This is a genomic window from Candidatus Electronema sp. PJ (assembly GCF_048287395.1).
Classification (GTDB): Bacteria; Desulfobacterota; Desulfobulbia; order Desulfobulbales; family Desulfobulbaceae; genus Electronema.
This window is the reverse complement of record NZ_JBLWEO010000042.1, coordinates 1-57,166: the sequence shown is the minus strand read 5'-3', so window position 1 is coordinate 57,166 and position 57,166 is coordinate 1. Positions and strand designations below refer to the sequence as shown.

Sequence of the window (57,166 nt, the reverse complement as noted above, 5' to 3'; positions counted from 1 at the left end):
TCTGGCTGATCCGACCCTCTTTGCCAAGATCGAGGTCATCCTGGGCCTGTACTGTTCCTGCACCTTGCAGCCTGAAGCGCATCTGGAGTTCCTCCAGGCAGCAGGTATCTGTCAGGAAGAAGTAGCGCGTTTTGAGTTCCGAGGCGAGGGCTGGCCAGGCGGCATGGTAGTGGAGAAGAAAAGCGGGCATCGCATCCCTCTTCATCCTGGTGAAGCATACGGAACTGTCATCAATACACTGTTCCGGCTTTATGCTCCTGACCGCTGCCGCCTATGCCTTGACGGCACCTCTGAATTAGCCGATCTCAGCTTCGGCGACTTCTGGTCTTTTGATTATGCCGATGAGTTGCGCAAGCTAGAACGCTGCACCTTAATTTCCCAGCGCACAGTCCGAGGCGGACAGATCTTGGCAGCGGCGGAAAAGGCTGGCGTTGTTGTCCTGCATCCCCTGCCCGCAAACAGATTCTCGCAACGAGCCTTGGCGATGGTCAAAGGCAAACGGAGCCGGGCAGCTATTGCGATGGCCAAGCGGCGCAAACAGAACCTCTCTGTGCCGGATTATCATATCACAATCCCTCAGCCTGGCCTGGCAGAATGGAGGAAGAACCTCTCCTCCCTGATGGCTGGCCTGTTTCGCGGTCGCCTAGGCCGAGCTTTCGTGCTGAGGGTGTTGCTCTCCCCTTGGATCAGCGTTATTCACCGGCTACGGATGAAGGTGTCTTTCTGGCACGGGCAGAACTGAGAAGGGGCTGAGAAGGAGAGTCCCTCACAAGGGCTATTCCTCTTGCAGTGCCTCTAGCAACAGCTTATTCGCTAACTGCGGGTTGGCCTTGCCCTTGGTCTTCTGCATGAGCTGACCGACCAGGAAGCCCATAACCTTGGTCTTGCCCTCCCGGTATTGCCGTACTTGTTCGGGGTTAGCGGCGAGTACCTCGCGGACAGCAGCCAGCAGCTCGCCTTCGTCGCTCATCTGCACCAAGCCTTTGTCTTTGACGATCTGCTCTGGATCGTTGCCGGTAGCCAGCATCTCCGCAAAGACGGTCTTGGCAATTTTGAGGGAGATTTTACCCTCTTGCACCATCAGCAGGAGAGTAGCGAGTTGCTCAGGACTCACTTTGCAGTCACTAAACTGCTCAGGGCTGTATTCGCGTAGCATCTCGGTCATAATGAAGTTCGCCACTGCCGACGGATGTACTGTCGGAGCGATCTGCGTACAGATCTCTTCAAAAAAGTCGGCAAGCTCGCGGGAGGAGACAAGAATCCTTGCTACTTCTCGGAGAACGAGGGCATCTGCCTCGTTTTGTTGGTTTGATTTTCTGAGCAGTTCTATGAACCGCAATTGTCGCTGTTTGGGCAATTCTGGCAAGCTCCTTCGCATTTGCTCAATCCACGCCTCGTCAATCACGACTGGCACTAAGTCCGGGTCGGGGAAGTAGCGGTAGTCATGCGCCTCTTCCTTGCCCCGCATTGCCTCGGTGCGGTTGGTATCTGGATTCCAGAGCAAGGTAGCTTGAGTGACGCTGCCACCATCCAATAAGATGTCCCGCTGCCGTCGCTCTTCGTATTCGAGGGCTAATTGCACATTGCGGAAGGAGTTCATGTTCTTCAGCTCGGTGCGGGTGCCCAGCTTCTCTTGGCCTCTGGGCCGCAGAGAGATGTTGGCATCACAACGGAAACTGCCTTCCTGCATGTTGCCGTCGCAGATGTCGAGGCAACGGACGATGCCGTGCAGCTGCTTGAGGTACGCAGCCGCCTCTTCAGGGGAACGCAGGTCTGGCTCGCTGACGATCTCCAGCAGAGGCGTGCCGGTGCGGTTGAGGTCAACATAGCTCTTCGGCTCGCGCTCGTCGTGAATCAGCTTGCCTGCGTCCTCCTCCATGTGGGCTCGGGTTATGCCAATGGTCTTCTTCTCGCCGTTGACCTCGATCTCCAAGCGGCCATGCTCGGCAATCGGTTTCTCGAACTGGGAAATCTGATAGCCCTTGGGCAGGTCGGGATAGAAGTAGTTCTTACGAGCAAAGCGGTTCTCCCGGTTGATCTGTGCATCCACAGCCAAGGCCAGCTTGATGCCGTTCTCCACCACCTGCCGGTTGAGCACGGGCAGCGAACCCGGCATTCCCAGGCAGACCGGACAGGTCTGGGTGTTGGGCGGTGCACCAAAGGCGGTGGAGCAGCCGCAGAATATCTTGCTCTTGGTCTTCATCTGGGCATGGACTTCCAGCCCAATCACGGTTTCAAATTCCATAATGTTATCCTGTGAAATAGTAGCGGCTTGTTTTATGTGTTGAGCATCTGCTTCAGCTGCACAAGCAGCAGTGGAATATCTTTCAGCACAGAATCCCAGATAATTGCATTCTCAATCACATCATAGCCGTGCGCAATCACGTTTCTGAACCCGATAATCTCGCGCCAATTGTCAATACGGTCAAGCAGCGTCGGGTCAATGTGCTTTATCCTGTTGAGTGCTTCACCAATAATTTCAAATTGCCGCTCAACCGCAGATTGCGTTTTCAAGTCCGCGTCATATTGCTCTTCATCCATGTCTTGCGTGAATTGAAGGATCAGCTCGCAGGCGGCAACTGCGTCCTCAAGGCAAACAAACGGATCATGCGGCATAGAGCATCCTCGTGTTGGAGAAGATGTATTCTCTGATGCGCTTGTTTTTGATTGCTCGCGGCATGACCAGATCAACTGAGCGGGAGAATAATACTTCCAGTTCAAACTTCACGTTCATGTACCTTTTGAGTCCATCCTGCGCACCATCCAGCTCTATCAAAAAATCAATGTCGCTCTGCTCGTGAAAGTGCTCAGTAACTGCGCTGCCAAAGGCGATCAGGTTCCTGACATGGTATTTCTTGCAGATGCTGCTAATTCGGTCTTGATATTGCTCAAAATCAAGCATAATCATGTCTCCATGTGCTCGTCTATTTCGCTATTGATTGTGACCGCATAGGTCATGACTGATTCTCCAGATCAATCTCGTGCAGTGCCTGAGCAAAGGGGACAGTCTCCTGCGGACCAGCTTTGGCTGCGTCGTAGGCGCGGATGTCATCCAGTTCCTCCAGTTCTTCAAGAATCTGCGCCCATTCAGCAGCAGAAATGAGGACTGCGGTGCGGGTCAGCGCGGCATCAACAAGGTATTGCGGATGAACAGTGATCATGGGGACTTGTCTGTTGAGCTTGCAAGAAAAGCGTTGTGTGGCAGCCTCATTGTACACAGAACCGGCCAGAGGAACAACCGGCAGAGAACATTCCCTCCCGCATTCTGCGCTTCACAGTCAGCCAGCAGCCTCTTTTGGAGACACTAGGGTCACTCTTTGGGAGTGACTAGGCTAACTCCACTGGAGTCACTAGGGTGACTCAGGTGGAGTCATTAGAGTGACTCAGGTGGAGACACTAGGCTGACTCCAGTGGAGTCAGCCTGGTCACTCGGAGGGAGTCAGCCTAGTGTCTCTTAGGGGAGATACCCTAGTGTCTCTGCAATGCCGACTGCCCGCTGAACAACCGCACGGTGCCGCAGGGCGATTGGCGAGCTGCACCTACTCCTTGTTGCCGCGTAGGTCATTGTCCTCGAAGATGCCAACTCCGCTATTAGTCGATGAAGGTGGCTGTTTGATCTGTCAGCCAGAGCATCCAAGAGAAGCTACTCGAATCGGCGTATTGATAGGCGAAACCCATTTCTCTCTGCATATTTTCAATCAATTCTTTTAAGAGAATTTCCTGCGTTCCCTGATCTTCATCAGAAAGCATAGCCCCGACAACGGAGACTAAACCATTTTTGCCCTTGGCAAGATACTCGTCAAGCCCTCGAATCCAATATCTTCGCGAATCTGGCCCCTTCGCTTTATCCGAAACGTTGCACAATGCCAGCACACCGATATAAGTAGGTTTGATCTTTACAGTCTCGATGTTTTCTTTGCCATCTTTGCCTATGGACTTGATCAGTTTAGCTTCCGGCGGAGCCTTTATCTCCACTATGAGTGCTCCAGCTTTGATAGCATCCTTGAATGCGTTTGGTGCGAGTCTGAGACGGGAGCAGTCAATTGTTTTTGGCGGAGGAAAAGCCTCACCAGAATGATATGTATTTCCAGTGGACAGAAATGTGAATATGATATCAGGAGAGTCCAGTGTAACCATGTTTAATGGTCGCTTCGCGTCAACGTCCTCCACTTTTTTTCGCAATCGTTCTATACGAGCACGAGCCTCATCTGCCCATTTACCGTTGGAATGTTGATAAAGATAGTACGTTAATCCGCCTTCACCTAACCTTGAGAGCCTCTCCCAATCATTCCTGTCTTTATCGCTGCTGTCAGTGTAATGGCTGATTGAATTAGCAGAATAATAAGTTCCCACAAGCAGTGCGACACTCATGAACGCAGCGGCAATAAGTACCTTCCGCACAACCGGTTTATTCTTCGGCTTATCAGGTGGCAATACCTGAGGCCCATAGTAGTTGATCTGCGTGCCGATAGCATTGCTGCCCTGCGCAATGTTCTGTTCTCCGCCTTTAGATTGGAATGTATTGGAAGAACTGGCAGGTTCCTTGCCGCTCTTCTCGACTTGCGGTGTTTCCTTTGCCGCATTTGCTGAATGAGCAGCAGCGCAGGCGGACTCCTTCCGACTGAGCTCCAGTGCCGCCATAATCTGCTGCGCCATCTTCGCAAGGGCTTTACGAAGCTGCGGCGAGGTGAAGTCCTCAAAGCGCAGCTCACGCCAGTCCGCATACTGCCGCGCTGCGATAGTCTTCGCCAGCTTGTCGTGCTCCCGCTTGGCTTTGTCTTGCAGCACAGGACAGCTCACATAATAGACCGGCAGGATGAGATCACTGCGGCCCAGCGTCTCTTCCCGCTTCAGGAATCGCTCCAGCTCATCCCGGCAGGCAGTGCTTTTGAAGAATGCTGGCGTGAGGATCGGAATGAGAAAGGTGACAGCATCGAGCGACTGGTTGATGCGCTCCTGCCATTGTTGTCCCCAAGCAATGTCCTTCCGGTCTTGAAAAATGTCGAACGGCTCGCCGGTGTGCATCCGCACTTCGCCGCTCAAACGTTCGCGGAACTGCGTCATCCATCCATTGTCATGACGGTCGTCCTCATTCACATAACTCATGAAGGCAAGTGCTGTCCGGCTCATGTCAATTACCTCCGCAGCAGCAAGCTCCCCTGCCTGCGCAGTTTCACGCCACCGCCATATCTGCGCCGCTGCTGATCCACTGCCGCAGCTTGGCCAGCTCTTTGGGCCAAGTATCAGCAGCGCGAATCGTCAGGAAGAGGCGGAACAGCTCGTTGACCAGCTCTATGCCTTCCTCCAGCAGGGCAACACGCTCCAGAATCTGCCCTTCCAAGCCTTCGCGCTCATTGCTGCCGCCGCCGTCATCAGCCCCAGCAGTGGCAGGCAGCTTCATGCTGCGGAACTCCAGCGTGGCAGCGGTGAGGGTAAAGCTGTATTCGCGTTCCTCGCTACCGATCTTCAACCGAGCCTGCTCAGGCCGTTTGCCCAAGGCTAGACCAGCACGCGCCTCTTTCAGCTCAGTCATCAAACCCCGACAGACCAGCTTCTCACATTCAGGGCCTTCGCCGCACTCCAACAGCATGTGTTTCTCGAACACTACCGGTACAGTGCCCCGGCCCGGCAGATCAATGCTGCCGCCCCGCTCCTCAGACTTGCACCAAAGCCAGATGAGGAACTCTTGGCCGAGAAAGCGTTTCTCTTCGATCAGATCAAGTAAGTCCATGTTCGTTGCCGTGGGTTAAATTAAGGATGCGGGCTGGAGGCTGTCGAGCTTGGCGGCTGTCTTCTCGTCAAGGAGCTGAAGCGCGGTATTCCACGGCACCTGCATGACCAACGACAGGCCGAAGGTCTCTTTAAACAGCTCTTCCAGCAAGGCCAGCGGCTTGCGGCCATTAGAGAAAAACAGCACCGTGCCTGTCTGCACGTTCCAGCAGAGGTCATAGACCGCAGGCACTGGCGGTGATTTCCGCATTAGCTCGGCCTTAATCCGCTCCTTGATCTCTAAGCGGACAGTACGGCTGAGACGGCGCAGGTCTTTTTCCTCTTTAATCCGCGCTTCTTCCTTGGTGGCGAACTTTTTCAGCACCGCACCGGAAACCTTACGCTCATCAACCCGCAGAGAAAGCACTACATAATCGCCAGCGGCATACGAGCCATAGGCAAATCTGGAGTCGAACATGTCACCCACCGAAACCCAGCCGATAGACAGCTCGTCGAGGGTGTCGTCAATATCCTTGAAACTGTGTTTCGCCACCTGCTCTGCAATAAAATCCCAAGCATTGCTGGGAAGCTCACCTTCCACCATGAAGCGGGTGAAAGAGGCGCTACCTGCTAATAAGCCCATGTCCGTGTCCTTAGAAAAAATGCTGTTTCGCCCGATGTGGAGCTACTGAAAAAGAATCCGCGCCGAACCTTATAACAAAGAAGAGCTACAGGCAACAGAGAAGTGTGCTCTGCCCCTGCTGAGATACGCCGGGCAGGTTCTCTGCGGCAAGAAACAGGGAACTTCCGAAGCTGCTTTTGCTCCCTTCCAGAGGAGCTTTCGGACATGTAAATGCAGCGGCGGCCCGGTGTCCTACTGCTGAGTTTTTTTGGTGTCTCCATGAACCAGAACTTGGTGCAGACACCAAGTAGAGACAGGCCGCTACTTGCCCCGCAGCTTGGCGCGGATGTCTTCCAATGCTGTGCGCCATTCCTCCAAATTGGGATGACCAATCTCCTCGGCAAGCTGCACAGCGCGGCTCATGTATGGCTCCGCCTTGGCTAAGTCTCCCTGCTTTCTGTATGCAAGGCCGATATTCCAGCTCGTGACTGCTTCCCCTGCCTTGTCGCCAATCTCTCGGCGTATGCTCAGGCTTTGTTCCAAATAGGTCAGGGCTGTGTTATAATCACCTTGTATCCTGTGAATTACACCGATGTTGCTTGTTATTGCGCCTTCGCCTGCCCGGTCGCCAATCTCCCTGCCTATCGTCAAGCTCTGCTCATGTAAGGGTAGTGCTTCAGCATACCGGGCAGCATGGTGAAAGTCACATCCTGCCGCATTGCTCAGATAGTAAGCCCGTTCCCTACAACGATCTTTCGGAAGCAGTTTAGCAGCGTTGCGATAGTATTCAGCAGCCTTGGCATAGCGTAGCTGGACACGTTGGAGCAACGCATTGTCCGCATTGCTTGCCGCAGCGGAGATGCGCCGCAGCTTGGCTAATTTCTGCTGTTGTCTTGCTGCTTCCTCCAGTTGTTCTATAGCCTGCACATCGCGGGCTTCGGCCTGATTCAGCAGTGCCTCGGCCTTGGCGTAGTCTCCAGCCTCCTTAATCGCCTGCCGGGCCGCCTGCTTCAGCCGCACCACCTCTGGGTCTGTGGACTGCACGGCCTCCAAGCGCAGGAGCAGCTCCTTGTGCGTGGCGGCTATCTCGCGCAGCTTGCTGTCCAGGTCGCCAGCAGGCACCTTCTCCTGATCCAGTATCCTGAAGAAGCTGGCAAGGGCGGAGTCCGTGACCGCGAGCTTGCCAGCGTACTCAGCGAAGAGCGCAGGAGGGATGCCGTTCACCGTGACATTGCCCGTGCCGGAAAAGATGCAGCCGTCGCCGCGCACCTCCTGCGTGGCATTGTTCTGCTGGCCGATGGCCCCGTTGCCCTGGGCGACGTTCTGCTCGCCGCCCTTGCTGTCGAAGTGGTTGGTCATGTTCTCTCGTGTGTGGGCTTATGCCGGAGGATAGGGGAGAGGCACAAGCCTGAACAGAGCAATCACCCTCTCCTTCTTACTTCCTCTATCATCTCATAGAGCAGATCCTGCGCTTGCTTGGGCGAGAGGTCATCCGGGTCAACGTCCTTCAGGCGCTGGCATAAGATATCTTCCTTGGTTGGAAAGAGGGACAGTTGGCAGACAGCTTGTTGCCGCTGGGCCTTCTTGGTTGAGACAGCAATGGTGGGTTCTCCGGTTGGGGTAAACTCTCCGCGCTCGATGTTGGTCAGGATCTCCTGCGCCCGCTGCACGACCTGCTTGGGCACACCAGCCAATGCCGCGACTTGGATGCCATAGCTCCGACTGGCTGCGCCTTGCACCAGCTTATGCAGGAAGATAATGCTGCCTTTGTGTTCCCGCACGGCGATGGAGTAATTCCTGATACGTTGCTGGGTGGTGGCCAGATCAGTCAGCTCATGGTAATGGGTGGCGAACATGGTCTTCACGCCACGCCCGTTCTTCTCAGCCAGATCTTCTGCCACTGCCCAGGCTATCGCCAAGCCGTCGTAGGTAGAGGTGCCGCGCCCGATCTCATCTAAGATAACCAAGCTCCGCTCAGTGGCATTGTTGAGGATGTTGGCGGTCTCGTTCATCTCGACCATGAAGGTGGACTGGCCGCGCCGCAGGTCATCCATCGCGCCAACACGGGTGAAGATGCGATCAACAAGGCAGATCTCCGCCTGAGCCGCTGGGACAAAGCTGCCGATATGCGCCAGCAGCACAATCAATGCCGTCTGCCGCAGCACCGTTGACTTGCCGGCCATGTTTGGCCCGGTGATGATCAGCAACTCATGCGCTTCCTGATCAAGATGGACATCGTTCGGCACAAACCGGCCAGCTTCCAGGCTACGTTCAATCACCGGATGACGGCCCTCACGAATGATAAGGGCATCGCCCTCGCTGATACAAGGCTTGTTGTACTGGTAACGATCAGCAGCTTCTGCCAGACTCACCAGGAAGTCAGCACGGGCAACAGCATGGGCAGTCTTCAGTAACCTGGTGCTTTGCTGGGCTATCCGCTCCCGTATCTGGAGGAACAGCTCATATTCGAGAGTCAACCGCTTGTCCTGGGCTGTCGTGATCCTTTCTTCCAGCTCCTTTAGTTCCGGGGTAATGAACCGCTCGGCGTTCGCTAAGGTCTGCTTACGGATGAAGTCCTCTGGCAGCGTGCCTTTCTGGGCATGGCTGACCTCGAAGTAATAGCCAAAGACCTTGTTGTACCCCACCTTGAGCTTGGCAATCCCGCTGCGTTGCCGCTCTTTGGCCTCAAGGTTGGCGACAAGCTGCTTGCCATCTCGCAGCAGCACCAGCAGCTCGTCAAGCTCGGCATGAAAGCCTTCCCGAATCAAGCCGCCCTCACGCAGCGTCACTGGCGCATCATCCCGAATAGCCTGCGCAATCAAGTCATGCAGATCAAAAAGCGGGTCAAGCTCCAGGCCAAGGTCTTGCAGCAGGCCAGCTGGGGTGTTCATCAGCAACTTCTTCAGCTCTGGCAGGCAGGCCAGCGAGAACTTGAGGCTCGACATATCACGCGCATTGCCATGACCAAGCACGAGACGACTGCACAGACGTTCGAGGTCATAGATGCCCTTGAACTGGGCTTGGATGTCCCTTCGGCGCAGGCTATCTTCCAGGAGAAGCGCAACCGCAGCGAGCCGCCGCTCAATGCGTCCTTTGTCTTGCAGCGGGAAGAGCAGTTGCTGCCGCAGCAGACGCGCTCCCATTGGCGTTAAGGTGAGATCCAGCACTGAGAGGACTGAGCCTTGTCGTCTGTTACCAATCAGGGTTTCAGTCAGTTCCAAGTTGCGGCGCGAGGACTCATCTATAATCAGAAAACCTGAGCGGGTGAGCAGGCGCAAGCTGCTGATATAGGACAGCTCGGTCTTCTGGGTTTCCTGAATATACGCCAGCAGGCCACCAGCGGCCCTGATGCCTGTGTCCAGCCCATCGCAACCAAAGCCTGCCAGACTGCTGACCTGGAAGTGTTCCAGCAGGGTGGTGTGCGCCTGGTGCCGTTCAAACGTGCTGTCGTGCCGCTTGGTCAGACATAGGCCTGGCAGGAGCACGCTCAGTTGGTCGAGCAGGTCGGCCAGCAGCTCAACCTCTTCCTCGGCAACCAGCAACTCGGCAGGCTGCATCCGGGTGATCTCGTCAATCACTGTCTCGTAGCGACCATCGCTCAAGGGCAGCTCGCTGATCAGGAAATTACCAGTAGAGAGATCAAGAAAGCTGAGGCCAAGTGCAAGCAGCTTCTGCCCCTTACGGCTAACGGCTAAGGCACAGACAAAGGTGTTGCTTTTCTCGTCTAAGAGCTGCTCATCGGTCGTAACACCTGGCGTGACCACCCGCACCACCTCGCGCCGCACAATACCCTTGGCCTGCTTCGGGTCTTCCACCTGCTCGCAGATTGCCACCCGGTAGCCCGCCTTGACCATCTTGCCCAAGTAGCCGGTCAGCGCATGATAAGGAACGCCGCACATCGGCACCTGCTGCGCATCCTCGCGGCTGCGTGACGTAAGCGTGATCCCCAGGACACGCGAGGCAATCTCGGCATCCTCAAAGAACATCTCGTAGAAGTCACCCATCCGGTAGAAAAGGATAGTACCAGGATGCTGCTCCTTGATCTCCAAATACTGCCGGAGCATGGGCGTGATCTTGATAGAGGCAGGGGATACGGAGCTGGTGTCTTCGGCCACGGTGCGGTGGTGTAGGGTTGAGGTTGAAGGGTTTTATGGTGTAGGGGCAGGCCCCTGTGCCTGCCCTTTGCTGTATCCCGCCAAGAAAGGGTGGGCACAGGGAGCCGCCCCTACGGGAGAAAATCTCAAGGGTACCCTGTAACCAATCTAGTGGGTACCTATCAGACACACTGGTGGGTACCCATCAGGCATTCTAGTAGGTACCCACTAGACACGCTGATGGGTACCTACTAGATTGTCAGATGAGCAGGGAGATGTTTTACCTTCTCCCGCCAGTTCTGGCTGCCGTGCCTGCTGCGGCTTCTGCTGGCGGCTGCGCAACTTCTCTGTCCTTGTACGCCAGAATTCTAGCTCCTGCTCATAGGACATCCCAGCTGTCAGCGAGGCAACCCGCTCTGCACCCTGCCGTTTCCACTGAATGCACTTGGGTTCATGGTTCATCATAGGAGATCACCGAGGAAGGAGGATAGATGCTGATTACGCTGTAGTCATGCAGCGTGTTGACAGCATTGTACTTGGGAACCTTGTCAAAATGGACAATATGCTTGAAGTTCCAGCTCACGATCAGCTCGCAGCCGGACACTGTGGCGAGCGCGACATGGGTTGCGTCATCTGTTGACTTTGGCGTGACAATGCCTGCGTTCAGATAGGCATTTCTGAGGGCAAGCACTTCCTGGCTGACTTCGGCAATGGTTGCAGAGGCGGAGAACTCGTCAAACAAGGCCTGCACTTCTCTGGGTGCTGACTTGATTTCCTCTTCGATCAATGCTGACACGACCAGCTCAAACCTGCCTGTGCGCAGCTCGGCAAAGAACCTTTGGCTGTCTTCGGCAAACTCCTCGTCGAATGCTCCACCAAAGACAGAGGTGTCTGCATATACCTTCATAGAACGGCTCCTGGGAAAAGGCTAACTTGCCTGCTTGCGGTCATGCAGCCCTGTCCATCCTAAAGAGGGCTGCGCTTCTTGTCAAGCTGTTGAGATTATTTTGACCTGCCCTCACTTCCGCTTCCTTGTACCAAGCATTCTCGCAAACAACTCGTTCACGTTCAAGCTGATTCCGAAGAGTCCTGGCTTCACTTCGAGAATACTGCTGATCGCCTCTGCCGTGGACTCCTTTTCATCAAGATGTTCGTCTATCTTGCGCATGAGTCTCAACAGCTCTTCTTTATCTTTCAGCTCCACCAGCCCCAGCAGCTCCTTCACATTGTAGGCCCGCTTGGCTCCATCAGGACGATACCTGTCTATGCCGTCCTGCACGTTGTCCAGCAAGGTCTGGTAGTCAGCAGTGACATCCTTGTCATCCGGCATCGGGATCCTCTCGCTGACGGCCAGCTTCTCAAAGCTGCTGTTGATCTCCCGCAGCGAGAACCAGAGGAAGCTGAGGTATTCCTTGCGGCGCGGGCCGTTCACCCAGAGATAAATGCGCCGGGCCTCTGTGTCCGCTTTGATCACCGCCTCGCTGCCGCTCTCTTGGTCGCGCAGCACCGCGCCGGTTCGCCAGCAGAGACCAGCCTTAATCTGCCCATGCCGCTTGACCAAGAAGCGGGGCATGACCGACGGCGGTAGAAAGCTGTGATAATGGAGCACGAAGCCCAGCGCACCGCTGTAGTCAAAGGTGAAGGGCGGCTCCGGCACAGGGAGAAGTTGCGGGATGAGCACCGCCTCCTCGCCGACACGCCAGCAGAGCTGGAACTTCTTCATCAGCTCAATCACATACGCATGGGTGCAGGCCGGGTAGGAGTACGGCTCCTCGCGGCCCTGCGGCAGGATTGCGCAGAGGCTGTCCAAGCGCAGGCGGCCCTTGCGGTCGGCGGTCTGCTCGGCGTTGATCAGCTTGTAGACCGCGTTCGTCACCCAGACCGGATCAAGCACATGGGTGGCATTGAGGATGTAGTCCTTGAAATGCACGGCCACGCCGAGATCATGGAGGAAATCCACCAGCGTGCTGCGGTTGTCCTCACCGGCCAGGCCCGCATCCGCGCACAGCTCGCCGTATTCCTCGCGGCTGATGTAGGGCCGCCCCATCTGCTCGATGCGCTGCTTGACCGCAAACCAGCTCTGCGGCCAGCGGATGCCGATCATCGGCACCTTGCCCAGCTCGGTGATGAGGGCCGCTTTGAACTGGGCGATACCCCTGCCGTCAGCGCAGCAGGTGCGGAAGAACTGGCGGATGCCGGGGTATTTTTGCAGCAGGAAAGGCCGGTTGAGGTCAAACGAGGGGTTGCTGTCCTGCTTGTTGAGCACCACCAGCACGGGCGAGTCGCCGCCAAAGCTCTCGATGTGCTGGAGCCAGTATTCCGCCCGCTCGTCCTTGCGGCCATCGAGCACGAGGACGTACAGGCTGCGCTTGGACAGGAAGAACTGGTGCGTGGCGTGCATGATCTCCTGGCCGCCAAAGTCCCAGATATTCACCTTGATGAGCTGTCCGTCTGCCTCCACATCCCAGCCCCGGATGCTGATGCCATGCGTGGTGTCCTCGTGCTGGTCAAACGCCTCGCCGAGAAGCTGCTTGACTAAGGAGGTCTTGCCTGCCGCGCCATCGCCGACAAGGAGGACTTTTACTTCGTTGAGAGAGTCCACGCCTGCTTCGAGGCTGGAGAAATACTTGCGGATGGCTTCGATACCCTTCTTGGCGATCTCAAGCGGTGGGGAGGTGAGGGGGTTGTCGCTGAGGTAAAGCCACGTTAGCTTCGTGAGCTGGCAGATTTCTGGTGGCAGATTGCTAAACTGGTTACGGCTGAGGTCAAGCTCAGTCAAATTCATGAGCTGGTAGATTTCTGGTGGCAGGGTGGTGAGTTTATTTCCCCAGAGGTTAATCTCAGTCAGCTCGGTGAGGTGACCGATTTCTGGCGGCAGGCTTCTGAGCTGGTTGCCGCTGAGGTCAAGCTTCGTCGCCCCGCTTGCCTTTGTTCTCTCTATCTTCTTCAGCAGCTCTTCATTCGTCATCGCCTGCGCACCTGCGTTGTTTGTGGGGTAGGGGCAGGCCCCCGTGCCTGCCCTGTTTCGCCATCCTGCAACAAAGGGCGGCCACAGGGGGCCGCCCCTACATCCACCGTTCTCAAGGGTACCCTTCTGCTAAACTGGAGGGATCCCTCCAGACAATCTCAAGGGTACCCACTAGAATGCCTGATGGGATCCCACTAGATTTGCTGCAAGGCACCCAGTTCAATATTTGTGCCTGCTGAAGCGCATCCGCTGCAAGGCGGTGCTCGGCAGACAGACAGGGCTGCCGGGCGGGGGAATTACACGGATGCCTTTGGCTTGCAGCTCTGCTTCCCCCTGCTTGATCGCCGCATAGAGCGAACGGAGGCTGCCGCCATGCTGTGCGGCCAGCGCATCCTTCGCGGCCCGCACCTCAGCAAGGATTTCATCAGTCATCGTCCCTTCCTCCCAGAAGTCTGTCATACCAACCGCGTAATCTGCTGATGCGCCGCACCGATGATCGTCTTGCTTGGCCGGGCTGTCAAATAGCTGATCACCGAGGTTTCGATATAGACCTTGCGCTTCATCTGATCATCACCTTCAGCACTCCTTCATTCGTCATCGCCTGCGTACCTGCGTTGTTTGTGGGGTATGGGCGGTTCGCGAACCGCCCATACGGCTGGCATCCTCAAAGGCACCCTGCAATCAATCTGGAGGGATCCCATCAGGCAATCTACAGGGATCCCATCAGAGACGCTGGTGGGTACCCTCCAGATATTCTCAAGGGTACCCATCTGAATGCCTGATGGGTACCTTGCACTATTTCTGATGGCGCAGGTGCCGCCCGCGAACCGCCCAGGCCGGAGATTATCTACTCACAACCTAATGCAGCCCATCCTAAAGAGCTGCACAGGCTTTGTCAAGGAAATGCTTGTGGTTGCCCATCACAATGAAGGAGATGCGGCGGCAACCAGCAACTCGGCTGGCTGCATCCGGGTGATCTCGTCAATCACTGTCTCGTAGCGACCATCGCTCAAGGACTGACCTGTCTTCGCACTAGCGGACACGTTTTATTCCCTAAGTAGCCCTTTTGAAGAAGAAGCCGCTCGTAGTTGTCCGGCGACTGATAACTGATGGCCGAATGCCGCCGTTGGCGGTTGTAAAAGCCTTCGATGTACCAAAAGATTCGGCTTTGTGCTTCTGCTCTAGCCCTGAAGGAAGAGTGATATAGCCGCAGCGATATGTGTGCAGTTCCATGTCAATAACACATCCATCTGATGGTATGCTGCACAAGCAATATGCAGGGCATCGAGCCTTGCCTTAGTAGGCAGAGCACCGCCGAGTAGAAGGAACTCTGCCAGTACCGGAATTTCCGGGGTGATTGGCAGTAGTGGAATATCACGCAGAGCATTCAGCCGGTTGGAAGCAGCTTGCGGATCGCCTGCGCCAGCTTCTTCAACCACATACGACGAACTATAGGACATCGCTGTCAAACGGCCATGCCCCCACCATGCCTTGGTGATCTGCTGGCACGCTGAACGTATCAGGTCTTTGCTCGGACGTGAGGTGAGATAGCTGACTATGGATGTTTCTATGTAGATCCGACTTGGCATTGTCAACAGTGTGGTATTGGAGAAACAATCATAGCAGCAGCTCGGCAGGGCATTCTATGCGCATACCGATTCACCCTCTACCGCCAGCCGCTTTACCAAAGCCCAGAGTGAGCAGATAAGCACCCGTGGCAATCAGGATAATCACTGAGCCGCTGGGCAGGTTGAGGTAGAAGCTGGCTCCTAGTCCGGCAGTGATAAAGACCGCGCAGACAGCGGTGGAAAGCAGCATCATCTGGCGGATACTGGCCGCAAAGCCGCCTGCAATGGCCGCAGGTAGGGTGAGCAGGGCAATCACCATGATGATCCCGACAATGCGGATCAGAAGAACAATGGTCAGGGCGGTCAGGCAGAGTAAGAGCAGATGTAACCACTGCGTGCGCACGCCCCGAAGCAAAGCGTACTCCTCATCAAAGCAGAGAGCCAGCAGCTTGTTGTAGAAGAGACAGACCACAGCGAGAATCACGATGTCCAGTCCGGCGACAAAGAAGATGTCTTGCTTGGTGATGAGCAGGATATTGCCGAAGAGATAGGAGTTGGGGACAAAGTAGCCGGGTGTTTTGGCAATAAAAAGATAACCAATCGACATCCCGCCTGACCAGAGTGCGCCGATAATCGAGTCTTCTCGTTGGCCAGCATGACGACTGACTTGGGCCAGGATTACTGCTGAGAGTAAGGCGACTATCACTGCGCCTTGCATCGGTGTAAACCAAGAGATACCGACCACAGTCTGCAAATACAAGCCACCGCCTATGCCAGCCAGGATGCAATGCGAGATGGCTCCGGCGAGATAGCTAATCCGTCGCACCACCACAAAGGTGCCGATAATGCCAAAGGAGATCGAGGCCAAGAGGCCGGTGAACAAGCCGTAACGCAGGAAAGGCAGATCAGGGTCAAGTAAGGCCGCAAACAGCTCAGTCATGTTGATGTCCTTCAGGGCAGCAGCGGTGATCGTGTCGAATCATATTCAAGTCGCCGCCGTACATCTCGCGAATGAGTTCACCGGTCAGCTCGCTGGTTGGATGGACATAAACCTGGTTGTTGACACAGATGATCCGCTTGAAAAAGGTGGAGGAAAAGCCTACTTCATGCGTCACCATCAGGACAGCCATCTCCTTGTTCAAGTCGGCTAGCAGACCAAGCAATTGCTGCTCAGACTCGCGGTCAAGACTGGCTGTGGGTTCATCGAGGATCAGGATATCGCCACCAGAGGCTAAGGCACGGGCGATGAGCACCCGCTGCCGTTGTCCACCAGAGAGTGCGGCAAAAGGTCGCTGGGCCAGATCAGCGAGACTAACCGCCTCCAGGGCGTTAAGAGCCTTCTGCTTATCCTGCTTGGTGTATCTGCCGCTGAAGTTACTGCCCAACCGGGCCATGCAAACTACCTCCAAGGCCGAGATGGGAAAGCAGGCATCGTAGCGGGCATACTGGGGCACATAGCCAATCCTGCGCCGGGCCTCTGCTGGTGCCTGGCCATAGATGCGGATGCTGCCACTATCTGGCGGCAGGAGGCCAAGGATGAGCTTGACCAGCGTGGTCTTGCCACCGCCGTTCGGCCCAACAATACAGGCCGAGTCCTGCGGCCAGATATCCAGCCGTACCTCGGTCAAGACCGGAATGTCACTGCTGTAGGCAAAGCAGAGGTCGTGGATTTCTATAGCTGCTTCTTTCACAAGATTAGAAAATTATAACTCAATGCGGTTCGGAAACGCAGGTACTAAAGCGGAATGCTCTCTTTTCCCTTGGGCAGCGAAGAAGATCATCTCGCCCTGCTCTGTACACAGCCAGACCTCTTTTGCACCCTGCTCGAAATAGAGCTTCCTTTTCTCCCGCATTTCCTCTGCCGTGTTGCTGGCGGATACCACCTCAATACAGATCTCAGGACAGACAGAACAAGCGGATTCATGCTTGATCTTGGCAAAGACTCCCTCAGAAGCCCAGACTACATCTGCCACTCGGATGCCTTTCCGAGTGTGGATCGCGCATTCTGGTAGAGTTTTGCCGCTGCGTAACAACGAGCGCAGGAGAAATTCCAGCTCACCCTGCAAGGCGGCATGATAGATCTTTACCGGAGTCATGAGCAATTTCCCCTCTTCAGTCAGTTCAATCTTAAAGGGGAGATCGTGCAGACTGGGGTGTTCGCATACTTCTTGCCAATTCATCAGCCACTCTTATCGTGGTGGTTATTGCTGGCTTAAAGCAGAGTTGATCTGCTTGGCCATGCGGCGGAGATTCTCTGGTACATCCTCGGCCATTGAGTCTAAGGCTGCCACTTTGCCGCCAATGGCCTGCGCAATGGTCTCAGCATTCTTGCGGTCAAACTGGGGTTGCACGAAGATGATCTTTACCTTGTCCTGCTTGGCTTGGCCAATCAAGGCATAGAGCTGCTTGGGCGTGGGCGACTTCCCTTCCAGCTCCACGGCCTTTTGGCGCAGGCTGTAGGCTTTGGCAAAGTAGCCAAAGGCCGGATGATAGACCAAGAAGACCTGGCCACTGAACGGCGCGAGCAGGGCTTTAATCTCTGCGTGGACTGCGGTTAAGGTGCTGGCGACAGTTTGCCGGTTGCGCTCATAGAGTGCGGCATGAGACGGGTCAGCCTCCTTCAACGCAGCAGTTATGGCTCTTGCCATCTGCTGGAGATTCTGCGGATCAAGCCAGATATGCGGATCAAGACCGGCAGAATGGGCCTCTTCCTGATCATAATGGTCGTGCTGATGCTCAGACATAGCGATCTTGGCAATTCCGGCTGAGATATCTACCACTCGCACCTTGGTTTCAGACTGCCTGATCTTCCGCAACAGCTCCTGCTCGAACTCCAAGCCAATGGCAAAATAGATTCGCGAGCGGAAAAGCGTCGTCACCTGCTCTGGAGTCGGCTGTAACCCGTGGGGATCTTGCCCTTTATCGAGCAGGACGCGGACATTGATCAGCTCACCGCCGATCTGCTCGACCAGCCATTTCTGCGGCATAATTGAAACCAGGACAGGCACAGGTTCAGCAGCCCGCGCAGCGGTAGCCAGGAGCCAGGAGCAGAACAGGGCAAAGAGCAGTTGGTAACGCATCGTGTTTCGCTTGTCAAAGGTTCACACAGGTTTGCAAAAGACCACAAAACTTTCCAGCTTGGCCAAGGCCGCACCAGAAGCGATGACCTCTCTGGCCAAGGCAATCCCGCCGAGGAGATCAGCGGCCTTGCCCGCAGCCATGAGTGCCGCCCCAGCATTGAGCAGTACCATGTCCAACTTTGCGCCAGGTGTGCCGCTGAGAACTGCACGCACCTGGGCTGCCGATTCTGCCGCAGTTCTGCCACCTTTAATCTCGGCGAACTCGGCGCGCTGGAAGCCAAGTTCCTCTGGTGTTACGGTGGAACTCTTCACCTGGCCGTTATGCGCATCAGCAAGGTGGGAGGTACCGGTAACAGTCAACTCGTCCATGCCACCTTCCCCCCAAACAACCAGGGCACGCTGCATTCCCAGCCTGCTGAGGACTTCGGCAATCGGTACAACCAGCTCTTTGGCGAATACACCGGTGAGTTGCACGTTCGTTCGGGCTGGATTAGTCAGTGGGCCGAGGATATTAAAGATGGTACGGATGCCCAACTCGCGGCGCGGGCCAATCGCATATTTCATGGCCCCGTGTAACATGGGCGCAAACAGGAAACCAAGGCCTACAGTGCGCACGCATTCCGCCATCCGTTCCGGCGACATGGTCAGATCTGCGCCCAAGGCTTCTAAGACATCCGCGCTCCCGCAGGCTGACGACACCGCTCGGTTGCCATGTTTGGCCACAGGGATTCCTGCCCCGGCAATTACAAAGGCAGACGTGGTAGAAACGTTGAACGTGCCAGAACCATCGCCGCCCGTGCCGACAATATCCAGCAGCACCTCGCCCGCAGCCGTATCTACCCCGGTATCAACAAAAGTGGCCTTTTCGCGCATCACGCGCACTGCCCCGACTATCTCATCAATGGTCTCGCCCTTCATGCGCAGGGCCGTGATAAAGGAACCGATTTGGGCATCAGTGGCTTGGCCGCTCATGATTTCCTGCATAACCGCAGTCATCTGCTCTTCGGCAAGATGTTGGCCAGTGACAACTTGGGCGATAGCTTCTTTGATCATTTTTCTCTGCTGCTGGGCAAGATGCTCTTGAATGACAAGGCAGACCAGGACGTTTCTGGGTAGGCCGGAATGCCTCCTGCGGACCGAACAAATTTGTTCTACTTACTGTACCAAGAATCCTGGCGGAAGCAACAGGATTTCGGCATCTCTGCGCAAGGCCGCTGCCTTGGCCGTTTCAGTTTGTGCTAACCAAGAGAGAGCTTTTGCTGAATCAGGAGCGAATCCGCTCTCCTGACAACCCTCTGCGGCTAGGCAGAAGAAGGTTCTTGCTCGACAACAAAAGGTGTTGGCCGAGCAGAAGAAGGTTGTTGTTAAGCCACAAAAGGTTGTTGCCGAGATACAAAGAGTTTTTGCTTGCTAACAACCTTCTTCTGCCGAGCCAGAACCTTCTCTTGCTTGGCCACAAAAGGTTCTGGTTAAGCCAGAAAGAGTTGTGGCCGAGCCACAAAGAGTTGTTGCTCGGCAAGAACCTTCTTCTGTTAAGCAACAACCTTGTGTTGCCGAGCCAAAGAAGGTTGTTAGCGAGCTACCAACGAGTGTTAGCTGGCCAACAGGCTTTTATATTCGGTCGCGGGCCGCATTTCTTGTCCCGCTACAATGTGGAAAGGCCGAGCAACCCCAGAATGCTCGGCCTGCATTCTTGCCTTGCTTGGCCGCACGCAGTACCATCGGGCGACCACAGAGTGGACAGAGCTGCGCTTGCTCTGCTTTGTCCTTGACTAAGGATTGCACATGCCGGATATGCTTTCTTCTGGTGCTGAAGTTGTTTTTGAGCTGGGCCGTTTTGAGTGCGCTGAGGATGGCCTCGATCTTGGCGGCGTTAAACACCCTTTTGTTCCGCGCCTTGATCAGTTGAATTACGTTGCTGCCCTGGACAACGTTCTCTGGCATCTCGGTAGCGAAAGTGCCATTGCCAACAAAGACGATCAAGGAGAAAATATGCGCCTCGCTCACGCCTAACAGCTCATGCAGTGCCTTTGTATGTTTGTAGTTCTGATGCAGCGGGTTCTGAAAACTGCACACATGCGAGTCAATCTGCTGTGTCCAGCTGCGTTCCTGCTTACTGCCTGAGATCAAACCCTGCATGTTCTTGGTCTCCAGGACAAAAATCCCATACGGAGAGATCAATACGTGGTCGATCTGGGTTGTGCCGTTGTTGCTCGGCAAGGTGACATTGCTGAAGGCGTGATAAACGCGGCGGTCTAGGTGTCGCCGGATAGCCCGATTGACCCGGACTTCCCCCATGAACCCTTTAAACCGCCGCGACTTGAGAAGTTTGACCAGCGCACTGGCTGGCAGCAGCAACCAAAAAACTTGCAGCAGCTCAAGGGTGAGCTGCGAAATATGCGTAATCATGCGGCAGCTCCTGTAGAGGTTGAGAGAAAACCGCGATTTCTTTATTGACGCAACGACGTTCCCTGAATACCATGCGCAAAAAACACGGAGAAACTTGCTATGCTTCCACCTCCCCCTGTACCTGAAAAAGGCTTCTCATGGAAACAACTGCTGGCCGTTGCCTTGGCTGTGATGCTCCTCACCCTGGTTGCGGTGGCCGTGGTGATCAAAATCTGGCTCTTTCCCCAGCCTCTCAAGCCAGTCGTTCTTGACCAGCAGGAAGAACAGCAGCTTGAGCAAAAGCTGACCCAGCTGGAAACGGTTGCTGCTCCCGCTCGTTCGCAGCAGGTGGAGGAGCGAGAAAACGGCCCACTCCAGCCAGAACCGTACTCAGAGCAAGGAGCCAGCCGGGAAATCATCTTTAACGAGCGCGAGATCAACAGCCTGCTAGCCAACAACACGGAGCTGGCAGAAAAAATGGCTGTGGATTTTGCCGAAAATCTAATCAGCCTCCGTCTGCTCCTGCCCCTTGATCCTGATTTCCCGGTGCTCGGAGGCAAAACCCTGCGGATCAAGGCTGGCGCGGAATTGGCCTATCGGGACGGGCGGCCTGTGGTGGTTCTCAAAGGCGTGTCCCTGATGGGCGTGCCCTTGCCCAATGCTTGGCTGGGTGGGTTGAAGAACATTGACCTGATGCAGGAGTTTGGCGGCCAGCCCGGTTTCTGGCAGAGCTTGGGTGCGGGAGTGGAAAGCATTCAGGTGCGAGAGGGCGAGCTATTACTCAAGCTCAAGGAATAGCTCGCCCTGGCCAGCTGATTATGGTCTCTGGCTGCTGTTAATTCGCCGCCTCATCCAGACGCTCGTCAGCAGAGTAAGAGCGGCCAGCAGCAGGGTGATCTGCTGGAAAAGCGTGGCTTCAACCAAGAGCCAGGCTGTTGCGAGAAGTGGCAGTAAGGCGATCTGCACGGTGAGTCGGGCCAACTCATGCTGGGCAATGAAGTCAGCAATGGGTGGTGAAACCGCATAGTACCATTGGACAAAGGCCTGGCCTGGCGCGTTGGTCAACAGGCGCAGATCGCGGAATTTCTTCAGTAGAACTACCTGCGGTTGCAGAGCAGTGCCGTAGGCAGCCGTGGCAATGAAACAACCGCCGCCGCCCCCGCTGCTACTGGCGGCCTCTTCTTCGCTCTTCTTGATACCTTGCACCTGCTCGGCAAAGCCTTCGGCAATCATCTTCGCGCCCCTGGCGTTTGGATGTAGGCCATCCGTGTTGATATTCTTCCACTCTGTGATCACCCGGCTATAGGTGTCCACCAAGGTGAAACCAGCGTTGGCCGCAGCAGTGACAATCTCGGGATTGTAGTTTTCTGGGGCAAAATCAGAGTTAGAATTCGGGGTAATAGTGGACATAATCGGCACTGCCCCGGCTGCTTTGGCCTTTTGCGCCATGTTTTGGAGGTTAAAACTGGTGGCAGACGGCGAAAGCCGTTCTACAACATCGTTTGCCCCTTCCATAATGATTACGTACTTCGGCTGAGAATCGGCCAGGACCTTGTCAAAGCGGGAAAGGCCCTGAAAGGTATTCTCGCCACCTTTACCAGCGTTGATTACCACCAGAGATTTCTTGGTTGAATCGACCAGATCTTGCAAATAGGTCGGATAGGCAATTTTTCTATTATTCTTATACCCCGCTGTAATAGAATCGCCAAAGCAGAGCACCACATCAGCTTTAGGAACAGGCTTCGCAGCTTTAGGCGCAGTGGTCACAGGTAAGCTCTCTGCCTGACCAACCCAGCAGAGCAGCAGACCGGCACAGAACAGCGGCCAGGTATAGAGTTTCATTTCGCGTTGGCCTCCTTGCCTACCATAGGTACATCCAGCAGCACGTATTGACTATCTTTGGGCACGAATTCAGGCAGGATAGGCTTTACTTCCTGCTCCTCCTCTTCTTGCACAAACTCCTCCTCAAGAGACCAACTACCCTCTGTATAGGTTGAAAGCAGAGGCACATAGTGGCCATCTCGGAAGCCTTCCCAGCGTACCTCCAGCTTACCCTGTTCATTGTGGCCAATTTCCGGGCGAATGTCAGGAACCTGATTGGCCTTGTTGATCAATTGCGGCTTTTGCCAGGCTGAATGTGCATGCCGGGTCCAGTAGATCTCATCTTGGCCGCCGTTATTGCCTGCCCAGACCAGCCAAACCACGCCAGTCTTGTCAATCATGACTGAAGGGGCAATGGCCGCGCTGAGATCTTGCATCTCCAATTTAACTGGCTCTGACCACTTGCCGTCTTGGCCCACTATATAGCTGATCGAGATGCTGTCTGGATTGACTGCTGACCAGAAGATCCATCTGCTGCTATCTGGAGCAATGGCAAAGGCTGGATGGAGCTTGTTGGCGTTGTCGTTGGTCAGTTTCTCCGGTGCTGCCCAAACGCCATCTTGGCTGGAGCTGTGATAAATTTCATGGCGCAGACCATCCGACTGCGACCAAACCAATTCCTGCTGCCCTGCTTGGCAGGATGCAGCCCATAGAGCGGAGAGAACTGCTAGCCGCAAGAGAGTATTTTTTACCAACATAATTGCACCTGAGCTAAAGAGAGCTTATAGAACCACCTTGCCAATGTCATGCAGACCAACAAAGACAAAGTTATACACGGAAAGCAAAAAGAGAAGAAAGAATACCCCTGAGAAGATCGGCCTTATCACCAGCTGTTGGCAGTGATAATACAGCATCGCGAGCATGGGCACCATAGGTAACAAATAGCGGCCTTGCGCCTGGAAGTCAACAGTCCAGGCGTGATGAATTAGGCCCGCAAGGAAAAACACTGTCCAGCCACCTGCGATGCCAAGCAGCGTCAAGCCAGCCCAACCCCCGCGCCAGACAACAGAAACGATCAAGGTCAGCAAGAGCAGCAGGCCAAGGGTCTGTACATAGTCATAATAGACAAACGGAGCGGAATACTGCGTGTAGCCATAGACCCCAAAGGCGGTGCGGAAGGATTTCCCTGCCCAGCGTTCAACTGTCAGCATGTGCCACAAGGAAATGCCTCTGTCCCGCAGCTGAAGATACAGATGCTTCTCTTTCAGCGGGGTGCTCGGCTTGTAGATTGTTTCTGCATACTGCTCACGAGCAGCCAAGGTGAGTTCCCCTTTGCGGAACTCATTGATCCAAGCATCTGTGACCAGGACAGCAGTAATGAGCAGACTGCCAGTCATGATAATGGTAATAAAGCGAGCCAGCATCCGTTTACTCCAGACGACCGGCGCAACCCGGATCCGCCACAGGAAATAGAGCAAGAAGAAGACATAGAGGAAATAGAAGTTCTGCTTCTGTAACAAGAGCAGGCCAAAAAGCAGGCCGAGCCAGAGCGAGGTAAGCCAGCCATACCTGGCTGGTTCGTCACGCAGGAGACAGTTGAGTGAGGAATCAACCACAGCCAGCTGATAGGCTGCGAACAGGCAGATAACCAGGGCCAGGCCCTCGGAATCCACATAACTGAAGATGTACCAGATTTGCGGAGACAGCAAGACCACCAGGAGAAAGCTGCGAAACGCTGTCTGCCGGAACGCGCAAAGGGGCAAGGCCAAGAAGAGAAAGACATTCAACAGGCGCAAGGCCAAGTACGGCTCTAATTGGAACGGATTCAGGAAGCGCAGATATTTTCCAGCTACGAGATAATAGATCTCACCTGAATGCAGCCGCGACACCCCGTATGCACTGTAGGTATGGGTAATGGCCGGATCTCCGATCTTGGGTGGCAGGTTGTGTTGGGTGTAATACTCGCTGGCCGCGACATGCACAGATTCATCAGGATGGGTGTTATAGGCACTGATGACTGCCATAACCAAGATCAAAGCCAGGACAAAGACTGCCAGCACAGGTATAAAGTCCAGCCATTGCGCAAAGAGGCGGGATAAGCCATAGCAACCAGCAGCCAGCAGCAGGATCAGCAGCCCATGTTGCAGCTCTTTGAGCCACGGGATATGCCGTTCCATGTGGGGCAGGGCCAGCTTGAGCTGCGCATCTGGTTTGCTGATCTGAAGCTGGATCCCGCCTTCTGGCAAGAGCGTCAGGTTATCCACATCAGCCATGACTTGGAGCTGTGCAGCAAAATCAGCAGGGCTGTGCAACTGATAGAGCGGAAAGCCGCTCTGCTGCACAGTAATGCGCCGAACTGTAATTTGCGCGGCCTTGTTCTCTGTTGGATCAAAGCGCAGGTGATCAAGCTGAGAAAGATTTGTGACCCGCACCGCATAGTGCTTTTCACTCGGTTTAATCAGTAACTTGGCCACGTGCTTTTCACTGTAGTTGCCCTGCTGGTTTGGCCAGTAGAATTTCAGGACTGTGCAAGTGTTTGTCTCCAGTTCCAGCTCAATCAAGGCCCTATTGAAGATCAGGACAAAATAACTTGTACTGAAGAGCAGGAATAAAATCAAGATGAACAGCCAGTGCTTGGGTGGCGCGGCCTTCTCTTCAGCTAAGGTTGTGTCCAGACCCAGCCCGTATAGAGGCTGGGCCGCAGCAAAATGGGGCAACAGGCTGGCGAGCTGCATGGTCACAGAAAGAAGAATTCAGGAGGAGTGGAGAAAAGGTCGTTCCAGCAAGGTATAGGTGCCGCAGGCAAAGCAATAACTGAGCAGTAAGGTCGAGAGGAAGAAAGGGAAGCCGACCACCGTCTTGCCACAGTACTGCACTGCGCCCTTACGAATGACTTCCAGGAGCAGCGGGTGCCAGAGATAGATGCTGAATGAGACTAAGCTGATTGCCCGCAAAGGTGTCCAGGAGAGCCAGCGCACAGGCAAGGTCTGCCCACTCGCCAACACTGCCAAGATCAACCCAGCAGCGGCAGCGGCAAAGTAAGGAAAGTAGTGCAGAGCCAAGAAGCGATGGCCGCCCCAGTTCCGTTGATGCGAGAAAAGGACAAAGACCAGCACGATCAGGCCAGCTAGGCCCGCAGCCCAGGGTTTGGCTTGCTGCTGAAGATGAGGCTGGAGCTGTTGCCAAGCACTGTGCAGCCAGGCCGCTAGCACACCGCCAAGGAACACCCCAAAGTAGAGCGGAATCCCATCATGCAGGCCGCCATGCAGCTGCACAGCCTCAGCAAAATGATTGGCCAGCAGGATCAAAACCAGCAGCCCTGGTAGTACCAGCCAAGGCCGAATGCGGAACAGCAGCAGGCTGATCAGCATGAGCGGCGGAGTGAGTAAATAGAAGATCATCTCCTGGGGCACAACCCAGAGATGCCCGCTCCCTTTGAGGAAGAAGAAATGCAGCATCGCCTCATCCAGGCGGCCATGTAAGAAGAAAACCACCAGGATATAGGCATAATAGACAGGGAGAATCCGCTGCATGCGACGGAGAAAGAAATGCTGCCAGCAGGATAGCGACAACGCCCGTTCTGGCTGGCGGACAAACGGTCTTGCCAGCAGGAAGCCACTTAGGCTCATGAAAATCCAGACCCCGCTGCGGCCTACGCCCGAAAACCAACCCCAGGTATGATCAGCCACTACCATCAGCATGGCTAGGCCCCGCAAGCCATCCAGGGCAGCAATGTTTTCCCCGAGCGACGGCTGCTTGCTGCGGAGATCCGCCAAAGGCGCAAGCTGGGCCAGTTCGATCTGCTGTATCAGGAGAAAGAAGAGAAGCGAGAAAAGCAGGGGGAGACCCCAGAGCAGAAACGGCTTCGGCGTAAGAAGCGGGCTGGTGCACACCAGAAAGGAATCGGCACTGGTTTGTACTTCTAACCAATCCTGCTTGAGCTGTACAACCGTATTCGCCGCCTGGCTCTTGAATAAACGGAATATGGCTGTGGGCTGAAGAGTGATATCTTCGGCAAAAGAACCAGCTACGGTGAGTTGGTGCAGCTGCACTGTGCCAGGTTGCTCACCCAGATCAAGCCGCAGTTTTCTTGCCGGAGCATGATGGAGGCGAATCCGCACCTTTTGCACCTGGCCTGGCTCAATCATTTCTGAGAAGACCGAATTCGTTTCAGTGAAATCCCCGCCGCCAACTGCATAAAAGACCTGGAGACGGTCGCGGTGATCCAGCTCGATCAGCACTTCGAGAAAGTCTGCCCCAGCCAGCTCAATCTTGCAGACGGCAAAAAGAGCGGCAAACACCAGCATGCTTGCGGCAAAGGCCAGCAAATTCTTGCGGGTGTGCATCATTTACCGTTTTCTAATCCGCTGATAAAGTTGATGGAGCTTATCTTCAAAGGGCACGAGCAAGGGGAAGAGCAGCCCACCCAAGCTGTGCGAAAGCAGCAAGACCAGCTGGCCTTTCAACGTTGCGCCAAAACCCAGGTTGCCCAAAGGGATGACCTTATTACAGAGTAGCGTGTGGACGATGCGTCCGATCTCGCCCTCACCTAAATCATAGTTTGGGCCGGTAACGTATTGTTCTTTCATCGCAGGTTCTGCTTAATTGTCTTCATAGGCAACAGCTCTAGCCGGTGGCCTGAACTCACACCATCGTGTGACTCAGCCTCACACCGTAGTGTGAAGCACACTCACACCATGGTGTGAGGCACACTTACACCGTAGTGTGACTTAAGCTCACACCATAGTGTGAGATAAAGTACCTCGCTCGAGTGAGATTGCTTCATTCGCTCGAGTCACTTTGCTTATCTCGCTCGAGTCAGTTTCCTCTCTAGGGATGAACGAGATTATCGCACATGTACGAGTGAGTTGCAAGGGCACAAATGTTTGAGGCAGCAGGCTCAGTTATTGCTTGAGCCGCTCTCTTATTTGCCGGAAGAACAATTCGGTGCGCAGGAAAGGTCGCCAACGCAGGGCGAAAGAGGAGCGTTGCCAAAGCCTTCGCAGGTCAGGGCGCATCTTGCTTTGATGCTGGCCGTGAAAGTCATCTAAGTGCTGCTGCTGCCGGATTTCCTCGATCTCGCTCGTCTTGGGGAACGCAAGGCGGGTAAGCAGGAGATAGTTGAGCCAGGGCCGGAGTTCGGCAAAGGTAAAGCCGAGCAAGGCATTGGCATAGCCATATTGGCGCGCCCCTGCCAGGATCCCTTGTTGCAGGGGCTGGAAATGCGCGCTGTGGGCCTTTTCCGCTTGGGCAGCTGCGTCATCGTCGCGCCGGAAAACCAGCTCATAATCTTGAGGCGTATCAGCCAAGCGGTAAGCATTGAGCGTAGGATGCGGTGCCCGGCAAATTTCCTCAAACAGATCGAGATTGGCAAGCAGGGCTGAAGCAGCCAGATCAAAGCGATCTCGGTCATAGACCAGCCCCTTGATCTGATTACGTGGGGTTTCTGGATACGCAAGCCCCCGGCTGGCTCCAAAGAGCAAGCCTTGGCAACGCGGTGCATCGCGGCGATGCGCCACAGCTCGGTGCAGGAAGCGTTGAATCGTGCCCAACCAACCAATATCCACCAGCGCGACATCAGGATAGGCAAAAAAGCCTTGCTCTTCCAGATAGCAGTTCAAGGCATTGCTGGCTGCCAGCGTTTGTCGCTGTACCTCTTCCTGAAAGCCCTCCTCCTCTTCCAACATCTCATTGAAGCGAATGCGATTCTCAGGAATAAAGCCCTCATGAATCGGGGACAGCACGGTTTCCTGGTTGATCTCATGCTTGGCGAGAAAAGGGGCAAAGGGTTCTGGCTGTAAGCCAAAGACCCGGCAGACATCGCGGAAGTCGCGATTGCCCGCTGGCAGGAAAACGATGTCCGCATGTTCCCGATCCAGGCCAGCATAGGCGCAGCTGGCCGGGGCTAAGGCCATCCGGCTAACGTAGAGGTAGGATACTTTAGGCAAGACAGCTCCCGCGTAAATCCGAGGGGCCACTTCATGCCAGATCTGCTCAAAGAGCCAACCTTCACGGGAGAAGAAAAAGATGCGTTTGATTCCAGAATGCAGACAGTATTCAGCAATACCCTGGATAAAGGCCGAGAAGAGCGGGGCAAAGACATTGAAGCCTTTCACATACAGCGGGTGCTGGGGGATGTTCTCTGCTTCAAGCGGCAGCATAATCTGCTGCACAGCTCGGCCCCGGTAAAAGTGTTGGCCAAGGGAGTAGTTGCAGTAACGCTTGGCCAGCGATTTGCGCAGCTTCTCCCTGCCGTCCCGCAGGACGAGGGCCTTGATACCATGCTCTTGCGGGCGCAGGCCATCAGAGATGGGATTATCCCCCACATGCAGCCAGCGGTCGTAGTCTAATGCGAATCGCTCCTGGAGCATCGGGAAGGCACAACCTGAAGCCTTAGCCCGGAAGCTATCTGCCGAAGAAATGACAGCATCAACCTGATCTAAGAAGCCAGCATGTGCTACCAGCCGCTCAAGATGGCTGGCTGGCAAGTAGATATCCGAGACGATCAGCACCCGCTTGCCATGCTCTTTCAGCTCTCGTAGCCAAGCCACCAACTCGGCGCGGGGCACTAGGACGGCATTCTCTAAGGACAGCTCGTAGTCCGTGATTTCCTGGAGCAGGATCTCGTGGTCAGCGGCTTCGCCAAACACGGTGTTGACCACCCGGCCCATGTAGTCAGGATAGCGGGCCTCTTGATCAGGGAAGCGTTGGCCAGTCGCTGCTCGCTGCTCCTTTTCAAAGGTATTGCGCAGCTTAAGGATATAGGGCCAACTCTTGCTGATACCCATGCCAGCGGCCCGGTTGCAGATATAGCGGGCAACAGCTGGCTTAACCATGTCTGGATCATGGATACGCCGGATTAGCAGGGTGTCGAACAAATCAAAGGAAACAGTGTCGATGCTGGCATCAGCCAGGGCACGACCTTCATGCACCAGCTGGGCTATCGAGTAATATTGGTTGATCTTCATGAAGTGTGAGCAGGGCAAAACGCGGCAGGAGGAGTCCTGCGAAGATATAGAGCAGAAAGGAAGCGTAGATAGTTAAGACAAAGCCAATATACGTCGCGGCGACAACACTCAACACACTCCCCAGTACAGTAAAGAGACCATTGATCGCCCAGGCCCAGCCCACTGCGCCTCGGCCCTTCTGATAAGAACCAGCAATGCCAATCGCAAAGGGCATCCCTAAGAAAAGGCCCAGCGGGAAAATCAGCACGACTGTCGCCAGAATGCGGAGAGCTGTTGACCACTGGAGGAAGAAATCCAGCAGTGGTTCTTGGAGCAATACCAAGAAGGTGCCATATAATGGAATACCGATGAAGGGCAGGAAGCGGCCTAAGCGTCTTTTGGGCAGAGCCAAGGTATCGCAGAGCCAGCTGCCTGCACCGGCTGCGAGTAGAAAAGCAAAGACAACAGCAGCGTAGGTGTAGAGTGGATATCCAACCAGCTTATGGAAGAACTGGATGAAGATCAACTCAATGGCAATGAAGCCTGCCCCGAGGCAGGCAAAGTAGGTGATAAAAGCAGGTTTGCCGCGCCATTTATCTCTGCCAACCTGCGAAAAGAACAGCGGCCCAAAGAGGCACAGAACTGCCAGGGCCAACGCTGCCCCGGCAGTGACAAGCAGGTGGATCACATCCATCGGCACCCCGTGCTTGATCGAATCATTGAGCAGCACCCGGACAGCTCTATCCACATAGGGTTCCTTAGTGGATACTGGCCCCAGCCGCTTGCGCAGGTGGTTGAAGAAGGGTTGATTATCAGTGGAGACTTCTATGCGGTAGGGAATGGCTGCCTCCAGCTCAGGTGGTAGCTGTCCTGTAAAGAAGCCAGGCGCGATTTTCTCTGCTTTCGGTGCCAGCAGTGGGTTATGGATGAGCTTAAACTGACCACCCAGCAGGGAATGCACCCGGTCAAACTCCTGCCGTGTCCACGGTGACATCTTAATCAACAGGGTAGGCAGATTGGCCCAGGCATCAGAGTAATACAGTAGCACATGCTGGGCAAAGTTCTCTCGGCCCAAGTCCTGCCAAGCCTTGGCGGCAATCAGCAGCATCTTGGGATAGACATGATGATTGATATGCAGTAATCCGTTCGCACTCAAATGGCTGAAGTATTCCTGGTAGGCTTCTACCGTTTGCAGGTAGTTGGGCGAGACTGCGCCGGAACCGGCGGCAATGCTGGTCGAGGTGTGGTTAGACATCATCTGAATGATGTCATAAGGTTTGCTACTGGCTCGCAGGAAGCTCCGTCCTTCACCTTGGACAGCATGGACCTTGGGGTTGTTGTAGGGTTCAACTGCGTATTTCTCCTTGCCCAGCCGCAGTACGGAACCCACCATTTCCACGGCATCAACCTCGCTGGCACCAAAGGCTAGGGCCGCCTTGGTCTCCTGGCCACCTGCGGCACCAATGACGAGCACCCTCGCTCCAGTGCCCTCTTTGAGCCAATGCGAAGCAAAGACGAAACGATCCCAGAAATGACGGACAGCATTCTCTGGCAGCTCCTGCCGCAGCTTGCAATAATCACCGTCAAAATCATAAAAGTAGCTGGTCTGCGAGCCGCCATCATAGGCAATCCAGGTGAAATTATCACTGTAACGGATGAGATCAATGCGAGCGATGCGATCCCAGACGGTTTTCAGAGGCGGCTGCTCGGTCAGGGAAATGAAGCCGCGTTTGTCCATGTGAAAGGGGATTTCCAGATAATCCTTGTCGCCTTTGCCGAGAAAAGTCCAGCTAGTGGTAAGGGCAGCAAGCAGGAGGAGCGGTAGCCGGAGCTTGTTCTCCTTGATAAGGAAAGCGGTTCCGGCCAGCGTTAACCCGGCAGCAGCAAAGAGCAGGCCTGGCCCACCAAAAGACGGAATCAGCAGAGGCACCAAAACGCAGCCGAGCGAGGCCCCAGCCAAATCCCAGGCGTAAAGCTTGCCGAAGCGTCCGGCATGTTCCGTGAAGAGCAGGGAGAGGATCAAACCGCTGAGGAAGAAGGGAATCAGCAGGCCGCTGAAGGCGCAGAAGACCCGCAAGGCCAGCGAGCCAATGCTGGCAAAGTTGACGAAATCGACCTTGAAGTGACTGAGCAGCACAAAGATACCAATGTAACTGGCTGCTAAGGTCAATGTCAAGGCCAGGGCAACCGGCGGTATCCAGGCCAAGCGATGCGCAAAAAGCGAGGTCGCTACGCCAGCAATGCCAAAGCCGAGCAGGGCCAAGGTAATGACCATGTAGGCAAAATGCGGATACCAGAGGATGTCCAGCACCCGGATCAGACTCAACTCGTAGAACAGGGTGGACAGAGCGACTAAGGCCACGTATCCATAGACAGAGTTGGGGAGTTTGGGCGTTGGTTCTGGCAGATTCATGCAGGCGACCGGTTCGGGTTGATCCACAAGGGCTGACTTGTTCAGCAGATGTTCAAGGGTATTCCCGAATCTGCGAAGTCTTGGTTCACAGCGCACGCTCAGGCGGCACTGCTCCGCCTGAAGACGCGGCAAGTTTACCGGAAGAACCGCTATGATGCAATCGCCGCCCGTTCCTGTCGTTCTTTTTCCTCCTTCTACCTACCAGAACCACTTCAGCTCGGCAGAGAATTTCGCATTCTCTGCCTGTTCGATGCCGATAAATAAAGAGGTCTGGCGAGCGAGTCCCCACTGCATTTCTGCGCTGACAAACGGCTGCGTGTCGCCCTGATAGTCAGTGCTTTCCAGGCCGACCAGCAGGCGGCCTTTGCAATCGCCTGTGCCAGCGAGCAGACCGAGATGCGGGCGCAGGCGAAGGTACGGCTCCAAGCTGTGGGCGGCAGCATCAGTCATGGCGTAGGCGGTAAACTGCGGGCTGAGTTGCCAGGCCCTGCCTGCGCCGAAAGCAAAGACGGCATCGTAGTCGCCATCATCCTGCGCAACCCCAGTACGCAGCTGCCACGACCAGGGATTCTCCTCTTCTGTGGCCATGAAGTCTGTCTTGATCTTGCGGATTCTAATGAGATCAAGCTGCTCAAGAAAGAATTCCTCACCCATACCGATGGCGGTATCCAAGATGGCCAGTTCATCACCTTCCAGACCGTTTCGGCCTAAAGTCTCCTGCACAAATGCTGCCCCATGTAAGCGCAGAAAGCCGCCTCGCTCCTCTTCATAGCCCAAGCCGAAGCCGGTAAGCAGGGGCCGATTGCCAGCAGCGGGCGAATCCAGCGCAGGAACTTCCTTGAGAGGCTCGGTACTCGGCGGCAGGAGAAAGCGGGCAGGCAGCAACTGGTTTTTAGCTGCTTTGGTCGCCGCGCTAGGCGAGGGCTGCTCGGCAGTCAGGCGGTAGTTGCTGTAGGCCAGCAGGGTGTCCAAGACTTCCGCTTGCCGTTCTTGCTTCAGTCTGGCCAGCTGCTTATGTAGGACATCTGGCCCTTGCTGAATCACTGCCTGCGCAAGCTCCTGTTCTTCTGGTTTGAGCAGGCTGAATTGATGATACAGTTTGCGCTGCGCCGAGGGAATAAAGCGCACCGCCTTAATCAAACCTGGCTGGCCTGCTGCCTTCCTTGCCTGGTCGATGTCTTCGAGGCGATGAAAGGTTTCGGTCGGCGCATACCAAACGCGCGCGTTTCCCAGCAGTGGTTCGTCAATCACCAGCTCCACCAGCTCGGACAGCCGGAAGGCGCAGTTCTTATCAAGGAAATAATAGGTGAATTTCTTGCCCAAGACCTCCCAGAGATGCAGGATCAGCAGGGTGCGCTGCGCATCTGAAAGCAGCAGCTCGTAGTCCCAAATATCGCGAAACTCGGTGCGGGAGTAAACCAAGTCCTGGGTGTAGAAATAGCGGTCGGAGAAACCGGCCTGATAGCCGCCACCAAGGCCGCGCAGGATGTACCGCCAGACTGGTTCATCCTGCGGCACCAAGGCACCGTAGCTGACCGTCAAATCAAACATCCCAGCCTGGTCGTCCTGCGCACCCGTGTTGAGTTTGAGCAAGGAATGGCCAAACACCGAGGCCGGATTACCGAGATAACCGCTGACGAGAAAAAGGCTGATGGACTGCACCTTGTCCGGCAGCGACCAGCGGGAAAAGGTTGGGCACTGGGAATTGCGAAGCGAGTAGTTGGGCAGGTTAATTTGCTGTGCTAACCAGAAATAACGGGCCGGAAAACGGCAGCGGGCGTGGCTGTCGCCGTTTTCTGGCCAAGGCGCGGCATAAGCCGCGAGATCAGCGAGCAGTTCGGCCTGCGGATCTTGCTGGCCAGCAGGCGAGAGAAAGAAATCTGCGGTCAAAATTTCGCTCTGCCTGCCTTCGCGATCAAAATGGAGCAGCTTCAACCAAGTTGGATGCTGGGCTAACTGCTTTATTCGAGCTTCGCTGAGATTGAACGGCCCGGCAACAGCAGCTTGGCAACAGCAGAAAAATATCCAGAAAAGAAGGCAAGCAACCTGAAGTAGCCTGAAAGCAGCAGGCGCACTGGTTAGACCTCTTGCCTCAGTCATGTTTGCTTGGATACATCGTGATTCAGCGTTCAACAGGAGGCGGCGGGCAGTCGAGGTAACTTCGGCAGGTATTCAAGCTGTGTGGAAACCATTTCTGCTCGGTTGGCAAGGAGTTGTAGTCGGCCAGACTCCTCTGCAAGTCGACAGAACTCCTTTGCGGCTTGGCAAAACTTCTTTGGTAGTCGGCCAGACTTCTTTGCTGCCGAGCCAAACTCCTTTCCTGCTCGGCCAGACTCCTCTGCAAGTCGGCAGAACTTCTTTCCGGCTTGGCAAAACTCCTTTGGGAGTCGGTCAGACTCCTTTCTTGCCGAGTACAACTCCTTTCCTGCTCGGCCAGACTCCTCTGCAAGTTGGCAGAACTCCTTTCTGGCCAAGCCGAACTTCTTTGCTACCGAGTATAATTTGCGACGAATTGCAGCGGCGGGTTCGTTAAGTACCCCTGCAAGCCATGCTGCGGGGAACTTCTGGTAATGGCTTGCAGGAGATACCTTGTCCAGTCAGAAGGCGGATTAGCTTCTGCTCTCTGGCTGCCGATAAACCAGATTATACAGGTTTTCAGCCTTTTGGAAACGAGTCTGGTCAGCGTAACCATTCGCAGCTACTGAAGCAGCAAAATCTTTTCTCAGGCTAGCAGCAAAGGTATCCTTGCCATCTTTGCTTACTCCGGCCAATGCAGCGAGTGAATCCAGATATTTTCCCTGACCACGGGCCAAATCAGCCTCTAAAGAATCGTAGGCCTCATGAATAAAGGCAGCAGCAACGGCTTTGCCTCCCTGGCAGGTATCTGGCGAGGAGACATTGGAAATAATAGCGGTGGTGCCCAGGTCAAAAGTGACGTTGGTCACGGCGGCAACCGCTGGGGTACGGGGGGCAATCACTGCACCCAAGCCGCAATCCGTGTAAATGTCGGCGAATTCCCGGGCCGAAGCGGTTTGAACCAACAACAACGAGGCAGCAAAAGCGAACGCAACGGTGTGTTTCTTGAACATCATGGCATCTCCTTCCTATTCTGGGATTGAAAACGGAACTGAAAAACCTCAGATTTGAGCTTACTCAGGCGAAACGGTAATGTCAACCTTCTGCTGCGAGAAAGAGGGCAGTCGCTGGATTTTTCCCTTCATTTTTTCGTGTTCATGCCGTATTATATAACAATTTCCAAGAGTTTTCCTTAGAGGCGACTTAATAGGCTGAAAACATGGGGGCAGGGGCGGCAAGTTGAGAACGTTTCTTAAATGCGATAAGATATACACAGAGCCAAACGACTGAGCCGCAAAATCCCTTTTATCCTGCCAATCATGGACAATAAACCAATGAAACCCGTTGAACTGCGCAAGAACGTCTGGTGGCTGGCCAACCGTTCTGAATCCCTGCTGGAGGTAAACGTTTATCTTCTTTGCTATCCGCATGACAAGGGGCAGTCCAATATCATTATCGATCCTGGCCCACCAGAGTTGCTGACCTGCCTGCAAAAGGCTGTTGCCCCGATTATTGGTGGACTAGAAAAGCTGCACGGCATCCTGATCAACCACCAAGACCCGGATGTCGCTCCCAATTCCGCCTATATCCAGAAGCTCAATCCGCAGTGCATGGTGGTAGCCTCCGAGGACACTTGGCGGCTCATCCATTTCTTCGGCCTTAAGGCGAGTCGCTTCAAGGCCGTGGAGAGTTACCGGCATCATCGAGCCATGATGCCAGGAGGTTGCCGCCTGATTTTCGTCCCTTCACCCTTCTGCCATTTCCGAGGGGCGATGATGTACTACGATGAACGCAGCCGCATCCTCTTTTCCGGCGATCTCTTTGGCGGTCTATCCTATAGCCCAGACCTTTACGCCAATGAAGCCTCGTGGGAAGGCATCAAGACCTTCCATCAACTCTATATGCCCTCGCGAGATGCGCTTAAGCTGGCGGTTTCCCGCATTCGCAACCTCGATCCAACCCCAGAAATGATCGCCCCCCAGCATGGCTCGATTATTCAGGGCGGTCTGATCAAAGATTTTCTCGACCGGATGTACAATTTGGACGTGGGATTAGACCTGCTGATCGCCGGCGAAAAGGTAGAAAACTACCTTGGCGCGGTCAATGAGATCCTCGACGAGCTGGAGCAGGAGGAATCTGCTGATGCACTGGCCAAAGGCATTGCTGCTCTCAACCGGGACAAATCTTTCACCAGTATCATGAGCTTTACAGGCCATCGTGTGACTGGTTTCAAGGTTGATCCGCCAGTGGCAGTCAAAACCTTGCTCACGCATCTCCGTACCCACGGCGGCACAGGGCTGGAGAGCTTAGTTAACCTGGTTGCTCTGAAAACCCTGATCGGTCGGAATATCCCGGTGGGCGACATCCTGCCGCAGCCAGACGGGCAAGAGCTGCCAGACTATTTTGAATAACCAAGAAACAAGCACAAGGCGCTGTCCGCCATGAACCGTAAGAACATTCTGATCGTTGACCGGGACAAGGACTTCATGCTGGAGCTGCGCGAGGCCCTGCTGCCCTATGGCGGTACTTATCAAACCGCCTTTGCTGCCAGCGTTGACAAGGCCCGCGAGATACTTAGCCGGTTTACGGTCCATCTGGTCCTGGCCAATGTCCAGCTTTCTGGCGAAAGCGGCATTGAGCTGCTGCTGCATGTTCGCCGCTGGCACGCTGACACGCACGTGGTGTTATACAGCAGCGAGCTGACTGAGGAACTGAGGCGTTCAGCCTATCACAGCGGCGTGGCCGCGATCATTGAATATCCTTTTAAAATAGAGGAACTGCTCCGCCTCCTGACCACCATCTTTGCCCGGGAGTCAGGCAGCGCCTTTTTCGAGTCCGTGCATCTGGCTGACTTGCTCCAGCTGATCGGCATGGGCCATCATTCCGCTGATGTGGTGGTTTCCGCTGGCAACCAGCGGGGTATCATTCGTATCCGCAGGGGTAATCTGATTGAGGCAGAGGCCTCGGAGAAACGCGGCGTGGAGGCAGTGACCGAGATGCTTTCTTGGAACAGTCCGGCCATCCGTACCTGCCGAGCTGCCTCTGGTCTGGCCGTAATCGGCAAGGCCGTGCCCCTCCATGACGTATTAATGCAGGCTGTAGCTCGGCTGGATGAAAACAAGCCATCCCCCAAAAAGCTGCCGAAAAGCTAACCACACCTATTGTGGTTTTGCACTCTCTCCTGCGTCTGTTGGCGGATGTTTAGCCTTGCCGGTTAGCTCCAGAAAGCTATCCATCTCTTTCTTATAACAATCAGGGCAAAGGCCGTGGCTGAACAGCGCAGCAGAATGCTGGCTGATATAGTCCTCGACCTGCTGCCAGTAGCCCTTGTCATTGCGGATCTGCTTGCAGTAGGAGCAGATCGGTAGAATGCCTGTCAGGGTTTTGATCTCGGTTAAAGCCTGCTCCAGCTCCTGTTCCCGCTTCCGCAGCATGATATGCGTTTTGATCCGGGCCAGTACCTCCACTTGCTGGAAAGGCTTGGTGATGTAATCCACGCCGCCTGCGGCAAAGCCTGCTACCTTGTCCTCCACACTGTCTAAAGCAGTCATAAAGACCACTGGCACGCCCACTAACCGCTGGTCGCCTTTGATCCGGCGGCAGGTTTCAAAGCCATCAATATCTGGCATCATCACATCCAGCAGGATTAAGTCCGGGCAGACTTTGCTCAGAATGTTCAGGGCGCGCGTGCCGCTGTCAGCAATGTAAATCTGAAAGTTGTGCGCCTGAAGAAAGGAGAGTAGCACCTTGAGGTTGGCAGGCTGGTCATCGACCACCAAAATCGAGTCTTTTATAGAGTGCATGATGGCTCCTTCCGGGTTCCTGAAATGAGCTGAAGCAGGGCCTCAAACTGAAAATCATCCGCCAATTCCTGCACCCGGCGGGCAAAGACCCGGTAGCGTCCCGCCTCGAGCACTGCAATTTCTGCGGTCTTCTCGGTAAGTCCCTGGATCTCACCAATCTCCGACAGCCAGGCCAGCTGATCCAGCAGTGCTTGTGGCGGCAGAATCAGTTCCTCGTGTTCTTGTGCCTCCTCACCACCTGTCTCACTGTAGATAAGCTTGACTTTTAGGTGGGCAGCCATGATCTCTAGCAGCTCTCCGGCAGAAAAGGGTTTGTGAATGTAATCAACAAAGCCATGTTGTAAACAACGCTGGCGGAAGGCTTCACCCTCAGCAATAGAAGCGGTCACAGCAATCACCGGAATATGCCGGAACTCAGGCTGCTCTTTGAGCAGAGCCGCAGCAGAGAAGCCGTCAACCTTAGGCATCCGCAGATCCATCAAGATAATGTCAGGCCGGAAACGCGCACAGGCAGAAGGCACCTCGATACCATCTTCTGCCTCCTGTACGATAAATCCCAGCGGCTCCAGGGTATCGCGCAAGACAGCCCGGTTGGATAACTTGTCATCAACCACCAGTACCCGGCGGGCCGTATCAGACTTACGCAGGCTGGTGTAGCCTGTCACCTTCCGCAGCTGCTGGGCAGCTATGGCCCGATGCTCGGAAATCGGCACCTCAATGCTGAAGAAGAAGCGACTCCCTGGCCCAGTTCCGTTCTGCGGATTACTATTCACCGGACTCATCAGCTGGAGTTCACCGCCCATCAGCCGTACCAGTTCCCGGCTAATGGCCAAGCCTAAGCCAGTGCCTTCCCGGTGCTGGAGCCGCTCGCCCACTTGCAGAAAGGGTTCAAAGACCAGCTTTTGATCCTCAGCAGAAATACCTGCACCGCTGTCTTCCACCGCAATATGCAGCCGCGCCTTACCGTGGCCTGCGGATTCTGCCTGAACTTGAAGAGAGCACCAGCCAGAACTGGTGAATTTCACCGCGTTAGAGAGGAGATTCAGCAGTACCTGGCGTAATCGCAGCTCATCGGCGATAATCACCGCAGGCAGTTCGGTAGCCTCATCGCGGAAGTCCACGCCTTTGTCTCGCGCCCGCAGCTGAATAATCTCTCGGATGCCCTTGAGAAACGGGGTGAGGCAGAATTCCGTTTCAATAAGCTCCAGTCGTCCTGACTCAATCCGTGAGATGTCGAGAATATCGTTGATCAGCAGGAGCAAATGCTCACCGGCCTGATGGATCGTGCTAATCCCACTCCGCTGCCGAGGCGTGAAGGAATCGTCACCCAAGAAGATTTGGGTGTAGCCGAGAATAGCGTTGAGTGGAGTCCGTAGTTCATGGCTCATGTTGGAAAGGAAGACTGATTTGGCTTTATTTGCTGCCTCAGCCTTCTGAGCTGCCTCATGCCGTTCCGTGATGTCGTGGCCAATACCCATCACTGCCGCGACTACACCGTTTTCATCGAAGAGCGGTACCTTAGTGGTCTCCAGCAGCAATTGCTTTCCGTCTGCGGCAAACGTTACCCATTCTTCCGTCATCAAAGCCTTGCCTGCGGCAGCAGCACTCTGGTCACTCTCCCGGCAGGTATCTGCTTGCTGCTTGTTCGTAAAAGCATAATCGGTCTTGCCGACAATCTCCGCCTCTGCTGCGCCGAATAACTGTTCCACCCGGGGATTACAAATCAAATACACCCCCTTCGCATCCTTGAGCCAGAGCAAGTCGGGTATGGTTTCGATGATCAGTCGATTGAGCTTTTGGATTTCCTTGAGCTTCCTTTCCGCTGCTTTTCGTTCCGTAACATCGATCCAGGTGGAACGAGAATGGAGTACCTCGCCATGCTCATCACGCACCGCCGAGGCATTGAGTAAAACATCTATCGTGCCACCATCTTTGCGCAGCATTTGCAAGTCAGCATTCTTGATAACGCCGCTCACTAAAAAGTCTTCAAAGACTTTGTTGTATTGATCTATACAGTCAGGATGGTAAAAGGCATACATCTCCCTACCAAGGAGTTCATCTAACCCATAGCCAAGTTTATCGGCAAAAGTCTGGTTGCAGCTTAAGACCCGCCGGGTTTTGGCATCAGTGCAGCCGAGCATATTGGGCGAGTTGTGATAAAGGTCTCTGTAGGCCTCCTCGCTCTTCATCAACTTCCTTTTCAACCGCCACCGATCAAGGTTGAAATGAATGATCCGCTCCAGCAGGATGTCATTAAGCTCTGACTTAGGTAAGCAGTCATCTGCCCCCTTTTTAATGATGTCGAGAATGGTTCGCCGATCATCGAGGGAGGTGAGGACAATCGCTGGACAGTAGGTAGCCAGTTCCTGCAAGCGTTCCAAGGTCTCAGCAATAGTGCTGTCTTTGAGGGATAAGTCTATGAAGAGCAGATCAAACCGCTTATCTTGCAGCTCCTCAAGAGCAACATGGAGCGTGTCGTGCCGAACCACCTCTGCGCTCGCATACGCGGTCATGGCCAGATTGGCCACGAAAAGATCTGCATGATCCTCGTTATCCTCAATCAAGAGGATATTCAGTTTTCGCTCAGGCATCGTTCTTGCGTTGGTTGCTGAGGATAAGATGGTGCTGGTTCAGCTCCCAGTATGAAAGCATTTCGCTGATTACCGTGCCATATCCATCCGCCTCCATTGGTTTGACGATATAGCTGTTGGCATGACTGTTCAGGGCTTGTTCGATGTCTTTACCAGAGTTGGAAGTGGAAAAGATCACCACCGGGATTTTCGCCAGCTTGATACTGCGCTTGAGCCTGGCCAGTACCTCGTGACCATCATATTTCGGCAGCTTCAAATCCAGAAGCACCAGCCAAGGTAAGGCCTGATTCGAGGCTTCCACCTGCTCAATGTAGGCCATGGCCTCTGCGCCATCGCGCAGGCGATTCACCTGGATGCTTGGACAGCAGTCTTTAGCATAAAACTCGGTCAGCTCGGCATGATCATCGCTGTCTTCGACCAGCAGTAGCTTCTTTTCCTCGTCAGGCATTATCTCGCTCCTCATCTTTTTATGCAATAAACTTGGTTTCTCGCTGCCCGCAATCAAGGTACCCTAATAGGTTCCGATCTCCTACCCTAATAGGAGGCACACTCCTATTAGGCAAGGAGGCTAACTCCTATTAGGGTAGGAGAGTGGCTCCTATGAGAATAGGTTTCTACCTTGCGCAGACAAAGGTTCTTCTCCGCCCCTATTATACTGCATAGGCAGGAAAAGTGGTGCGTCCTATCTTGTTGCCATGTTGGGAAAGGTGAGGTGAAATACCGCCCCACCGCTGGGTGAGCCTTCTGCCCGGATATCGCCACCGTGAAATTTCATGATCTTCTTAGCCACGGCTAAACCGATGCCTGTACCTTCAATGTTGACATCGAGACGGTAGAATAGGCCGAAGATTTTCTCCCGGTATTCTGGGGGAATGCCAGGCCCGTTGTCGGTGCAGAGGATATGGTGCCACTGCCCATCTTCAAACGCGCTGATCTCTAGGCGGCGACCCTCGTGCTCATTGCGTACATATTTAAGGGCGTTAGAGAGAATATTCTCAAAGACCTGAAGGGTGCGACTCTCATTGGCAAAGATCACCGGCAGGTTTGGCTGGATGATCAGGGTGAGCTTGGCCGTCTTCAGCCGTTCTCCTTGGTTGCGGGTAAAATCACCGAGTAGCACATTCAGATCAATGACCTTCTTGTCCATGTCAATTCGCCCGACCCTGCTCAGTTCTAACAAGTCATTGATCAACTGACTCATTCGCTCATTCGCCTTGACTACTTTCTCCAACATGCCGATGGCCTGTTCTGCTTTGCCCTGGCTGGCCAACTTGCGGATGATGCCGATGAAACCCATGCTGGTGACTATCGGCGATTTGAGATCGTGCGAGACTGTATAGACAAATTGTTCCAGCTCGTCATTGGAACGTTCCAGCTCCTTCTTGCTTGCGCGCAGGGCAATGTTCTTCTCCTTGAAGCTGGCGGCGGCACGGGTAAGGTCGCCCAGTTCATCCTGAAGACGATAGGGCGGGATCTCTGCGTCTGCTGAACCTGAGGAAAGAAGTTTGAAGGTCTCGGTCAAGCGTTTGAGCGGGATGGTGATACTTTTGGTGATGGCATACGAGAAGAGGCAGATAAAGAGCAGGAGAAAGCCAGTCCACAGGAGTAACAAACGCAGGCGCGAGCTGACATGCTGAAAGAGTTGCTTCTGGATGCGCTCGGATTCACTAATCATCAGGGCAGAGAGTTTCCTAGACTGGTAGATCGTCTCATAGGCCTGCGCCGCCATTACCACGCTCGTGAGGTAGAGATAGCCACGGGTGCGCTGCACCGCTTCTAAAAAGCTGCTCTCGTAATTACACAGTACCGTATCGATCTCTGCTGCTTTTTCCCGGAGGGCAAAACCGTCAAGCAACAGATGCGTTTCCTTCATACTCGCTGCGGCGGCTTTAATGTAGTTACCATCAAAGGAATCAAAATAGCGGTAGGCGTTTTTCTCAATTTGCAGGAGGACGTTAAGCATTTTGGCGCATTCGAGCTGATGGTTTTCCCCTTCCTCTCTGGTTAGGTCTTCAATCAACTGCTGTGCCCGCGTGGCATAAACCCGGAATTCGGTTTTGACCAAGCGTTGTTGCAGCTGTCGCTGCCGCTGCACTTCCTGGAAGGCCTGATAATAGGCCTCTAAATGCTTTTGGGCCAGTTCGAGCACAGGCTTGGCCCCAAGCTGCTCCAGCTCGTGGCTGCTGTCAATGATTTTGAGCATGTTTTGATAGATCATCCCCACCTGCTCGCCTGCCGAACTGTGCCCTTCATGGATGTAGATAAGGGCCTGACGTTGCATCTCCGCCATTTGAGCAACGAAAGCCATGTTGTCGGCAGTGCGGCGACTGAAAAGGACGATCTTTCTGAAATCCGCAGACAGTCGGTTGAAAGCCCCATAGGAAAGCAGGGCAATCACAAAGGCCACTGCCCCGGTAATGATGTAGCCAAAGACAATCCGCTTCTTCAAGCCAATAGCCCGCAAGAGAAAATCAATCATCATAGCCTCCTCACGCCAAGACAAATTCGTTCCACTTAGTCAGGGTGTATTCATAGGTATCCATGACAGTGTTCCAAACCGCGATGTTCTCAAAGCGCTTCAGGTAGGAACCACCCGTGCGAATACTGCCAGGTTGCACTGATATTTTCCCATCAGTGCCCACGAGCGGTTCAGCAGCAGGCTTCCCTTCGTACCAATAATCCCACTCTGCTGCTGACATAAAGGCCTTGGACCGCTGAGGATTGGAGATGTAATATCCTTGCCGAGCAATAAAAGCACCAGGCCAACCTGAGAGCCACCAATTCATAAAGGCATAGGCCGCCTCTTGCTTCTCGCCAGTACAGGCACGAGATAAGCACATCACCCCGTGCCAGGCCCGGTAGCCCTCTTTAGGTGCGGCGTAGATACAGGGAATGCCCATGCCATTGAGCGCACTCACCCCTGGTGAGAACATGCTCTGCAATACCACCTCGCCAGAGGCCATCAAATCAACCGAATGTGGCACAGAAGTCCATACACCTCGGAAATGGCCGTGTCGCTTCAGCTTGATGATAATGTCAAAGAGTTGGTCAACCTCTTCCCGGCTCATGTTACCCATGTTCTTAAAGGACATCAGCCCTTTTGCCTGAACCGCAAGAGCCAGATCAAAGATGCCGATCTCTGGGGAGTTGACAATGGCGACTTTACCCTGCCAGCGATCATCTAACAGCCAGCCCCAACTCTCGCTTTCATAGGGAACCCCTTTGGGAACGATACTGGAGTTGTAACCAAACGAATCAACATTATGGACATAGGGCAGAAAGCTGATCTCATTACTTGGTACGCAGCTCAGAGAGTTGTCTGGTTGGATAAAGAGTAAATTACAAGGCGCATCACCCAATCCAGGTCGGGCTTTATCGGAAATACGCCCAGTCTTACTGAGATTATTAATCTCTTCCCAGTAGGTCAATTTGCTGATATCAATCGGTTGAATGGTCTTGGCCTGCCACAGCACCTTAATGCTATTCGACCACTGCTCGTAGAGATCAAAGGCCTCTGGATCAGTGGCCGCCTTGAGCAGTACCTCGGCATCGCCACCAGGATGGAATTCGATATTGATGCCCAAGTCCTGCTCTGCCTTCTGGCGGATAGGTTCGAGCAGCGTGACATGCGTGCCAACTACTTTGAGCGTGGGTTTCAGCTTGGAGCGGCGGCTCGCCCTGGCGAGTTGGGGTAAAGCGGTGGACACTAAAGCGGCGGCCCCGAGCTTTCCGCTTGTTTTGAGAAAGGTGCGGCGGTTCATGGTGCCCCCGACAGATGAGATGGATTGAAGAGACAGAGGGTGGAACTCATCCTATCCTGTACCTGAAAGAACAGGCAAATGCAAGGACGTGCTGGAATTATCGTGGGAAAGCAAGCAGACCATCAATCAGAGAAGACGCAGGCGCAGAGTTACGCTGCGGCAGGAGAGCAGCTGCAATTCTCTGTGAGCGCACTGCTCTGCGCAGGCAAAACACTCCATTGCGGCTCGGTTACAAAGGAGTTGGAGTCGGCCAAACTCCTTTGTTACTCGGCCAGACTCCTTTGCTGCCGACTATAACTCCTTTCCTGCTCGGCAAAACTCCTCTCCAAGTTGGCAAAACTCCTTTGCGGCCAAGCCGAACTCCTTTCTGGCCGAGTACAACTTCTTCCCTAATCAGCAAAAATCCTTGCCAACCGAGTACAATTCATCGGAAACGGAGTAACAAACTGGCAGAAACCCCGGCGGTAGCAGCGGCACTCAGTTAAAAAGACTGGTAAATATCTTATACCCGCCCATAAAGGTGCCGAGAGAGGCTCCAAAGCCGGGCAAGGTAAAGGCTAAGAAGACCCGGAGCAGTCGGTTGTGAAACCAGCCGCGCAAAGTGCCGATGTCAGCGGTTACGGTCTCGAATTCTTTGACCACAGGTGGCTGAACCATCACCTGCACAAAGGCGCAAACATGACCAACGCCAATCACTGGGCTGAGAGTGGTGAAGGGGGCGGCGACAAAGGCGGAAAGAATCGTTATTGGGTGAGACAGAGCCATGATTGCGCCAATCGCAGCGGGCAAACCTGTTGCCAACACCCAATACAGGACATTGGCTCCGGCTGCGCCCAAGCCCTGCTGCCAGGCAATCACCGCGATAGACAAGACAATGACTACTGGTATCGACCAACCGAGGATGTGCCAGATCATGCCCACGGGCGGAATGCTGCTGATCTCCTCCATCTTGTTGCTATTGTCTTCCTGCATAGCGCGGGCAATGCCAGTCATGTGTCCAGCCCCGACTACTGCCACTATCCGCTTGCCCACTGCCATCTTGATCTTCTCAGCCATGAAGATATCACGCTCGTCAATCAAAGCGGCTTTGGCCGCAGGCAGGGCCTTGCCGATCTCATCCATCAGCTCGGACAGTACATCTTTCTGGCGCAGCTCGGCTAGCTTTTCCTCGGTTAACTCAGTGTCGTCCCAGAGCGCGGTGAGCAAGGTGGCAACCAAATAGCCCTTTTTGATAAAGGACGTGGCCTTCCAAGCGCGCCGCAAAGTAATCCGCACATCGCGGTCGCACAGTTGCATAGGGATGCCGTGCTTTTCTGCGGTCTGCGCGGCCAGCAGCAACTCAGTGCCAGGCTGCACACCCAGTTTGCCACCGAGCTTTTTCTGATAGGAAGACAGCACCAAGTTGACCAGCAGGGTGGAGAGCTGCTTGTTTTTGATGATCTGCTTCAGATCAAGTTTCTCCCATTGCTGCGGCTTGGCCAGGGCCTGGTAGCGCTTCTCGTCCAGCTCGATGCACACTATGTCTGGCTGCTCCTGCTCAATAACCAGCTCGACCAAATCAGCTGATTCGCGGGAAATATGGGCGGTGCCGACAAGCAAGACGATCTGGTCAGCGTGGTGAATGATGGCTACGTCATCGGAATAGCTGTGGGAGGGAAAGGCGGTTTCAGTCATGAAGAATTCAGGGGTTGAAATAAGAAGTTCAGGAATCGATCAGCCTGCAAACGATTCCTGAAGCTGGCGGAAATAGTCTCGGGCTTTGGCCTTCTGCGCAGCAGGCAGTTCGGTGTCAATCTCCTGCCGCTGGCTTTTCGCTTGATGTTTCTCTTCCTCGCTCAAGCCGTTGTCGTGACTGACTGCCACAGAGAGCCAAGCGTGCGCAAGGGCTGGATCATAATCACAGCCTTTGTCTGCTTGCAGCAGGCATTCTGCTGCTTCGAGTTGGGCAGGGCCGTAGTCGAGCTGGGCCGCGTAGAGCAGCCATTCAAAGCTGAGCTGGGCGTTGGGAATGACAGCTTCTCCGGCTCCATCGCGGCAGATCATTGCCAAGGCATGGGCTGCAGGCCCGTAACCGAGATTAGCAGCCTCGGTTAGCCAGCGCACGCCCTCAGAGATGCTCTGTTCAACCTCCCATTCAGGATCGCCGACCAGATAAATCTGCGCGGCTTCCACCTGTGCCTGCGCCTCGCCTGCTTCAGCCCGCTGGAGAATCAGCTCAAAGGTGCTGGGCTGAAGTTCGCTCTCGCCGCACAGTTGCTGGAGGGCATTCCGGTAGCAGTGCAGCTCGGTCAAGGTGATCGGCAGTAATCCCATGCAGACCGCTGGTCGGCTGAGAAACTCATCCGCACTCAACGAGGCATGGACAGTCTCCTTACCAGGCTGGGCTGCTTGGGCCAGCAGGCGGGCGGGATTGGTTTTCTTCGGTAGCTGCTCAAAGCAGGAGGGCCAGAGGAGAAGCTGCACGCCGTGCCGGTCTTTCAGTACCGCTTTGCAGACTGACCAGCTCTTGTCATCCTCAGCGCGAACATAAACCCCGCCAGTGAGAATCTGATATTCCTCTCGCACCTGCTCGCCAGGTTGGACAATACCGATGCCTTGTTGGACGATCCGGTTGAGCCAATAGAGGGCTTTCTTGCTGTCTCTGGGCAAGGCAGCCCCGATTAAGTAGCGATCAGCAAGCACGGCCATTGCATTGCGGTCATCGCGCCAAGCAGCGTAGGAACCTGCCTTGCGCAGCCAAGACGGCGCGGTTTCGCTCAGGCAATCATAAATCGAATCGACATAAAGCCGCCAACCTCGAAAATCACTATCCACCAACGGGTAGTCCTGAATATAATTGCTGTTGGCAGCGAAAGACTGGGCCGGGATAGGCAGGTGCTCTGCGCTAAAGGAGCCGTCAATGGCATCAGTACCCAGGTGCAACTCCTGCTCAGAAAGTTGCCCTGGCACATGGAGGAAGCGTCCAGCATAGCGCAAGACATGGACAAGGCCGTCTTCCGCATGAACCACCTTTACAATCCGGTAGAGGCCGCCGTTCCGCTCCTGCATGGCATAAATGCCTCCTGGCGGCGGAATGGGTACGGTCGCAGAAGAGATGGCTGCTGGTTCTAGGTGCTGCGTTGGCAGCCTACACTCTGGCTCAACCATCTCCGACTGCGCTTTGCTGATCTCGAACTCTGGTGCGGCTAGAGGTTCGTCTTTGATACGGATACTGTCCAAGGCTGCGCAACCGTCCTCCTCCTCTGCCTCCTGGCGGAAGGAGGCTGCTTCGAGCTGCCTGCGCCGGTCATGTCTGCCGGAATCTGCCAGTTTTTTGAGAAAGTCGAAAAAAGCCATGCCAAGAGTGTGCGGTGAAAGTTGCAATGTGTTCAGCACAGAAGTATATATGATTTCTGAACAGTGTAGGATGAAAAGCAGCGCATGTCAATTGCTCAGGCAGAACAATCTACGCTCCAGCAGGAGTGAGAAGCAGAGGGGAGAACACCAATGAATCAGACTGTTGACGGCGGAGTGGCCCAGGAACAGAATTTATCCGTCGCAGAGATCAGCCGAGCTGTGCGGGAGAGCGCAGCTTGGGTTGAGCTGCTGAAACGCGAGATGGCAAAGAGTGTAGTTGGCCAGGAGAAGCTGGTTGAACGGCTCTTGATAGGGCTACTCACTGGCGGGCACATCTTATTGGAAGGCTTGCCGGGGCTAGCCAAAACGTTGGCGGTGAAAACTCTGGCCGCTGCTGTCTCAACGGATTTCCGCCGCATCCAATTCACCCCAGACATGCTGCCAGCGGACATTATCGGCACGGAAATCTACAACCCCAGAGACACCTCTTTTGTCGTTAAGCAGGGGCCAATTTTTGCCTCTCTTATTTTGGCCGACGAAATCAACCGTGCTCCCTCCAAAGTGCAGTCCGCCCTGCTGGAGGCTATGCAGGAGAAGCAGGTAACAATCGGCGAATCCACCTTTCCGCTACCTGAGCTTTTTCTTGTCCTGGCAACCCAGAACCCGATTGAGCAGGAAGGGACTTATCCTTTGCCAGAAGCCCAAGTGGACCGCTTTATGCTCAAGGTCAAAGTGGGGTATCCAACCCGCGAGGAAGAACGGCGTATTCTTGATCTTATTGAACATGCCGATGCCAAGGCCGTGATGCCGCCCATTCTTGCGCCAGAGGATGTTCTGGCTGCCCGTAAAGTGGTGGACAGCATTTACGTGGATGATCGGATCAAGGACTACATTGTCGAGCTGATCTGTGCTACCCGCGAGCCATCTGGCCTCAATGCCGGGATGCGCGATTACATTGAAACTGGGGCTTCGCCTCGAGCAACCATCAATCTCAAGACTGCGGCCCGCGCTTTGGCTTATCTCAGCGGACGCGGCTACGTTATCCCAGACGATATCAAGGGCTGCGCGCCGGATATATTGCGGCACCGGATTCGGATTAGCTACGAGGCCGAGGCTGAGGGCATTAGTAGCGAGGATATCATCCGCAGACTGTTAGAAACAGTGCCAGTGCCGTGATTGCAGATGGAAACAACGGCAGTCAAGGAAATTCTCAAAAAGGTCAGACAGATTGAAGTCCGCACCCGACGACTGGCTGACGAAACCCTGGCCGGTTGTTACCATTCAGTCTTTAAAGGCCGGGGGATGAACTTCGACGAGGTGCGCGAGTATGTGCCAGGCGACGAGATTCGCGCCATTGACTGGAACGTCACCGCCCGTACTGGCGTACCCCATGTCAAAAAATTCAGCGAAGAGCGCGAGCTGACCATTATGCTGCTGATTGATCTCAGTGCATCTGGCGGCTTTGGCTCTGGCAAACAGTCCAAACGGGAGGTAATGGCGGAGTTGGCCGCTGCGCTCGCCTTTTCCGCGATGCGCAACAGCGACAAAGTGGGGCTGGTACTGTTTGCTGAGGCGGTTGAGCTGTTCATCGCCCCGGATAAGGGCCGTAGCCACGTCCTCCGGGTGATCCGCGAGATTCTTTTTTTTCAGCCTGAAGGCAAAGGCACCAATCTTGGCGGGGCCTTGGATTTTTTCAGCCGGGTGGCAAAACGCCGCTGTGTAACCTTTCTTCTCTCAGACTTCTGTCTGCCCGGTGATTTTGACGATACCTTGCAGGCCCTCCGGCCCAAGTTCCAGATCGCCAGCCGCCGCCACGATCTGATTGCGGTGTCAGTGACCGACCCGCGCGAGCTAGTGCTGCCAGAGGCAGGCTGGATCACCTTGGAGGATGCAGAAAGCGGCGAGCAGGTGCTGCTCAACACCAGCGACGACTGGACACGACATGCTTACGCCAATCTGACTGCTGACCAACGGGAACGTTTCGCCCGCACGGTGCGCGGTCTCGGTATTGACCTGCTTCAGCTCTTCACGGACAAACCCTATTTTGCTGTCCTGATGGGATTTTTTCGTTCCCGTAGCCGAAGGCTGTCCCGATGATGAACCGCCTTTTTTTTCTCTTACTGCTGATACTAACGGGAGTCCCAGCACAGCTTCAGGCGGAGAATATCACTGCGCCGCTGGCTCTTCCCGGACAACCGCAGATGCCGCCTACATCTGCCCGCCCTGTCTCGGAAGAAATGGAGATTGCGGCCCCTGTGCCCCTGTTAGAGCGCAACTCAGTGTTGCGGCCAGCAGTAGGCGCGGGCCTGCTCCTGATCGGCGGCGGGCTGCTCTTTTTCTTTTTGTGGAAAAAACGCCAGAAGCCACAGATGGCTCTTCAGCCCCACGAGACAGCGTATCTGCTGGCACAAGCCCAAAAGCAATTGGAAGAGGATAACTGCGCTGCCTTTGCCGATTTACTTGCTCAAACCCTGCGGCATTATCTGGAGGAGCGGTTTAATCTCGCTGCCTCTCGACAAACTGCTCGTGAGCTGATCAGCGGCATTGCTGCGGGCGGAGAGGATGCACAAGAACAGGCACTCCTGCAAACTTATGTCGAACAGCTGCAAACTTGGCTCGAACTCTGCGACGCAGTTAAATTTGCTGGGGCCTCTTTGAGCCGAGAGCGCATGGCCGAGCTGACGGCTCATCTCCGTGCCTTTATTGAGATGACCAAAAAGGAGGCAGCAAAGAAATAGCATGGGTATGGACAGCTTCCGCTTCGCCGAACCACAGCTGCTCTGGCTGCTCCTGATTCTGCCTGTGCTGGCCTTTTTGCGCAGTCGGAGAGGCCCAGCACCCGCTCTGCTTTTCTCGTCAATCTCAGCGGTCAAGGCCATTGCTGATGGCCGCAAGGTCAGTCCGGGTAAACTGCTGGCTTGGCTGCGGTTGGCAGCAGTTGGCCTGCTGATCATCGGCCTAGCTCGGCCTCAATGGGGCCGAACAAACACCGATATCGAGGCTTCAGGCATCGACATCCTGCTCGCGGTAGATATTTCCGGCTCCATGAAGGCAATGGATCTGGGCGGTGCTTCATCCAGTCGGCTCGATGTGGTTAAGGCCGTGGTAGCGAGCTTTATCAGCCAGCGCACCAATGACCGGATTGGCTTAATCGCCTTTGCTGGCAGGCCCTACTTGGTTTGTCCCTTAACCTTAGATCATGACTGGCTCCAGCAGCGGCTGAATTCGGTGCGAATAGGGATGATTGAGGACGGTACAGCCATTGGCTCGGCCATTGCTTCCGGTGTCAACCGCCTGCGCGATCAGCAGGCCAAATCGCGTATTCTGATTTTGCTCACCGACGGCGTGAACAACGCCGGTAAAATCGCCCCGCTCACAGCGGCAGAAGCAGCAGCAGCGATGAAAATTAAGGTCTATGCCATTGGCGCGGGCAAGCGCGGGGTTGCCCCGATGCCAGGGGTGGATGCGTTCGGTCGGCCCCGCATTATGCAGGCTGAGGTCGATATTGACGAGGATACGCTGACCAAAGTCGCGAAAATGACGCAGGCCAAATATTTCCGCGCTACAGATGCCAGCTCGTTGGAGCGAATTTATGCGGAGATCAACGCGATGGAAACCACGGTCAGGAAGATTCGCCATTTTTCCCAGCACCGGGAGCTGTTTGCCTGGCCCGTATTGGCGGCTTTTTTGCTGCTGGCAGCGGAGTTGGTGGCCTCGAGAAGGCGGTTGCCGTAACTTGATCTCTTTTTCTTTGGGATTCGCCTCTTTTTTAAGCAGGTAAGAGAAGAGAGCGGCTCGTTTACCAAGGAGTTTGGCTTGGCAACAAAGGAGTTCTGCCGACTCAGAAAGGAGTTATACTCGGCAGAAGAGGAGTTCTGCTTGGCCAAACTGCTTTCTTGCCGACTACCAAAGGAGTTTGGCCGACTCAAACTCCTTTGCGGCTTAACAGAACTCCTTTGCTACTCGGCCAGACTCCTTTCCTGCTCGGCAAAACTTCTTTCTTAGTCGGCAGAACTCCTTTGTTGCCGAGCCAAACTCCTTGGCCAGCGAGTAAAAAAGGAATCTTAAGAGGGGTGATACGGTTGAGCAGCACTTTGTGAGCAGTTGAACTTACTTAAAATTTTGTTTCTTGCCCGATGTTTTGCGATGAGGTTAACTCATGTTAACAGGCCCTGACTCCCTGAGCAGACGCAGGTTCTCTAGGGCCAAACAAGCCGCTGTCATGGAACATTGAAGATGCCTTCCTTTGTCCAACCTTTCTGGCTCCTGGTCGGGCTGCTGGCTTGCTGCGCTGCCGCTCTCTTTATTAGCTTCAGTACATTCCGGCGGCGGCAGAAATTGGCGCAGTTTGCCGCGCCGCAGCTGCTGCCGATACTCACCGCCAACGTCTCGCAAGCCCGGCGGCGACTCAAAGCCGCCCTGTTTGTCCTGGGACTGGCCTGCCTTTTCCTGGCTTTGGCTCGGCCTCAGTGGGGCAATCGCTGGATTGAAGTGCGGCGCAAGGGAATCGACATCCTGATCGGCTTTGATGTGTCAAAATCCATGCTTGCCCCGGATATCAAACCCAGTCGCCTCCAACGAGCCAAGCTGGCAGTGCGGGATTTCACGGCGCGGTTGCATGGCGACCGGATTGGCCTGCTGCCTTTTGCCGGCACCTCCTTTCTGAGCTGTCCGCTCACGACCGATTACGATGCCTTCAATGCCTCCCTGGATGCCTTAGACACCAACACCATTCCCAAAGGCGGCACGAACATTGGCCGGGCCATCGAAGATGCAGGCCAGGTACTTGCTGGGGAACTCAATTATAAAATTCTGATTTTGATCACCGACGGCGAAGATTTGAGCCAAGATGCGCTCAAGGCCGCAGCCGTGGCCAAGCAGGAAAAAATGCTTATTTATACGGTGGGAGTTGGCACACCCCAGGGTGAGCTGATTCCCTTGCCAGATCCAGGCAACGGAGCTGAAAAATTTATCAAGAATGAGCAAGGCGAGTTTGTCACCTCGAAGTTGGACGAGAAAACCCTGCTTGCTCTTGCCGAGACCACGGGTGGCATGTACGTGCCTCTCGGCAGTATGGGCCAAGGACTTGATGCGATTTACGAGCGCAAGCTGGCTTTGATCCCCAAAGAGGAGCAGGCCCAGCGCAAAAAGAAGGTGGCGGTGGAGCGGTTTCAGTGGCCGCTGGCTGCGGCGGTGTTCCTGTTCAGTATGGAGTTTCTCCTCATAGGTCGCCGCCGGAAACTGCATCTGCCGTTCATCTTCACTGCTGGAAGAAGGAAGAAACAGCAAACTGCGGCGGTGCTGCTGCTCTGTGCCTTGTGCTCGACGCTGGCCCAGGCAGATCAGGGCAGTGATTTATATCAAGCCAAGCAGTATGAGCAAGCCGCGCAATTCTACCAAGATGCTTTAGCAAAAGACAGGAGCAATCCAACCCTGCATTTCAATCTCGGTGCCGCCCTGCACAAGCAGGGGAAATATGACGAAGCCGTAGCAGAATTCAATCAAGCTCTGCAAACAGATGATCTTACCTTACAGGCCAAAAGCTATTTCAATCGAGGCATCAGTCATTATCAAGCAGGCACAGCAGCAGAAGCTGCTCACCTAGAGCAAGCGATTCAGCAGTTACGTTGGGCCAAGCACGCCTTTGAGTCCGTACTTAAGCTGAAGCCAAAAGATAACCAGGCGCGCCTTAATCTGGAAACAGTCAAAAAAAAATTGGCCGAGTTAGAACAAAAACAGAAAGAGCAACAAGAACAGCAGCAGGCTCAGAACAAGGAAAACAACGAGAAGCAAAAAAAGGACGCGAAACAGGACAGCGAAGACAAGAAGCAGGAGAGTGGTTCAGAGCAGAAGCAGAACGAGCCGGAGAAGCAGCCGCCACAAGACAAGGATAACGGCCAGAAGCAAGAAGATAAGGGCAAGCAGCCGGAGAACGGCAGTCAAGAAAAACAACAGGAGAACGCTGCGCCTGCTCCTGACAAGGAGCAGAAAAAAGCGGACGAGACCGCTGCGGATAAGCAGCAGCCGGAGACTCCGCCGCCGCAGGACAAGCAGGACAAGGAGGGAGCAAAAATGATGGGCAAAATGACGAAAGAGGAGGCACAGAACCTGCTCGATAGCCTGAAAAACGAGCAGGGCGAACTGAATTTCCTACCGCAGGAGGCTGCCGATGGAGAATCCGTTGGCAGGGACTGGTAATGCGTGTTTTTTTGCTTATGCTCAGTTTGCTTTGTTGCTTGAGCGGTCTTGGGCAGGCCGCAGATATTCAAGTAACGGCAGAGATAAATCCAACAGCTTTTACCGTAGATAAGGAGGCAACCTTTGTCATTAAGGTCAATGGCAGCAGCTTTGCCCAGCCAGAGCTGCCTGTTACTGACGGGCTGCGCTTCCGTTCCCTTGGTCAAAGCCAGCAAACATCCTGGATCAACGGCCAAGTCTCGGCTACAGTGACTTTTAACTTTGCCGTGCAAGCAGAAAAGCCAGGACAGTACACAGTCAAGCCAGTTAAGGTGCAGGTTGACGGCAAAGACTACACTACCCCATCAGTGCGCTGTACAGTAAGTCCAGCACAGGGTAATTCTGCTGGTGGCGTGGCTGCTCCGCCTTCTACTAAGGCCAATGCGGCGTTGTTAGCAGCAGAAGACATTGGTTGGTTGCGGATTCAGTTAGACAAAGACAGCTTTTATGCTGGGCAGCTTATACCGTTCACCATCAAAGGCTATTTTAAGCCGAAGAAGCGGCTTCATATTAAAACCGTACCTCGCTTGATCGGCGAGAACTTTCTCCTGCACGCTTTGGACAAGGAACCGAGCCAGCAGCAAGAGCAAGTTGAGGGTGAGCTACTCACTGTTCTCACTTGGCGTGGTAATCTGTCAGCGGTTAAGGAAGGAACCGCCTCCGTCGCTGTGGAAATAGATGCTGATTTGATGCTGCCAGAGCAAAGGCGACGCAGCGATAGCCCTTTTGAGTCGGCCTTCATGGACGATCCCTTTTTTGATGACTTCTTTGGCGGTTACACTCGTCGGGAGATCCGCTTTGCCAGCCCGGAAAAACCAGTAACTGCTCTGCCGTTGCCTGCCAAAAACCGGCCCGCAGATTTCAAAGGCGCAGTTGGCACCTTCAGCTTGGCCGTGGCCGCCTCACCTACCAATGGTAGGCCTGGCGAACCGATCACGTTGAAGATGAAAATCACAGGAAGCGGTAACTTTGACCGCGTGCAGGCCCCTGAACTCACTGATCGCAGTGACTGGAAGGTGTATCCGCCTGCGGACAGCTTTGCTGGCCAAGGAAGTAAGGGAGAAAAGACCTTTGAGCAGGCAGTAGTGCCAGTCAACAGCAGTCTGCGGGCAGTGCCCTCGCTCCGGTTTTCCTATTTTGATCCAGTTGCTGGAGAGTATGTTCCTCTGAGCAGCGAGCCAATTCCCCTGCATCTGCAAGAGGCGGTGGAGCCAGTGCCGCAACCTGTTCAGCCCCAGCAACCTGCCCAGCAGCCGACAATCCCGAACTCTCCGGGAGCACCCAAAAAGCATCAGCATCCTTTGGACGCAGCACCAGGCCAATCTGTGCAGATCTTTCGCCCTTTGTATGAGCAACGGCGGTTTCAGGCAATCATCGCCGGAGCAGGTTGCTGTTTAGTGGCTGGGCTGCTGCTCGATCTGCGGCGGAAACGACTGGAAAACAATCCCGGCCCTGCGCTGCGAAAGCAGGCAGAACGCCAACTGGCCCGGCACTGCCAGGCAATGCGGGCAGCAATGGCGACAGGTGCTCAGGAACAGTTCCGGCAGCATTGCCAAGAGGCCATCCAGCACTGGACTGGTACCCTTTGGGGCCGGACTGCTGCGGCTATCACACTAACTGATTTGCAGGAAAGGCTGCCTGCGGATTCGCCCTTGCTGGCAGTCTTTGCCCGGCTTGAGGAGAGCGGCTATGCTGGAGCAGTCTTGGCGCAGACAGAGATGGCAGCGATGCTTCAGACCGTCCAGCAGGAATTGGGCAAGTTGTCATGATGAAACAAGGCCGCATAGTCTCTCTCCTGCTGGTTTGCTCTGGCCTACTGGCGGTCTTCTTTGTGTTGGATCATGCCCATCCGAAGCAGACCAGCAGCCTCTACCAGACGCTCATCCAGCAGAACGACCCTGCTCTTGAGATCCTTGATACTATGGCAGACAGCTCTGCCGAGAAGGGTCAGATCGGTCTGGCTGTGTTGTATTACGAGCGCGCCCTGCTGCTTGCGCCAGGCAATGCTGAACTCCGCGCTGCCTTAAGCGACCTGCGCAAGAAGGCAGGCTTGTTCCGCGAAGAGTCGCGGCCAGAGCGACTGGCAGCTTTGCTCGGCGCAGATCAGTGGTTGCTCCTTTCCGGCGTGGCGTTTGTCCTGCTCGCCCTGACGGTACTGGCCATCGGCGTGCTGGGGAGGCAGCGTTTTCCCCAAGCCTGCCGTCTCAGTGCGGTTTTCCTTATCGCAACCGTGCTCCCTTTGCCTCCGGCCTGGCTGCGTTATCAATCCTGGCAGGAGGGCGTAGTTACAGCAGAAGCTGCCCGCCTGCTGATCTCGCCCTTTAAGGATGCCGAACCTGTTGCCCATCTCAAGGCAGGCATGATTGTGCGCCCTTTAGCTAAAAAACACGAACACTACGTGCTGGTTCGTGATCAAGAAGGCCGCAAAGGCTGGCTCGAGCAAGGCAGCTTTCAGCAAATAGCTGGGCAATAGCCTCGCTTCCTTTTCCTGCGTCGTCATAGACTCGGCTCGCTTTTGACCTTCCTCAGCCTTTTCGTGCAATCCGTATAGCATTAGGCTGAATGCGGCACAGGCAATAACAATGACAAGCAGCCTGCACGCTCTAGCCCAAAGCTGTGGCCTTGCTTTTGGCTGCGAACAGACTGAGAATACAATAAGACAGATCACATAGGTTAAAGGCGACCATGCGATCTCGAACAGCACGTCTTCCATTTACCAAGCGGCTGGTGTGGGCAAACGATAAAGCTGTTTCACCCACACTCTCTACTTTCGTCTCACATCTTAGTAAGCATCAAGCATACTAACATAATGAGTTGCAATACCGCAACCACCAAAGCCAATGCGAAGTTTCCGTTAGTAACAATGCTATCTGACAGGGGCGTAGCTCTTCTTCTGAATATGGCGTATGCCAAGAATACCAGATTCAGAACACCACCAACTAGAAATGCCCACATCGCTGTAACGATGTATCCCATTCCATCCATACATCCTTTGTAGTACAGCGATTGTCGAATCAATGCTACCACGAAGGGAACTAAGACGATAGCCGCAGGAATATATCCGATAACCGTTTTAATCTTCATAGTTTTTAACTTATCTTCGGCATTAACTAATGCGATGTAAAGTAAAGGGAAAACGAAGACTAGTGTTAGCGAAGGGCGACCGAAGATTAGTGTTAGTAAAGGGAGAAGGAAGATTAGTACTAGTAAAGGGCGAACGAAAAGGAGTGCTAGCTTCGTTAGTATTTCTTTCATAATTCTGGCTAATAAGAAATTATACAGAACCGCACATCCTACAGCTCAAGCGGACATACAGAAAGATTACACCATCCTGCCCGCTTACTTTACGCCCCTTATCTCCCCCCGTCAATAGGGAAAATTTCCCTCCCTGCTGCTCCTGGAAAAACATAGTACTTGCTCGTTGGAAAACCATTCTCTATGTCGTAGTACGCGCAAGCACTATGTCGTCATACGCGCAAGTACTATGGTTTCATACGCGCAAGCACTATGTCGTCATACGCGCAAGTACTATGTTTTCCGACGAGCAAGCACTATGTTTTTTCCTGCCATCAATTATGCGGTAGCATGAAAAAACTGTTGACACGGAAAGAAACTCGTTTTATCTTGAGCAGGAGCAGCATTCATTCCGTCATCTCAATCAGTTAAAAGATCAGGAGGCAGAACATGGCAACGATTCAATGGAGACCCACAGTCAACGCACTCACTACTCCCAGTTCGTACCGGATGCTCTT

53 protein-coding genes (1 of these 53 cut by a window edge) are annotated in these 57,166 nt (G+C 54.5%); 13 read left to right on the top strand and 40 right to left on the bottom strand.

Going from position 1 to position 57,166, the window contains the following annotated elements:
- A protein-coding gene (locus tag ACNKIB_RS06540) for a Coenzyme F420 hydrogenase/dehydrogenase, beta subunit C-terminal domain (RefSeq protein ID WP_417909744.1) crosses the window boundary here: on the top strand, positions 1-742 show its 3' portion. 572 nt of this gene lie to the left of the window's left edge; 742 of the gene's 1,314 nt are visible here — the last part of the coding sequence; its start codon lies beyond the left edge, outside the window; the stop codon is at positions 740-742.
- Positions 743-775: 33 nt separating this feature from the next.
- On the opposite strand, the gene gatB is transcribed toward ACNKIB_RS06540, so the two are convergent.
- From gatB to ACNKIB_RS06430, 22 genes are all read right to left on the bottom strand, one after another.
- Positions 776-2,245, bottom strand: coding sequence for an Asp-tRNA(Asn)/Glu-tRNA(Gln) amidotransferase subunit GatB (gene gatB / locus ACNKIB_RS06535; protein ID WP_417909743.1), 1,470 nt, complete (start codon positions 2,243-2,245; stop codon positions 776-778).
- 32 nt (positions 2,246-2,277) lie between these two features.
- Positions 2,278-2,616, bottom strand: coding sequence for a DUF86 domain-containing protein (locus tag ACNKIB_RS06530; protein ID WP_417909742.1), 339 nt, complete (start codon positions 2,614-2,616; stop codon positions 2,278-2,280).
- Positions 2,606-2,902, bottom strand: coding sequence for a nucleotidyltransferase family protein (locus ACNKIB_RS06525; protein WP_417909741.1), 297 nt, complete (start codon positions 2,900-2,902; stop codon positions 2,606-2,608). Before ACNKIB_RS06525 ends, ACNKIB_RS06530 begins: the two co-directional genes overlap by 11 nt.
- Before the next feature lie 52 nt (positions 2,903-2,954).
- Positions 2,955-3,161 (bottom strand): hypothetical protein, encoded by a 207-nt coding sequence (locus ACNKIB_RS06520; protein WP_417909740.1) that lies wholly within the window; start codon positions 3,159-3,161, stop codon positions 2,955-2,957.
- 430 nt (positions 3,162-3,591) lie between these two features.
- On the bottom strand, positions 3,592-5,130 hold the full coding sequence (locus ACNKIB_RS06515; RefSeq protein WP_417909739.1) for a toll/interleukin-1 receptor domain-containing protein: 1,539 nt from the start codon (positions 5,128-5,130) through the stop codon (positions 3,592-3,594).
- Between the two features lie 43 nt (positions 5,131-5,173).
- Positions 5,174-5,731, bottom strand: coding sequence for a hypothetical protein (locus tag ACNKIB_RS06510; protein ID WP_417909738.1), 558 nt, complete (start codon positions 5,729-5,731; stop codon positions 5,174-5,176).
- A 15-nt stretch (positions 5,732-5,746) separates the two neighbouring features.
- Entirely contained in the window at positions 5,747-6,352 is a 606-nt protein-coding gene (rdgC, locus tag ACNKIB_RS06505) for a recombination-associated protein RdgC (protein WP_417909737.1), read from the bottom strand.
- A gap of 300 nt (positions 6,353-6,652) precedes the next feature.
- Positions 6,653-7,690: a tetratricopeptide repeat protein gene (locus tag ACNKIB_RS06500; protein ID WP_417909736.1), complete on the bottom strand. Its 1,038-nt coding sequence runs from the start codon at positions 7,688-7,690 to the stop codon at positions 6,653-6,655.
- Positions 7,691-7,752: 62 nt separating this feature from the next.
- Complete coding sequence (gene mutS, locus ACNKIB_RS06495; RefSeq protein ID WP_417909794.1) at positions 7,753-10,395, bottom strand: DNA mismatch repair protein MutS; 2,643 nt, start codon at positions 10,393-10,395, stop codon at positions 7,753-7,755.
- A 258-nt stretch (positions 10,396-10,653) separates the two neighbouring features.
- Positions 10,654-10,890, bottom strand: a complete 237-nt coding sequence (locus tag ACNKIB_RS06490; protein ID WP_417909735.1) for a hypothetical protein — start codon at positions 10,888-10,890, stop codon at positions 10,654-10,656.
- Positions 10,877-11,332, bottom strand: a complete 456-nt coding sequence (locus ACNKIB_RS06485) for a type II toxin-antitoxin system VapC family toxin (RefSeq protein WP_417909734.1) — start codon at positions 11,330-11,332, stop codon at positions 10,877-10,879. Before ACNKIB_RS06485 ends, ACNKIB_RS06490 begins: the two co-directional genes overlap by 14 nt.
- A 111-nt stretch (positions 11,333-11,443) precedes the next feature.
- On the bottom strand, positions 11,444-13,393 hold the full coding sequence (locus tag ACNKIB_RS06480; protein ID WP_417909733.1) for a COR domain-containing protein: 1,950 nt from the start codon (positions 13,391-13,393) through the stop codon (positions 11,444-11,446).
- A gap of 219 nt (positions 13,394-13,612) precedes the next feature.
- The gene (locus ACNKIB_RS06475; RefSeq protein ID WP_417909732.1) at positions 13,613-13,825 is read right to left on the bottom strand and encodes a hypothetical protein; all 213 of its coding nucleotides are present in this window, start codon (positions 13,823-13,825) and stop codon (positions 13,613-13,615) included.
- A 488-nt stretch (positions 13,826-14,313) separates the two neighbouring features.
- On the bottom strand, positions 14,314-14,436 hold the full coding sequence (locus tag ACNKIB_RS06470) for a hypothetical protein (protein WP_417909731.1): 123 nt from the start codon (positions 14,434-14,436) through the stop codon (positions 14,314-14,316).
- Entirely contained in the window at positions 14,403-14,543 is a 141-nt protein-coding gene (locus tag ACNKIB_RS06465; protein WP_417909793.1) for a hypothetical protein, read from the bottom strand. The genes ACNKIB_RS06470 and ACNKIB_RS06465 overlap by 34 nt, the downstream gene beginning before the upstream one ends.
- A gap of 31 nt (positions 14,544-14,574) precedes the next feature.
- On the bottom strand, positions 14,575-14,982 hold the full coding sequence (locus ACNKIB_RS06460) for a type II toxin-antitoxin system VapC family toxin (protein ID WP_417909730.1): 408 nt from the start codon (positions 14,980-14,982) through the stop codon (positions 14,575-14,577).
- Positions 14,983-15,052: 70 nt separating this feature from the next.
- Entirely contained in the window at positions 15,053-15,901 is an 849-nt protein-coding gene (locus ACNKIB_RS06455) for a metal ABC transporter permease (protein ID WP_417909729.1), read from the bottom strand.
- Entirely contained in the window at positions 15,894-16,652 is a 759-nt protein-coding gene (locus ACNKIB_RS06450) for a metal ABC transporter ATP-binding protein (protein ID WP_417909728.1), read from the bottom strand. The genes ACNKIB_RS06455 and ACNKIB_RS06450 overlap by 8 nt, the downstream gene beginning before the upstream one ends.
- Positions 16,653-16,664: 12 nt before the next feature.
- A complete protein-coding gene (locus ACNKIB_RS06445; RefSeq protein WP_417909727.1) occupies positions 16,665-17,141 on the bottom strand; it encodes a Uma2 family endonuclease in 477 nt (158 codons plus the stop codon).
- 21 nt (positions 17,142-17,162) lie between these two features.
- A complete protein-coding gene (locus ACNKIB_RS06440; RefSeq protein ID WP_417909726.1) occupies positions 17,163-18,041 on the bottom strand; it encodes a metal ABC transporter solute-binding protein, Zn/Mn family in 879 nt (292 codons plus the stop codon).
- A 21-nt stretch (positions 18,042-18,062) separates the two neighbouring features.
- Positions 18,063-19,094 carry an anthranilate phosphoribosyltransferase gene (gene trpD / locus ACNKIB_RS06435; RefSeq protein ID WP_417909725.1) on the bottom strand — a complete coding sequence of 344 codons (1,032 nt, stop codon included), beginning with the start codon at positions 19,092-19,094 and terminating at the stop codon, positions 18,063-18,065.
- Positions 19,095-19,652: 558 nt separating this feature from the next.
- Positions 19,653-20,450 (bottom strand): NERD domain-containing protein, encoded by a 798-nt coding sequence (locus ACNKIB_RS06430; protein WP_417909724.1) that lies wholly within the window; start codon positions 20,448-20,450, stop codon positions 19,653-19,655.
- A 99-nt stretch (positions 20,451-20,549) separates the two neighbouring features.
- Between ACNKIB_RS06430 and ACNKIB_RS06425 the strand changes: the two genes are divergently transcribed.
- Positions 20,550-21,227, top strand: coding sequence for an arginine N-succinyltransferase (locus tag ACNKIB_RS06425; RefSeq protein ID WP_417909723.1), 678 nt, complete (start codon positions 20,550-20,552; stop codon positions 21,225-21,227).
- A gap of 18 nt (positions 21,228-21,245) precedes the next feature.
- On the opposite strand, the gene ACNKIB_RS06420 is transcribed toward ACNKIB_RS06425, so the two are convergent.
- The 10 genes from ACNKIB_RS06420 to ACNKIB_RS06375 all read right to left on the bottom strand — a co-directional run bounded on the left by ACNKIB_RS06420 (position 21,246) and on the right by ACNKIB_RS06375 (position 34,702).
- Positions 21,246-22,271 carry an SGNH/GDSL hydrolase family protein gene (locus ACNKIB_RS06420; RefSeq protein WP_417909722.1) on the bottom strand — a complete coding sequence of 342 codons (1,026 nt, stop codon included), beginning with the start codon at positions 22,269-22,271 and terminating at the stop codon, positions 21,246-21,248.
- Positions 22,268-23,008, bottom strand: coding sequence for a hypothetical protein (locus ACNKIB_RS06415; RefSeq protein ID WP_417909721.1), 741 nt, complete (start codon positions 23,006-23,008; stop codon positions 22,268-22,270). Before ACNKIB_RS06415 ends, ACNKIB_RS06420 begins: the two co-directional genes overlap by 4 nt.
- A 24-nt stretch (positions 23,009-23,032) precedes the next feature.
- Positions 23,033-24,991: a hypothetical protein gene (locus tag ACNKIB_RS06410; RefSeq protein WP_417909720.1), complete on the bottom strand. Its 1,959-nt coding sequence runs from the start codon at positions 24,989-24,991 to the stop codon at positions 23,033-23,035.
- 12 nt (positions 24,992-25,003) lie between these two features.
- On the bottom strand, positions 25,004-26,599 hold the full coding sequence (locus ACNKIB_RS06405) for an acyltransferase family protein (protein WP_417909719.1): 1,596 nt from the start codon (positions 26,597-26,599) through the stop codon (positions 25,004-25,006).
- Positions 26,600-26,839, bottom strand: coding sequence for a hypothetical protein (locus ACNKIB_RS06400; RefSeq protein ID WP_417909718.1), 240 nt, complete (start codon positions 26,837-26,839; stop codon positions 26,600-26,602). It abuts the gene before it with no gap.
- 315 nt (positions 26,840-27,154) lie between these two features.
- Positions 27,155-29,218: an HAD family hydrolase gene (locus tag ACNKIB_RS06395; protein ID WP_417909717.1), complete on the bottom strand. Its 2,064-nt coding sequence runs from the start codon at positions 29,216-29,218 to the stop codon at positions 27,155-27,157.
- A complete protein-coding gene (locus ACNKIB_RS06390) occupies positions 29,175-31,610 on the bottom strand; it encodes a hypothetical protein (protein ID WP_417909716.1) in 2,436 nt (811 codons plus the stop codon). Before ACNKIB_RS06390 ends, ACNKIB_RS06395 begins: the two co-directional genes overlap by 44 nt.
- A gap of 198 nt (positions 31,611-31,808) precedes the next feature.
- Positions 31,809-33,710 carry a DUF4105 domain-containing protein gene (locus tag ACNKIB_RS06385; RefSeq protein ID WP_417909715.1) on the bottom strand — a complete coding sequence of 634 codons (1,902 nt, stop codon included), beginning with the start codon at positions 33,708-33,710 and terminating at the stop codon, positions 31,809-31,811.
- Positions 33,711-33,739: 29 nt separating this feature from the next.
- Positions 33,740-34,084, bottom strand: a complete 345-nt coding sequence (locus ACNKIB_RS06380) for a hypothetical protein (protein ID WP_417909714.1) — start codon at positions 34,082-34,084, stop codon at positions 33,740-33,742.
- Positions 34,085-34,219: 135 nt separating this feature from the next.
- Positions 34,220-34,702 (bottom strand): DUF3015 family protein, encoded by a 483-nt coding sequence (locus ACNKIB_RS06375; RefSeq protein WP_417909713.1) that lies wholly within the window; start codon positions 34,700-34,702, stop codon positions 34,220-34,222.
- 318 nt (positions 34,703-35,020) lie between these two features.
- On the opposite strand from ACNKIB_RS06375, the gene ACNKIB_RS06370 reads away from it, so the two are divergent.
- Both ACNKIB_RS06370 and ACNKIB_RS06365 read left to right on the top strand, forming a co-directional pair.
- Positions 35,021-36,097 carry an MBL fold hydrolase gene (locus ACNKIB_RS06370; protein ID WP_417909712.1) on the top strand — a complete coding sequence of 359 codons (1,077 nt, stop codon included), beginning with the start codon at positions 35,021-35,023 and terminating at the stop codon, positions 36,095-36,097.
- A 30-nt stretch (positions 36,098-36,127) separates the two neighbouring features.
- Positions 36,128-36,838, top strand: a complete 711-nt coding sequence (locus ACNKIB_RS06365; RefSeq protein WP_417909711.1) for a response regulator — start codon at positions 36,128-36,130, stop codon at positions 36,836-36,838.
- 6 nt (positions 36,839-36,844) lie between these two features.
- Here the strand turns inward: ACNKIB_RS06365 and ACNKIB_RS06360 are convergent, their stop codons facing one another.
- The 5 genes from ACNKIB_RS06360 to ACNKIB_RS06340 all read right to left on the bottom strand — a co-directional run bounded on the left by ACNKIB_RS06360 (position 36,845) and on the right by ACNKIB_RS06340 (position 43,841).
- On the bottom strand, positions 36,845-37,489 hold the full coding sequence (locus ACNKIB_RS06360) for a response regulator (protein WP_417909710.1): 645 nt from the start codon (positions 37,487-37,489) through the stop codon (positions 36,845-36,847).
- Complete coding sequence (locus ACNKIB_RS06355) at positions 37,477-40,080, bottom strand: response regulator (protein WP_417909709.1); 2,604 nt, start codon at positions 40,078-40,080, stop codon at positions 37,477-37,479. The genes ACNKIB_RS06360 and ACNKIB_RS06355 overlap by 13 nt, the downstream gene beginning before the upstream one ends.
- Positions 40,073-40,528, bottom strand: a complete 456-nt coding sequence (locus tag ACNKIB_RS06350; RefSeq protein ID WP_417909708.1) for a response regulator — start codon at positions 40,526-40,528, stop codon at positions 40,073-40,075. The genes ACNKIB_RS06355 and ACNKIB_RS06350 overlap by 8 nt, the downstream gene beginning before the upstream one ends.
- Positions 40,529-40,762: 234 nt before the next feature.
- Positions 40,763-42,562, bottom strand: a complete 1,800-nt coding sequence (locus ACNKIB_RS06345) for a sensor histidine kinase (protein WP_417909707.1) — start codon at positions 42,560-42,562, stop codon at positions 40,763-40,765.
- 7 nt (positions 42,563-42,569) lie between these two features.
- Entirely contained in the window at positions 42,570-43,841 is a 1,272-nt protein-coding gene (locus ACNKIB_RS06340; RefSeq protein WP_417909706.1) for an ABC transporter substrate-binding protein, read from the bottom strand.
- Positions 43,842-43,943: 102 nt separating this feature from the next.
- Between ACNKIB_RS06340 and ACNKIB_RS06335 the strand changes: the two genes are divergently transcribed.
- Positions 43,944-44,138: a hypothetical protein gene (locus tag ACNKIB_RS06335; protein ID WP_417909705.1), complete on the top strand. Its 195-nt coding sequence runs from the start codon at positions 43,944-43,946 to the stop codon at positions 44,136-44,138.
- A 180-nt stretch (positions 44,139-44,318) separates the two neighbouring features.
- Here the strand turns inward: ACNKIB_RS06335 and ACNKIB_RS06330 are convergent, their stop codons facing one another.
- Positions 44,319-45,515: a TraB/GumN family protein gene (locus tag ACNKIB_RS06330; RefSeq protein WP_417909704.1), complete on the bottom strand. Its 1,197-nt coding sequence runs from the start codon at positions 45,513-45,515 to the stop codon at positions 44,319-44,321.
- A 39-nt stretch (positions 45,516-45,554) separates the two neighbouring features.
- Positions 45,555-47,177 (bottom strand): tetratricopeptide repeat protein, encoded by a 1,623-nt coding sequence (locus tag ACNKIB_RS06325; protein ID WP_417909703.1) that lies wholly within the window; start codon positions 47,175-47,177, stop codon positions 45,555-45,557.
- A 150-nt stretch (positions 47,178-47,327) separates the two neighbouring features.
- Between ACNKIB_RS06325 and ACNKIB_RS06320 the strand changes: the two genes are divergently transcribed.
- The 8 genes from ACNKIB_RS06320 to ACNKIB_RS06285 all read left to right on the top strand — a co-directional run bounded on the left by ACNKIB_RS06320 (position 47,328) and on the right by ACNKIB_RS06285 (position 55,887).
- Positions 47,328-48,353, top strand: a complete 1,026-nt coding sequence (locus ACNKIB_RS06320) for an AAA family ATPase (protein WP_417909702.1) — start codon at positions 47,328-47,330, stop codon at positions 48,351-48,353.
- 6 nt (positions 48,354-48,359) lie between these two features.
- Positions 48,360-49,274, top strand: coding sequence for a DUF58 domain-containing protein (locus ACNKIB_RS06315; RefSeq protein WP_417909701.1), 915 nt, complete (start codon positions 48,360-48,362; stop codon positions 49,272-49,274).
- Positions 49,271-49,915 (top strand): hypothetical protein, encoded by a 645-nt coding sequence (locus ACNKIB_RS06310; RefSeq protein ID WP_417909700.1) that lies wholly within the window; start codon positions 49,271-49,273, stop codon positions 49,913-49,915. The genes ACNKIB_RS06315 and ACNKIB_RS06310 overlap by 4 nt, the downstream gene beginning before the upstream one ends.
- A 1-nt stretch (position 49,916) precedes the next feature.
- On the top strand, positions 49,917-50,912 hold the full coding sequence (locus tag ACNKIB_RS06305) for a vWA domain-containing protein (RefSeq protein ID WP_417909699.1): 996 nt from the start codon (positions 49,917-49,919) through the stop codon (positions 50,910-50,912).
- Between the two features lie 81 nt (positions 50,913-50,993).
- The gene (locus ACNKIB_RS06300; protein WP_417909698.1) at positions 50,994-51,182 is read left to right on the top strand and encodes a hypothetical protein; all 189 of its coding nucleotides are present in this window, start codon (positions 50,994-50,996) and stop codon (positions 51,180-51,182) included.
- A gap of 231 nt (positions 51,183-51,413) precedes the next feature.
- Complete coding sequence (locus tag ACNKIB_RS06295) at positions 51,414-53,375, top strand: VWA domain-containing protein (protein WP_417909697.1); 1,962 nt, start codon at positions 51,414-51,416, stop codon at positions 53,373-53,375.
- Positions 53,375-55,183: a BatD family protein gene (locus ACNKIB_RS06290; RefSeq protein WP_417909696.1), complete on the top strand. Its 1,809-nt coding sequence runs from the start codon at positions 53,375-53,377 to the stop codon at positions 55,181-55,183. Before ACNKIB_RS06295 ends, ACNKIB_RS06290 begins: the two co-directional genes overlap by 1 nt.
- Positions 55,180-55,887, top strand: a complete 708-nt coding sequence (locus ACNKIB_RS06285; protein ID WP_417909695.1) for a hypothetical protein — start codon at positions 55,180-55,182, stop codon at positions 55,885-55,887. The genes ACNKIB_RS06290 and ACNKIB_RS06285 overlap by 4 nt, the downstream gene beginning before the upstream one ends.
- Before the next feature lie 302 nt (positions 55,888-56,189).
- On the opposite strand, the gene ACNKIB_RS06280 is transcribed toward ACNKIB_RS06285, so the two are convergent.
- Positions 56,190-56,498: a hypothetical protein gene (locus tag ACNKIB_RS06280; RefSeq protein WP_417909694.1), complete on the bottom strand. Its 309-nt coding sequence runs from the start codon at positions 56,496-56,498 to the stop codon at positions 56,190-56,192.
- Positions 56,499-57,166: the final 668 nt, after the last annotated feature.

Excerpts from the sequence above, each read along its gene's own strand:
- gatB (WP_417909743.1), bottom strand. The coding sequence starts at position 2,245 with ATGGAATTTGAAACCGTGATTGGGCTGGAAGTCCATGCCCAGATGAAG.
- ACNKIB_RS06530 (WP_417909742.1), bottom strand. The coding sequence starts at position 2,616 with ATGCCGCATGATCCGTTTGTTTGCCTTGAGGACGCAGTTGCCGCCTGC.
- ACNKIB_RS06525 (WP_417909741.1), bottom strand. The coding sequence starts at position 2,902 with ATGCTTGATTTTGAGCAATATCAAGACCGAATTAGCAGCATCTGCAAG.
- ACNKIB_RS06520 (WP_417909740.1), bottom strand. The coding sequence starts at position 3,161 with ATGATCACTGTTCATCCGCAATACCTTGTTGATGCCGCGCTGACCCGC.
- ACNKIB_RS06515 (WP_417909739.1), bottom strand. The coding sequence starts at position 5,130 with ATGAGCCGGACAGCACTTGCCTTCATGAGTTATGTGAATGAGGACGAC.
- ACNKIB_RS06510 (WP_417909738.1), bottom strand. The coding sequence starts at position 5,731 with ATGGACTTACTTGATCTGATCGAAGAGAAACGCTTTCTCGGCCAAGAG.
- rdgC (WP_417909737.1), bottom strand. The coding sequence starts at position 6,352 with ATGGGCTTATTAGCAGGTAGCGCCTCTTTCACCCGCTTCATGGTGGAA.
- ACNKIB_RS06500 (WP_417909736.1), bottom strand. The coding sequence starts at position 7,690 with ATGACCAACCACTTCGACAGCAAGGGCGGCGAGCAGAACGTCGCCCAG.
- mutS (WP_417909794.1), bottom strand. The coding sequence starts at position 10,395 with ATGCTCCGGCAGTATTTGGAGATCAAGGAGCAGCATCCTGGTACTATC.
- ACNKIB_RS06490 (WP_417909735.1), bottom strand. The coding sequence starts at position 10,890 with ATGATGAACCATGAACCCAAGTGCATTCAGTGGAAACGGCAGGGTGCA.
- ACNKIB_RS06485 (WP_417909734.1), bottom strand. The coding sequence starts at position 11,332 with ATGAAGGTATATGCAGACACCTCTGTCTTTGGTGGAGCATTCGACGAG.
- ACNKIB_RS06480 (WP_417909733.1), bottom strand. The coding sequence starts at position 13,393 with ATGACGAATGAAGAGCTGCTGAAGAAGATAGAGAGAACAAAGGCAAGC.
- ACNKIB_RS06475 (WP_417909732.1), bottom strand. The coding sequence starts at position 13,825 with ATGACTGATGAAATCCTTGCTGAGGTGCGGGCCGCGAAGGATGCGCTG.
- ACNKIB_RS06460 (WP_417909730.1), bottom strand. The coding sequence starts at position 14,982 with ATGCCAAGTCGGATCTACATAGAAACATCCATAGTCAGCTATCTCACC.
- ACNKIB_RS06455 (WP_417909729.1), bottom strand. The coding sequence starts at position 15,901 with ATGACTGAGCTGTTTGCGGCCTTACTTGACCCTGATCTGCCTTTCCTG.
- ACNKIB_RS06445 (WP_417909727.1), bottom strand. The coding sequence starts at position 17,141 with ATGAATTGGCAAGAAGTATGCGAACACCCCAGTCTGCACGATCTCCCC.
- ACNKIB_RS06440 (WP_417909726.1), bottom strand. The coding sequence starts at position 18,041 with ATGCGTTACCAACTGCTCTTTGCCCTGTTCTGCTCCTGGCTCCTGGCT.
- trpD (WP_417909725.1), bottom strand. The coding sequence starts at position 19,094 with ATGATCAAAGAAGCTATCGCCCAAGTTGTCACTGGCCAACATCTTGCC.
- ACNKIB_RS06430 (WP_417909724.1), bottom strand. The coding sequence starts at position 20,450 with ATGATTACGCATATTTCGCAGCTCACCCTTGAGCTGCTGCAAGTTTTT.
- ACNKIB_RS06425 (WP_417909723.1), top strand. The coding sequence starts at position 20,550 with ATGCTTCCACCTCCCCCTGTACCTGAAAAAGGCTTCTCATGGAAACAA.
- ACNKIB_RS06420 (WP_417909722.1), bottom strand. The coding sequence starts at position 22,271 with ATGAAACTCTATACCTGGCCGCTGTTCTGTGCCGGTCTGCTGCTCTGC.
- ACNKIB_RS06415 (WP_417909721.1), bottom strand. The coding sequence starts at position 23,008 with ATGTTGGTAAAAAATACTCTCTTGCGGCTAGCAGTTCTCTCCGCTCTA.
- ACNKIB_RS06405 (WP_417909719.1), bottom strand. The coding sequence starts at position 26,599 with ATGATGCACACCCGCAAGAATTTGCTGGCCTTTGCCGCAAGCATGCTG.
- ACNKIB_RS06400 (WP_417909718.1), bottom strand. The coding sequence starts at position 26,839 with ATGAAAGAACAATACGTTACCGGCCCAAACTATGATTTAGGTGAGGGC.
- ACNKIB_RS06395 (WP_417909717.1), bottom strand. The coding sequence starts at position 29,218 with ATGAAGATCAACCAATATTACTCGATAGCCCAGCTGGTGCATGAAGGT.
- ACNKIB_RS06390 (WP_417909716.1), bottom strand. The coding sequence starts at position 31,610 with ATGAATCTGCCAGAACCAACGCCCAAACTCCCCAACTCTGTCTATGGA.
- ACNKIB_RS06385 (WP_417909715.1), bottom strand. The coding sequence starts at position 33,710 with ATGACTGAGGCAAGAGGTCTAACCAGTGCGCCTGCTGCTTTCAGGCTA.
- ACNKIB_RS06375 (WP_417909713.1), bottom strand. The coding sequence starts at position 34,702 with ATGATGTTCAAGAAACACACCGTTGCGTTCGCTTTTGCTGCCTCGTTG.
- ACNKIB_RS06370 (WP_417909712.1), top strand. The coding sequence starts at position 35,021 with ATGAAACCCGTTGAACTGCGCAAGAACGTCTGGTGGCTGGCCAACCGT.
- ACNKIB_RS06365 (WP_417909711.1), top strand. The coding sequence starts at position 36,128 with ATGAACCGTAAGAACATTCTGATCGTTGACCGGGACAAGGACTTCATG.
- ACNKIB_RS06360 (WP_417909710.1), bottom strand. The coding sequence starts at position 37,489 with ATGCACTCTATAAAAGACTCGATTTTGGTGGTCGATGACCAGCCTGCC.
- ACNKIB_RS06355 (WP_417909709.1), bottom strand. The coding sequence starts at position 40,080 with ATGCCTGAGCGAAAACTGAATATCCTCTTGATTGAGGATAACGAGGAT.
- ACNKIB_RS06350 (WP_417909708.1), bottom strand. The coding sequence starts at position 40,528 with ATGCCTGACGAGGAAAAGAAGCTACTGCTGGTCGAAGACAGCGATGAT.
- ACNKIB_RS06345 (WP_417909707.1), bottom strand. The coding sequence starts at position 42,562 with ATGATGATTGATTTTCTCTTGCGGGCTATTGGCTTGAAGAAGCGGATT.
- ACNKIB_RS06340 (WP_417909706.1), bottom strand. The coding sequence starts at position 43,841 with ATGAACCGCCGCACCTTTCTCAAAACAAGCGGAAAGCTCGGGGCCGCC.
- ACNKIB_RS06330 (WP_417909704.1), bottom strand. The coding sequence starts at position 45,515 with ATGACTGAAACCGCCTTTCCCTCCCACAGCTATTCCGATGACGTAGCC.
- ACNKIB_RS06325 (WP_417909703.1), bottom strand. The coding sequence starts at position 47,177 with ATGGCTTTTTTCGACTTTCTCAAAAAACTGGCAGATTCCGGCAGACAT.
- ACNKIB_RS06320 (WP_417909702.1), top strand. The coding sequence starts at position 47,328 with ATGAATCAGACTGTTGACGGCGGAGTGGCCCAGGAACAGAATTTATCC.
- ACNKIB_RS06315 (WP_417909701.1), top strand. The coding sequence starts at position 48,360 with ATGGAAACAACGGCAGTCAAGGAAATTCTCAAAAAGGTCAGACAGATT.
- ACNKIB_RS06310 (WP_417909700.1), top strand. The coding sequence starts at position 49,271 with ATGATGAACCGCCTTTTTTTTCTCTTACTGCTGATACTAACGGGAGTC.
- ACNKIB_RS06305 (WP_417909699.1), top strand. The coding sequence starts at position 49,917 with ATGGGTATGGACAGCTTCCGCTTCGCCGAACCACAGCTGCTCTGGCTG.
- ACNKIB_RS06295 (WP_417909697.1), top strand. The coding sequence starts at position 51,414 with ATGCCTTCCTTTGTCCAACCTTTCTGGCTCCTGGTCGGGCTGCTGGCT.
- ACNKIB_RS06290 (WP_417909696.1), top strand. The coding sequence starts at position 53,375 with ATGCGTGTTTTTTTGCTTATGCTCAGTTTGCTTTGTTGCTTGAGCGGT.
- ACNKIB_RS06285 (WP_417909695.1), top strand. The coding sequence starts at position 55,180 with ATGATGAAACAAGGCCGCATAGTCTCTCTCCTGCTGGTTTGCTCTGGC.
- ACNKIB_RS06280 (WP_417909694.1), bottom strand. The coding sequence starts at position 56,498 with ATGAAGATTAAAACGGTTATCGGATATATTCCTGCGGCTATCGTCTTA.